The 57,671-nt window shown below is 34.2% G+C and carries 45 protein-coding genes (1 of these 45 running past the window's edge); 14 read left to right on the forward strand and 31 right to left on the reverse strand.

Annotated features, from left to right (window positions below; genetic code table 11):
- On the reverse strand, nt 1-1,101 hold a 1,101-nt coding region (locus tag EYY60_RS05880), incomplete at its 3' end, for a Gfo/Idh/MocA family protein (RefSeq protein WP_132988461.1).
- Nucleotides 1,102-1,486: 385 nt separating this feature from the next.
- On the opposite strand from EYY60_RS05880, the gene EYY60_RS05885 reads away from it, so the two are divergent.
- On the forward strand, nt 1,487-3,418 hold the full coding sequence (locus EYY60_RS05885; protein ID WP_132988462.1) for an amino acid permease: 1,932 nt from the start codon (nt 1,487-1,489) through the stop codon (nt 3,416-3,418).
- 190 nt (nt 3,419-3,608) lie between these two features.
- Here EYY60_RS05885 and EYY60_RS05890 read toward each other — a convergent pair whose 3' ends face one another.
- Nucleotides 3,609-4,853 carry an aminotransferase class I/II-fold pyridoxal phosphate-dependent enzyme gene (locus tag EYY60_RS05890; protein ID WP_132988463.1) on the reverse strand — a complete coding sequence of 415 codons (1,245 nt, stop codon included), beginning with the start codon at nt 4,851-4,853 and terminating at the stop codon, nt 3,609-3,611.
- 359 nt (nt 4,854-5,212) lie between these two features.
- Here EYY60_RS05890 and EYY60_RS05895 point away from each other — a divergent pair, with 359 nt between their 5' ends.
- The 3 genes from EYY60_RS05895 to EYY60_RS05905 all read left to right on the forward strand — a co-directional run bounded on the left by EYY60_RS05895 (nt 5,213) and on the right by EYY60_RS05905 (nt 8,399).
- Nucleotides 5,213-5,671 (forward strand): Lrp/AsnC family transcriptional regulator, encoded by a 459-nt coding sequence (locus tag EYY60_RS05895; RefSeq protein ID WP_132988464.1) that lies wholly within the window; start codon nt 5,213-5,215, stop codon nt 5,669-5,671.
- A 381-nt stretch (nt 5,672-6,052) separates the two neighbouring features.
- Nucleotides 6,053-7,456, forward strand: a complete 1,404-nt coding sequence (lpdA, locus tag EYY60_RS05900) for a dihydrolipoyl dehydrogenase (protein ID WP_132988465.1) — start codon at nt 6,053-6,055, stop codon at nt 7,454-7,456.
- Between the two features lie 400 nt (nt 7,457-7,856).
- Nucleotides 7,857-8,399, forward strand: a complete 543-nt coding sequence (locus tag EYY60_RS05905; RefSeq protein WP_132988466.1) for a lipocalin family protein — start codon at nt 7,857-7,859, stop codon at nt 8,397-8,399.
- Between the two features lie 54 nt (nt 8,400-8,453).
- On the opposite strand, the gene EYY60_RS05910 is transcribed toward EYY60_RS05905, so the two are convergent.
- Both EYY60_RS05910 and EYY60_RS05915 read right to left on the reverse strand, forming a co-directional pair.
- Nucleotides 8,454-8,831, reverse strand: a complete 378-nt coding sequence (locus tag EYY60_RS05910; protein ID WP_132988467.1) for a DoxX family membrane protein — start codon at nt 8,829-8,831, stop codon at nt 8,454-8,456.
- A gap of 209 nt (nt 8,832-9,040) precedes the next feature.
- Complete coding sequence (locus EYY60_RS05915) at nt 9,041-9,931, reverse strand: DUF4349 domain-containing protein (RefSeq protein ID WP_132988468.1); 891 nt, start codon at nt 9,929-9,931, stop codon at nt 9,041-9,043.
- A gap of 332 nt (nt 9,932-10,263) precedes the next feature.
- On the opposite strand from EYY60_RS05915, the gene EYY60_RS05920 reads away from it, so the two are divergent.
- From EYY60_RS05920 to EYY60_RS05930, 3 genes are all read left to right on the forward strand, one after another.
- Entirely contained in the window at nt 10,264-11,562 is a 1,299-nt protein-coding gene (locus EYY60_RS05920; protein ID WP_132988635.1) for an anthranilate synthase component I family protein, read from the forward strand.
- Between the two features lie 199 nt (nt 11,563-11,761).
- Nucleotides 11,762-13,072 carry a tRNA lysidine(34) synthetase TilS gene (tilS, locus tag EYY60_RS05925; protein ID WP_132988469.1) on the forward strand — a complete coding sequence of 437 codons (1,311 nt, stop codon included), beginning with the start codon at nt 11,762-11,764 and terminating at the stop codon, nt 13,070-13,072.
- Complete coding sequence (locus EYY60_RS05930) at nt 13,072-15,171, forward strand: protein-disulfide reductase DsbD family protein (RefSeq protein ID WP_132988470.1); 2,100 nt, start codon at nt 13,072-13,074, stop codon at nt 15,169-15,171. The genes tilS and EYY60_RS05930 overlap by 1 nt, the downstream gene beginning before the upstream one ends.
- A 242-nt stretch (nt 15,172-15,413) precedes the next feature.
- On the opposite strand, the gene EYY60_RS05935 is transcribed toward EYY60_RS05930, so the two are convergent.
- The 3 genes from EYY60_RS05935 to EYY60_RS05945 all read right to left on the reverse strand — a co-directional run bounded on the left by EYY60_RS05935 (nt 15,414) and on the right by EYY60_RS05945 (nt 21,424).
- Nucleotides 15,414-16,739, reverse strand: coding sequence for an ammonium transporter (locus EYY60_RS05935; RefSeq protein ID WP_132988471.1), 1,326 nt, complete (start codon nt 16,737-16,739; stop codon nt 15,414-15,416).
- Between the two features lie 339 nt (nt 16,740-17,078).
- Nucleotides 17,079-18,386: an amidohydrolase family protein gene (locus EYY60_RS05940; protein WP_132988472.1), complete on the reverse strand. Its 1,308-nt coding sequence runs from the start codon at nt 18,384-18,386 to the stop codon at nt 17,079-17,081.
- A gap of 38 nt (nt 18,387-18,424) precedes the next feature.
- Nucleotides 18,425-21,424, reverse strand: coding sequence for an amidohydrolase family protein (locus tag EYY60_RS05945; RefSeq protein ID WP_132988473.1), 3,000 nt, complete (start codon nt 21,422-21,424; stop codon nt 18,425-18,427).
- A gap of 131 nt (nt 21,425-21,555) precedes the next feature.
- Between EYY60_RS05945 and EYY60_RS05950 the strand changes: the two genes are divergently transcribed.
- Nucleotides 21,556-22,533: a Gfo/Idh/MocA family protein gene (locus EYY60_RS05950; protein WP_132988474.1), complete on the forward strand. Its 978-nt coding sequence runs from the start codon at nt 21,556-21,558 to the stop codon at nt 22,531-22,533.
- A 77-nt stretch (nt 22,534-22,610) separates the two neighbouring features.
- Nucleotides 22,611-24,146 carry a YifB family Mg chelatase-like AAA ATPase gene (locus tag EYY60_RS05955; RefSeq protein WP_132988475.1) on the forward strand — a complete coding sequence of 512 codons (1,536 nt, stop codon included), beginning with the start codon at nt 22,611-22,613 and terminating at the stop codon, nt 24,144-24,146.
- 162 nt (nt 24,147-24,308) lie between these two features.
- Here the strand turns inward: EYY60_RS05955 and EYY60_RS05960 are convergent, their stop codons facing one another.
- From EYY60_RS05960 to EYY60_RS06010, 11 genes are all read right to left on the reverse strand, one after another.
- The gene (locus tag EYY60_RS05960; RefSeq protein ID WP_132988476.1) at nt 24,309-24,680 is read right to left on the reverse strand and encodes a hypothetical protein; all 372 of its coding nucleotides are present in this window, start codon (nt 24,678-24,680) and stop codon (nt 24,309-24,311) included.
- A gap of 173 nt (nt 24,681-24,853) precedes the next feature.
- The gene (locus tag EYY60_RS05965) at nt 24,854-25,357 is read right to left on the reverse strand and encodes an SRPBCC family protein (RefSeq protein WP_132988477.1); all 504 of its coding nucleotides are present in this window, start codon (nt 25,355-25,357) and stop codon (nt 24,854-24,856) included.
- A 44-nt stretch (nt 25,358-25,401) separates the two neighbouring features.
- A complete protein-coding gene (locus EYY60_RS05970; RefSeq protein WP_132988478.1) occupies nt 25,402-25,902 on the reverse strand; it encodes an SRPBCC family protein in 501 nt (166 codons plus the stop codon).
- Nucleotides 25,892-26,218, reverse strand: a complete 327-nt coding sequence (locus EYY60_RS05975) for an ArsR/SmtB family transcription factor (RefSeq protein ID WP_132988479.1) — start codon at nt 26,216-26,218, stop codon at nt 25,892-25,894. The genes EYY60_RS05970 and EYY60_RS05975 overlap by 11 nt, the downstream gene beginning before the upstream one ends.
- Nucleotides 26,219-26,370: 152 nt before the next feature.
- A complete protein-coding gene (locus EYY60_RS05980; RefSeq protein ID WP_132988480.1) occupies nt 26,371-27,558 on the reverse strand; it encodes a hypothetical protein in 1,188 nt (395 codons plus the stop codon).
- Nucleotides 27,559-27,769: 211 nt separating this feature from the next.
- Nucleotides 27,770-28,135, reverse strand: coding sequence for a hypothetical protein (locus tag EYY60_RS05985; protein ID WP_132988481.1), 366 nt, complete (start codon nt 28,133-28,135; stop codon nt 27,770-27,772).
- A gap of 81 nt (nt 28,136-28,216) precedes the next feature.
- Nucleotides 28,217-28,693, reverse strand: coding sequence for a DinB family protein (locus EYY60_RS05990; RefSeq protein ID WP_132988482.1), 477 nt, complete (start codon nt 28,691-28,693; stop codon nt 28,217-28,219).
- Nucleotides 28,694-28,700: 7 nt separating this feature from the next.
- Nucleotides 28,701-29,063: a hypothetical protein gene (locus tag EYY60_RS05995; protein ID WP_132988483.1), complete on the reverse strand. Its 363-nt coding sequence runs from the start codon at nt 29,061-29,063 to the stop codon at nt 28,701-28,703.
- 98 nt (nt 29,064-29,161) lie between these two features.
- Nucleotides 29,162-29,611, reverse strand: a complete 450-nt coding sequence (locus EYY60_RS06000; RefSeq protein ID WP_132988484.1) for a hypothetical protein — start codon at nt 29,609-29,611, stop codon at nt 29,162-29,164.
- A 48-nt stretch (nt 29,612-29,659) separates the two neighbouring features.
- Nucleotides 29,660-30,040, reverse strand: coding sequence for a DUF5071 domain-containing protein (locus EYY60_RS06005; protein WP_132988485.1), 381 nt, complete (start codon nt 30,038-30,040; stop codon nt 29,660-29,662).
- A 90-nt stretch (nt 30,041-30,130) separates the two neighbouring features.
- Nucleotides 30,131-30,949, reverse strand: a complete 819-nt coding sequence (locus EYY60_RS06010) for an AraC family transcriptional regulator (protein ID WP_132988486.1) — start codon at nt 30,947-30,949, stop codon at nt 30,131-30,133.
- A 100-nt stretch (nt 30,950-31,049) separates the two neighbouring features.
- Between EYY60_RS06010 and EYY60_RS06015 the strand changes: the two genes are divergently transcribed.
- Nucleotides 31,050-32,258 carry an MFS transporter gene (locus EYY60_RS06015; RefSeq protein ID WP_132988487.1) on the forward strand — a complete coding sequence of 403 codons (1,209 nt, stop codon included), beginning with the start codon at nt 31,050-31,052 and terminating at the stop codon, nt 32,256-32,258.
- Nucleotides 32,259-32,489: 231 nt separating this feature from the next.
- Here the strand turns inward: EYY60_RS06015 and EYY60_RS06020 are convergent, their stop codons facing one another.
- From EYY60_RS06020 to gltB, 6 genes are all read right to left on the reverse strand, one after another.
- Entirely contained in the window at nt 32,490-34,247 is a 1,758-nt protein-coding gene (locus EYY60_RS06020) for a hypothetical protein (protein ID WP_132988488.1), read from the reverse strand.
- Nucleotides 34,248-34,646: 399 nt separating this feature from the next.
- Nucleotides 34,647-34,802, reverse strand: a complete 156-nt coding sequence (locus EYY60_RS22255; RefSeq protein WP_162847853.1) for a hypothetical protein — start codon at nt 34,800-34,802, stop codon at nt 34,647-34,649.
- Between the two features lie 73 nt (nt 34,803-34,875).
- On the reverse strand, nt 34,876-35,265 hold the full coding sequence (locus EYY60_RS06025; protein WP_132988489.1) for a DUF6934 family protein: 390 nt from the start codon (nt 35,263-35,265) through the stop codon (nt 34,876-34,878).
- Nucleotides 35,266-35,396: 131 nt separating this feature from the next.
- The gene (lysA, locus tag EYY60_RS06030; RefSeq protein WP_132988490.1) at nt 35,397-36,620 is read right to left on the reverse strand and encodes a diaminopimelate decarboxylase; all 1,224 of its coding nucleotides are present in this window, start codon (nt 36,618-36,620) and stop codon (nt 35,397-35,399) included.
- A 706-nt stretch (nt 36,621-37,326) separates the two neighbouring features.
- Nucleotides 37,327-38,781, reverse strand: a complete 1,455-nt coding sequence (locus EYY60_RS06035) for a glutamate synthase subunit beta (protein ID WP_132988491.1) — start codon at nt 38,779-38,781, stop codon at nt 37,327-37,329.
- Between the two features lie 164 nt (nt 38,782-38,945).
- A complete protein-coding gene (gene gltB, locus EYY60_RS06040) occupies nt 38,946-43,463 on the reverse strand; it encodes a glutamate synthase large subunit (RefSeq protein ID WP_132988636.1) in 4,518 nt (1,505 codons plus the stop codon).
- A 416-nt stretch (nt 43,464-43,879) separates the two neighbouring features.
- Here gltB and sucC point away from each other — a divergent pair, with 416 nt between their 5' ends.
- A complete protein-coding gene (sucC, locus tag EYY60_RS06045) occupies nt 43,880-45,073 on the forward strand; it encodes an ADP-forming succinate--CoA ligase subunit beta (RefSeq protein ID WP_012024229.1) in 1,194 nt (397 codons plus the stop codon).
- Nucleotides 45,074-45,499: 426 nt separating this feature from the next.
- On the opposite strand, the gene EYY60_RS06050 is transcribed toward sucC, so the two are convergent.
- A complete protein-coding gene (locus EYY60_RS06050) occupies nt 45,500-45,958 on the reverse strand; it encodes a DUF1456 family protein (RefSeq protein WP_132988492.1) in 459 nt (152 codons plus the stop codon).
- A gap of 303 nt (nt 45,959-46,261) precedes the next feature.
- Between EYY60_RS06050 and EYY60_RS06055 the strand changes: the two genes are divergently transcribed.
- A complete protein-coding gene (locus EYY60_RS06055) occupies nt 46,262-49,447 on the forward strand; it encodes a SusC/RagA family TonB-linked outer membrane protein (protein ID WP_132988493.1) in 3,186 nt (1,061 codons plus the stop codon).
- A gap of 8 nt (nt 49,448-49,455) precedes the next feature.
- Nucleotides 49,456-50,904, forward strand: coding sequence for a SusD/RagB family nutrient-binding outer membrane lipoprotein (locus EYY60_RS06060; RefSeq protein WP_132988494.1), 1,449 nt, complete (start codon nt 49,456-49,458; stop codon nt 50,902-50,904).
- Nucleotides 50,905-50,992: 88 nt separating this feature from the next.
- On the opposite strand, the gene EYY60_RS06065 is transcribed toward EYY60_RS06060, so the two are convergent.
- From EYY60_RS06065 to EYY60_RS06075, 3 genes are read right to left on the reverse strand one after another with little or no spacing between them, the layout of a single operon-like run.
- Entirely contained in the window at nt 50,993-52,015 is a 1,023-nt protein-coding gene (locus EYY60_RS06065; RefSeq protein WP_132988495.1) for an aminotransferase class I/II-fold pyridoxal phosphate-dependent enzyme, read from the reverse strand.
- A 3-nt stretch (nt 52,016-52,018) separates the two neighbouring features.
- Nucleotides 52,019-53,029, reverse strand: a complete 1,011-nt coding sequence (locus tag EYY60_RS06070; RefSeq protein WP_132988496.1) for a dipeptide epimerase — start codon at nt 53,027-53,029, stop codon at nt 52,019-52,021.
- 33 nt (nt 53,030-53,062) lie between these two features.
- Complete coding sequence (locus tag EYY60_RS06075; protein WP_132988497.1) at nt 53,063-53,866, reverse strand: alpha/beta hydrolase; 804 nt, start codon at nt 53,864-53,866, stop codon at nt 53,063-53,065.
- 54 nt (nt 53,867-53,920) lie between these two features.
- Here EYY60_RS06075 and EYY60_RS06080 point away from each other — a divergent pair, with 54 nt between their 5' ends.
- Nucleotides 53,921-54,322, forward strand: coding sequence for a TerB family tellurite resistance protein (locus EYY60_RS06080; protein WP_132988498.1), 402 nt, complete (start codon nt 53,921-53,923; stop codon nt 54,320-54,322).
- On the opposite strand, the gene uvrB is transcribed toward EYY60_RS06080, so the two are convergent.
- The 3 genes from uvrB to EYY60_RS06095 all read right to left on the reverse strand — a co-directional run.
- Complete coding sequence (gene uvrB, locus EYY60_RS06085; protein WP_132988499.1) at nt 54,319-56,310, reverse strand: excinuclease ABC subunit UvrB; 1,992 nt, start codon at nt 56,308-56,310, stop codon at nt 54,319-54,321. The two genes, EYY60_RS06080 and uvrB, sit on opposite strands and share 4 nt — an antisense overlap.
- Nucleotides 56,311-56,595: 285 nt before the next feature.
- On the reverse strand, nt 56,596-57,540 hold the full coding sequence (locus EYY60_RS06090; protein WP_132988500.1) for an alpha/beta fold hydrolase: 945 nt from the start codon (nt 57,538-57,540) through the stop codon (nt 56,596-56,598).
- A gap of 78 nt (nt 57,541-57,618) precedes the next feature.
- On the reverse strand, nt 57,619-57,671 hold the end of the coding sequence (locus tag EYY60_RS06095; RefSeq protein WP_132988501.1) for a uroporphyrinogen decarboxylase. It continues 184 nt past the right edge of the window; only the last 53 of its 237 coding nucleotides appear in the window; the start codon falls outside the window, past its right edge; its stop codon occupies nt 57,619-57,621.

A 57,671-nucleotide genomic window follows, 5' to 3' on the forward strand; every position in this document is an offset into this window, starting at 1 on the left:
AACATCTTTAATTCCTTCTTCGCCAGTAATATGATTTGGAAGTTTTTGGTTTGCTAAAATCACTTTGCAAATTTCATCCATTTGGGTTTGTTGTTGATTGATAACCGGAAAATTAAATGGTTTTCCATCAAATCTTTTGCCTATAAATGGTCCGTAGCTTACAGCAGGACTCATCTCGAAGAAACCTTCATCGGCAGCGGCATAAAAACGGTCAATGCCAAAACCACACGAACTGCTGCAATTCGCAACGGCACCACTCGGAAATTCCATTTGCCAAGTGATGTTTTCTTCAACCTGAGAAAATTTGTTTTTGTAATTTACATGTCCAAATTGAGCTGTAACTGCGATTGGTTCTTCACCTAAAACATAGCGAGAAACCTGAATACAATAAATACCTAAATTAGTCAAACAACCGCCACCGGCCAATTTTTTATTCTGTCTCCATTCATTGCGGGCGTTTAGATCAACCGGCTTATTTATGTCACGAACATCATAAGTACTATAACCTAAACCTGTTTCAATATAGCGAACTTGTCCCAAAACTTTTTCTTGTCCGAGACGTTTTATTTCTAAATGATTTGGTTCGTAATGCAAGCGATATCCCATTGCCAATTGTACGTTATTATCATTACAAGCTTTAATCATTTCTTCGCAATCTTCGGCAGTAATTGCCATTGGTTTTTCGACAATAACATGTTTTCCAGCTTTTGCAGCGCGTACAGTAAATTCTTTATGAAGTGCATTTGGAGTTACAACATATACTAAATCAATATCTTTATTTTTTACGATTGAATCGAAATTTTCGTAGTTGTAAATGTTCTTTTCGGGAATATTATATTTCTTTTTCCAAATTTCAGCTTTAGAAGGCGTTCCTGTAATAATTCCTGCAAGTTGGCAATATTCAGAAACCTGAAGGCCTTCAGCTAGAAGTGAGGCATAATTTCCTAGCCCGCATAAAGCAATATTTAATTTTTTTCCAGTGTAAGGTTGATGCAATTTTTCTGTTTCGGTGATAAAAGACGGAAGCGTAGTCATGACAACCGAAGCTCCAACACCAAGCCCAAATTTGTTTACAAAAGAACGTCTCGTGATTTTTTCCATTAAATGATTCTTTAAAATTAAATACTTCTAATTAGTAAGCTCGTTTTGATAAATGTTACATTTGTGTTTTCGATTTAACCGCAAAGAGCGCAAAGAATTACGCAAAGTTCACAAAGATTTTATTTCTCTCGCAGATTTGACAGATAATGCAGATTTTTGTTGTGATGGAAATATTTATGCAGATTTTTAAATTAAATCTGTTCAATCTGCGAGAGAAAATTTAAAGACAAAGATTTGAAAAGAATAATTCGTGAATTCGTGGCGAAAAAAAATCACAAAAAAACAAAATGGTTTTATATATTTGATTTCAAGATATTTTTTGCATTATTTGCAAAATAAAACCAGAACGACTGAATTAAATTAATTAATAATAGCAAAAACATATATGGCATTATCAGGTTTATTCCGAAAAAAAACGGTACAGGATATTCTCAAACAAGTTGCTAAGAACGAAGCAGATGGACATGAGGTATTAGGAAAACACCTTACAACCAAAGATTTAACTGCTTTCGGAATCGCTGCAATTGTTGGTGCAGGTATTTTTAGTACCATTGGAAAAGCGAGTGCAGATGGAGGACCAGCCGTAATATTTTTGTTTCTTTTTACGGCTCTTGCGTGTAGTTTTGCTGCTTTTGCTTATGCCGAATTTGCTTCAATGGTTCCGGTTTCAGGAAGCGCTTATACCTATTCTTATGTTGCTTTTGGAGAAATCATTGCGTGGATTATCGGATGGGCTTTAATCATGGAATACGCCGTTGGAAATATAACCGTAGCGATATCATGGAGTGATTATTTTACGGGACTTCTCCAGAGTGGCGGTATCCATTTGCCACAATGGATTCAGATGGATTACCTGACAGCTTCAAATGGATTTAATGATGCGGAGGCTTTAATGCGAGGCGGAAAATCATTTGAAAATTTGAGTGCGGCTTTACAGCAAGCTCATACAGCTTGGACAACAGCGCCAACAATAGGCTCTTTCCATTTTGTAACTGATTTGCCTGCTTTATTCATTATTATTCTAATTACAGCTTTGGTTTACAGAGGAATGAAAGAATCTCGTAATGCAAGTAACTTAATGGTTGTTGTAAAACTTTGTGTGGTTCTTTTGGTAATTGCAGTTGGAGTATTTTATGTGGATACAGCAAACTGGGATCCGTTTGCGCCAAATGGAGTAGGAGGAGTTCTTAAAGGGGTTTCAGCTGTTTTCTTCGCTTATATTGGTTTTGATGCTATTTCGACTACGGCAGAAGAATGTAAAAATCCGCAACGTGATTTGCCACGCGGTATGATGTGGGCGATTATTATTTGTACACTTTTATATATTGCCATTGCGCTGGTTTTGACTGGAATGGTAAAATATCACGAATTAAATGTTGGAGATCCTCTAGCGTTTGTTTTCGATAAATTAAATTTAAAATGGATGTCGGGAATAATTGCCGTAAGCGCAGTTGTGGCAATGGCAAGCGTTTTATTGGTTTTCCAAATGGGGCAGCCTCGTATTTGGATGAGTATGAGCCGTGATGGTTTATTGCCAAAGAAATTCTCAACTGTTCATCCAAAGTTTAAAACGCCATCTTTTGCGACTATTGTAACAGGATTTGTAGTAGCAGTTCCAGCATTATTCTTAAACTTGACAATGGTGACCGATTTATGCAGTATCGGAACTTTATTTGCCTTTGTTTTGGTTTGCGCGGGAGTTCTGGTATTACAGGACAAAAAAGATATTCCGAGAGGAAAATTCAAAACGCCTTATATCAACGCAAAATTTATTCTTCCGGCTTTAATTATTGCAGGCTTGTATTATGCTTTTGCTTTTAACAACAAAGCAACAATGGCTTTTATCAATAACGAAGCACAAATAAACGATGCTACAACTATTATTACCTCTTTAAGCAAAGAAGAATCAGCGCAAGTATTTACGTATTTAGAAAGTATCGATGTACATAATAAAACTTCAGAAACTTCAGATTTGGAACATTTGTTAAGCCAATATCAAGATGACGAAACAAAATACGCTGAAGTTGTAAAAGGCCTTCCAATTAGTGATTCAGTAAAATACGAATCAGGTTTTAGTTTGTTCAAACACAAAATTCCAATGTGGATTTTCCTTTTCGTTTTAATTGGATTAGCCGTTTGGGCATTCAGAAAAAATCTTTCTTTGATTCCGCTTTTAGGATTAATCTGCTGTCTGTATATGATGGCCGAATTAAGTGTTTGGAACTGGATTTATTTCACGATTTGGTTAATAATCGGATTGGTAATTTATTTTACTTACAGTAGAAAAAATAGTAAACTAAACGTAGGGAGTTATTAATTGTGAATTATAAATTATAAATGGAAAAGCCGTTCTGAAACTAAATCAGAACGGCTTTTTATTTTTGCCACAGATTATAAAGATTAAAATGATTTTTCACGCAGATTCGGCAGATTATTTTGATTTTTTAGAAAATAAATCTGCGAGCCTCTGCCCAAATCTTTTTAAATCTGCGTGAAATAAAAAAAAATTAGCGTACTTCTGCGAGAACTTCTTTGCGAATCTTTGCGGAATCTAAAACCCCAAGCTCAATCATACAAGCTTTCATCATTTCATAAGTACGCTGAATATCATTATCTAATCCAATCGAAAAACGAATCAAACCATCTGTCAATCCCATTTCTTTTTGTTCTTCCAACGGAATCTCACTAGAAGTAGAAGTTCCCGGCGCGCTGAATAACGTTTTGTAAAAACCTAAACTTACGGCCAAATATCCAAGATTTCGTTCCTGCATTAATTCCATTAATTCATTGGCTTTTTCCAAAGTCCCAACATCAATTGTCAGCATTCCTCCAAAACCATATTCCGGATTAATCATCGTTTTGTACAATTCATGACTTGGATGGCTTTTCAATCCAGGATAAACCGTTTTTAATCCGTCTTTTTCAAATTGATCGGCCAAGAAATGAGCGTTATGGCTGTGTTGTTTAATTCTAATATGAAGCGTACGCAAATTTTTCATCACAGAAGCCGAACGTAAACTATCCATTGTTGGTCCCAAAAGCATACTCGCTCCTGAATTCACATTTTTCAAAGAATTAATAAATTCTTTCGATGCACAAGTCACACCACCAACTGTATCGCTGCTTCCGTTAATGTATTTTGTCAAACTATGAATTACAATATCAGCCCCTAATTTTGCTGGCGAAACTGATAAAGGTGAAAACGTATTATCAACAACCAATTTCAAATTATGTTTTTTAGCAATTTGCGCTAGACCAGCAATGTTTGCAACCTCAAGAAGTGGATTGCTCACAGTTTCGCAATACAAAACCTTGGTTTTTGGTGTAATTGCAGCTTCTACAGCACTCAGTTTTGTAATATCAACAAAGCTTGTTTCGATGCCAAATCTTGGCGTAAAGTTTTTCAAAAACGCGTAAGTTCCGCCATAAATAGTTCGGCTCGAAACAATGTGATCGCCCGCGCCGCACAATTGCAATAGAGTAGGCGTAATCGCTCCCATTCCAGAAGCTGAAACATTTGCCGTTTCCGTGCCTTCCATTGCTGCCAAAGCTTGATCTAAATACAAATTGCTTGGCGAAGAATGGCGTGAATACAAATAACAGCCTTCCATATTGCCTTCAAAAGTATCGAACATGGTTTTAGCCGAAAGAAAAGTATAAGTCGAAGAATCAGAAATCGATGGATTCACGCCGCCAAATTCTCCAAAGTATTGCAAATCCTGAATTTTGTCTGCTGGGTTGAAGTTTTTCATAGTAATTAGTTTTTTGTTTTAAGTTTCAGGTTTCAAGTTGTTTGACCATAAACCTGTGTTTTCATATAGATTTTTAGAAGCTGTCTCCTGCTATCCGCTATATCTTTTATGGCGAACCCCGCCATAAAAGGATGTCGCTTCTATCAGGGCTAGGGCACTCGTTTTCAAAAGAAATTTTATTCAAAGTAAGATTGAATTAGAAAAATAATCAATAAGTTGTTTTTAAATTAGATTTTAAAACTATAAAAATGCATTTGTTGTGTTTTTTAATCTAAATTTGATTCAAAAAATATAAGGAAATAGATTTTCTTTCATTTAAAAAGAAACTATCAACAATCAACTAAAAAACATCAACCAAAATGATTCTTGACGAAATAGATAAAAAACTCCTCGTTTTACTTCAAACCGATAGTAAAAAGACGAACAAAGAATTGTCTTTAAAACTCAATCTTTCTGTGACAGCAGTTTATGAGCGAATCAAAAAGTTAGAGAGAGAGGGAATAATAAAAAACTACGTAGCTTTAGTAGATAAATCCAAAATTGAAAAAGGATTTGTAGTTTTTTGCCATTTAAAACTCATTCAGCATACCAAAGAATTCTTAACTAAATTTGAAAGCGAAGTCATCAAGCTAAACGAGGTTTTAGAATGCCATCATGTAAGCGGTGATTATGACTATATTCTGAAAGTTCTGGTAAAAGATATGGAAGCGTACAGGGAATTTTTAGTTACAAAACTTACCTCTTTGCAACATATTGGAAGTACACAAAGTATGTTTATGATTAGTGAAGTGAAGAACTCGACGGTGATTTCTTTTTAGGAAGGTTCAAAGGTTCAGAGTAGCAAAGGTTCAAAGGTTTTTCTTTAGAGACGCACAGTCGTGCATCTAACGTTTAGTTTGTCATTTCGACTGAAAGGAGAAATCGCACTAGGATGTCGACAGAGATTAAAAATATACTTTGCGGATTTTCGTGTGCGATTTCTCCTTTCAGTCGAAATGACAAACTTTATATAAAGCTTTGCGACTCCGCGTCTTTGCGAGACTAAAAAAAACAAAAAACTTAGCGACCTTCGCGTAATTCTTAGCGCTCTTTGCGGTAAAATCTAAACCCAAAATTTCACACAAAAAACATTGAAAATTAAACTTTAAACAGAACTTTATTCCTTAATTTTGTAACCGCTAAAATAAAAACAAAATACTATGAGTTCATTTGACGTAGTCATTATAGGTTCAGGTCCTGGAGGATATGTATCAGCAATTCGTTGCGCACAATTAGGTTTCAAAACTGCAATTGTAGAAAAATATAATTCATTAGGCGGAACTTGCCTTAACGTAGGTTGTATCCCTTCAAAAGCATTATTATCATCTTCACATCATTATTCAGAAATCGCTCATTTTGCAGATCACGGAATCGAAGTTTCTGGCGATGTAAAAATCAATTTAGAGAAAATGATTGCCCGCAAACAAGCTGTTGTTGATCAAACTGTAGGCGGAATCAATTATTTAATGGATAAAAACAAAATCACTGTTTTCAATGGTTTAGGTTCTTTCGTAGATGCAACTCACATTGCCGTTGCAAAAGCTGACGGAACATCAGAAACTATCGAAGCAAAATATACTGTAATCGCTACAGGTTCAAAACCATCTTCTTTGCCATTCATTAAAATTGATAAAGAAAGAATCATCACTTCTACTGAAGCTTTGGCTTTAAAAGAAGTACCAAAACACTTAGTTATCATTGGTGGTGGAGTTATCGGAATCGAGCTTGGACAAGTTTACCTTCGTCTTGGTGCTCAAGTTTCTGTAGTTGAATTCATGGACAGAATCATTCCAGGAATGGATGGAGCTCTTTCTAAAGAATTGACTAAAGTATTGAAAAAACAAGGAATGAAATTCTACGTTTCTCACAAAGTAAAATCAGTTGAAAGAAACGGTGATGCTGTAGTAGTTCAAGCTGAAAATGCAAAAGGAGAAACTATTACTCTTGAAGGAGATTATTCATTAGTTTCTGTTGGTCGTCGTCCTTATACAGACGGATTAAACGCTGACAAAGCTGGAGTTAAAATTTCAGACAGAGGACAAGTTGAGGTAAACGATCATTTACAAACTAGTACTCCAAATATTTATGCAATTGGTGATGTTGTTCGTGGAGCAATGTTAGCACACAAAGCAGAGGAAGAAGGAGTAATGGTTGCTGAAATTTTAGCAGGTCAAAAACCACATATTGATTACAACTTAATTCCTGGTGTGGTTTACACTTGGCCAGAAGTTGCTGCAGTTGGACAAACTGAAGAGCAATTAAAAGCAGCCGGAGTTGCTTACAAATCTGGAAGTTTCCCATTCAAAGCTTTAGGGCGTGCAAGAGCAAGTGCTGACTTAGACGGATTCGTAAAAATCCTTGCGGATGAGAAAACAGATGAGGTTTTAGGGGTTCACATGATTGGTGCTCGTACAGCAGATTTAATTGCTGAGGCGGTTACAGCAATGGAATTTAAAGCTTCTGCTGAAGATATTTCAAGAATGAGCCACGCGCACCCAACTTTCGCGGAAGCGGTAAAAGAAGCAGCATTGGCGGCTACAGAAAATAGAGCTTTACACGTATAAATTTTTACGTAAATCATATTTTAAATACCCGTCAGAAATTAATTTTGACGGGTTTTTTATTGTTTCATTTTTGTATGGAATATTTAGGTTTGGTTATGTTGTGTAGTCCCTACAGGACAAGTTGTAATTGTGTTAATATTCTTTTCTACCAACATATAATCTCTCCGAGATAATAATCTTTCGTAATCTATTTTTTTATTGAATATCTGGTTTAACTCCGCTAAGAGTTTAATATTGGTAGAACAAAATTAATGGGAATGAAATGTCCCGTAGGGACTAAATGTTTTTACAACTAAATGCGAAAAATATTTTAATTCGAAAAATATAAAATCAAAGAAAAATTTTGTAAATTAGATGTGTATTTCAGATGTTATCTTTATGATAATTAAAAGATAACATTATGAGAAATAAATATATAGCTCCAGTTCTTCTTGGAGCAGGAATTGCGGCAGTACTTTATTCCTGCAGTTCTACAATTCCTAAAAAAGCGGTTGCCGTCACCAACTTTGATAAGGCAAAATATTTAGGAAAATGGTATGAAATCGCAAGGTTAGATTATAAATGGGAAAAAGATTTAAATAACGTCACCGCCGAGTATTCGCTGAAGGACAATGGCACTATAAAGGTTGATAATAAGGGCTATGATGTCAAAAAAGACAAATGGGAGGAAAGTATCGGGAAAGCCAAGTTTGTCAAAAAGGACAATGTTGGTATGCTTAAGGTTTCATTTTTTGGTCCTTTTTATGCTGGGTATAATGTTATCGCAGTAGATCAAGATTATAGATATGCTCTTGTTGCAGGCGAAAGTTTGAAGTATATGTGGATACTTTCAAGGGAAACTAGTATTCCTGAAAGCGTTAAAGCTGATTTTCTGATTAAAGCCCAAGAAATTGGATATAAAATTTCCGATCTAATTTGGGTAAAACATGACAAAACAAATTAAAAAGAAACCCGATACTTTAAGGTATCGGGTTTTTTATTTCTAAAGGAAAATGAATTAAGCTGTAAAAACACTTTTGTAGTTATCCCAATATCTGTAAATCAAAAATAAGTTGCCTAAAAACAACAATCCTGCAATTGGCAAGCCATCTGGAGTCAGGAAATAATTGATAAACAAGATATTTACCGTAATAGGCAAGATCAAAATATTAGCTAATGTTACATAACGTCCCGTTACAAATGCAATTCCGCAAAGCAATTCAATTGATTTAGCCAAGGGCATTAAATAAGTAGAAGCCATTAAACCTGTATTAAAGGCTTTAAAATCATTATTGGTTGCTGGTTCTGCTGGCATTAAGTGAAAGAAAAAACTAATAGAAGCAAAAAGCAGCAAAAGACCAATTAAAACACGGACAATAATAGTAGCAATTTTCATAATACTTAGGATTTTTAAATAAGTTAAAAAATATAAATAATGTGCTTGGAAATCGTCTAATGTAAATTTCTCATAAACAGAATTGGTGTTTTGATTCTGTTTTATTGAGGATTTTTCAATTGATCTGACCTTGTTTTGGGATTAATTGAAATCTATATCAAATATAACGATTTTTTCATTATTAAATTGCTATTTTATTAACACTTTTCTTATTTCTTGATATATTTTTTGTAGAGAAAAAAACCTCCAAGGCTTATTAAAATGATTGGCCAAATATTAATAAAGAAAATCAAGATGGACTCTAGAATGTACCAACCACTTTTTAAAGCATCAATGGCCTGGATTCCTAAATTAGGTTTATAGGCAGCACTGTCCTTTTCGCTAGCCATAATCTCTTGTCTGGTGGTTTCGTTTTGATAAAGTTGCAACGTAATGGTGCTAAAGTTGACTTGATCCTGCAAAGAGAGGTTTTCAATGGTGCTATTGTCTTTTTCGGCTATTTTATTTGCTAATGTGTTTTCGGCTTCAACAATGTCATTGATTTTTTTGCCTTTTGAATCAATTGCATTTGCGACTCTTTTTTCAGAAATACTGTTTCTTTTTTGCGAAAGCTGATTGGCTAGCATTTTTATAGAAACATCATCGGCTTTGATTACTCTGAAATCTAAAAAGTCAATTTGTTTGGCAATTGTTTTTATTACGGTGTCCAATTGTGTATTAGGAACTCGGATAGTGATATTGTTTTCGACAGAATATTTTGTGGTTTCTAAAGTGCTGTCTTGGCTGATTTTTGTCTTAATCTGATTATGAATATTGCTTTGAAGATTAGTGTAAGTCACAAATCCACCGAATTTTTGCGTAGCATTTTCAATTGCATAAGTAGATTTGACGACATTTTTAACCTTAAACTTGATATCAGCGGTTCGAATGAATTTCTGTTTGCTGTCCTTTTTCTCCACCGCAGCCGATGATGAAATTGCAGTGCTGTCCATGGCAGTCTCTGCTGAAGCTTCGCTCGTGGCGTAATCTGCTTTTTTGCAGGAAAATAATACAAGAATAAGAATTAAGGTAGTCAAACCTAATTTTGCAGTTGTTTTCATAAAATTTTTAAAATTTGATTAATAAATAAAATATTTACACGATGTAAATACGGTTTGTTGTTAAAATTTTAGAGTAGTTTTTAATCAAATGGCGAATTTTATGAATTAGTGTTAAAATCGATATACTAAAAAGTGTGCCAATATTTTTTTGTTAATTTATTTTAAACCATTAAGGCATTAAGCTTCATAAAGCGGTGGTCTTAATTTTCTTGACTATACAAGGGAATTAAGCTTAGAATTTAGAACTTGATTTTCTTAATGTCTTAATGGTAAAAAAAAAATTAATGAAGGATTTTTTTGTCGTAATTTTGAAGCTTAAAATTTATACTTCTTTGAGAGTTTCTATTCATAAACATATTTCCAATCCAGAACAATTCAAACAACAGCTTTTAGTTTGGTCGCAACAGTTTCGCGAGATTGTTTTTCTGGACAGCAATTCATATCCTCAGGAATATTCAAGTTTTGACTGTCTTCTGGCTGTTGACGCGTTTACGTCTGTAAAAACCGATTTCCAAAATGCTTTTGAAGATTTGAAACAATATCAGCAAACCACAAAAGATTGGCTTTTTGGTTATCTTTCCTATGATTTAAAAAATGATATTGAAGATTTAAAATCAGATAATTTTGATGGACTTGATTTTCCGGATTTGTTTTTCTTTCAGCCAAAAAAAATATTTTTATTGAAAGAAAATCAGCTTGAAATTCAGTATTTATTACTTTGTGATGATGAACTTGAAGAGGATTTTAATGAAATAGTAGAAAGTCAATCCCGAAGCTTCGGGACGAAAGTCAAAAGTATGCCGTCTTTAGAAATTCAACAGCGAATTTCGAAAAATTTGTATGTTGAAAAAGTAAATAAAATGCTGAAACATATTCATAAAGGTGATATGTATGAAGGCAATTTTTGCATGGAATTTTTTGCTGAAGATGCAATCATCAATCCGCTGGAAAAATTTCAAAAATTGAATGAAATATCAAAAGCACCGTTTTCGGTTTTCTTTAAAAACAATAAACAATTTCTGCTTTCAGCTTCGCCAGAAAGATATCTGAAAAAAGTGGGAGAGAAAATAATTTCGCAACCCATAAAAGGAACTTCAAAACGTTATGCTGATCTTTCAGAAGACGAAAAATCAAAGAATTTTTTAGAAAACGATGTAAAAGAACGCGCAGAAAATATCATGATTACTGATTTGGTCCGGAATGATTTATCGCATACAGCGCAAAAAGGATCTGTTGAGGTAGAAGAACTTTGTGGAATTTATTCTTTTCTTCAAGTGCATCAAATGATTTCGACGATAATATCAAAACTAGACAAGCAATATTCGCCAATTGATGTTTTAAAAACAACTTTCCCAATGGGGAGCATGACTGGAGCACCAAAGATTTCGGTAATGAAAATCGTTGAAAATTTGGAAGAAACCAAACGCGGTCTTTATAGTGGCGCAATTGGCTATTTTACTCCCGAAGGCGATTTTGATTTTAATGTCGTAATCAGAAGTATTTTATACAATCAAGAAAAAAAATATGTCTCGTTTTCTGTTGGAAGTGCCATCACATCCCTTTCAATTCCTGAAAAAGAATACGAAGAATGTTTGTTGAAGGCCAAAGCAATGCATGAAGTTTTGCAATAAATTTTTCACGCAGATTTAGCAGATTAAAGCAGATTTAAACGGATTTTATTAAAATTAATTTGCGTAAATCTGCTTAGATCTTTTTTAAATCTGCGTGAAAAAATAATTCGTGCTAATTTGTGCAATTCGTGGCAAAGAAAATATTAGACTTAACATTTCGTTTAAAAATAGATAGAATTTAATTTTTTACATTTATCAAATGTTTTCAAACTTTCAAAATCATATCATTTCCCGTTTCCCTTTTTTGGCAGAAAAAAAGCTTTTTCTGGCTGTCAGTGGAGGATTAGACAGTATGGTTTTGTTGCATTTGTTGAAAAAAATGCCTTATGAAATTGCGGTTTTGCACTGTAATTTTCAGCTTCGCGGATTAGAAAGTTTTGGTGATCAAGAATTTATTCAGAATTACTGCAAGCAAAACAATATTCCGTTTTTTACCACTCAATTCGATACCAAAGCTTTTTCTGAAGATTATAAATTATCGACACAAGTTGCCGCGAGAGAGCTTCGCTACAATTGGTTTTACGAGATTTTGGAAGAAGAAAATTTCGATTATATTTTAACAGCGCATCACGCTGATGATAATCTGGAAACCTTTTTAATCAATCTAACTCGCGGGACAGGATTAGACGGATTAACTGGAATTCCGGAACAAAATGAAAAAATAATTCGTCCGCTTTTGCCTTTTTCTAGAGAGGAAATTCTGAAATATGCCGAAGAAAATGATATTGAATGGCGTGAAGATAGTAGCAATGCTTCGAATAAATATTTACGAAATAAAATCCGTCATGATTTAGTTCCGATTTTAAAAGAAATCAATCCGAACTTTTTGAATGCTTTCCAGAAAACGCAATCGTACTTGCAGGAATCGCAAGAAATGGCTGAAGATGCGTCGATTATGATTTATCAGCAGGTGGCGAAAGAAGAAGGAGAAGATATTCATTTCGATTTAAATCAGCTTAAAAAACTTCCTAATTATAAATCGTATTTGTACCAATGGCTGAATGAATTTGGTTTCACAGCATGGAATGATATTTACGATTTGGTAAACGGACAATCTGGGAAACAAGTGCTTTCAGAAGAATTCAGATTGCTTAAAAATAGAGAAACTTTGATTTTGTGCCCCATTTCATACGAGCCTAAAAACGAAGAATTTGAAATTCATGAAAATGAGACAGAAGTTAATTTTCCCTTAAAAATGAGACTTTGTAACGTAGGTCACATAAGTATAGCGTCAAATAAGTCTATATTTGTGGATGCTGAAAAAATCCAGTTTCCTTTGATTCTACGTAAATGGACAGAAGGTGATGTTTTTCATCCTTTTGGAATGCAGGGGAAATCAAAGAAAGTGAGCAAGCTTTTTAAAGACGAAAAATTATCTCTGATTGAAAAAGAAAAAACATGGATTTTGTGTTCAGATGACCAGATAGTTTGGGTTGTTGGAATTAGGCAAGACGAACGTTTTAAAATTGAAAATACCACAAATAATATACTTAAAATAGAACTGCAATAATGAACTTTAATCAATACCGTCAAACGATAATGACAAAAAATTACTGGAGTAAATCCCTTTTATTTTTACTGTTTTTGCTTTTTTCTTTTGCAAAAAGCAACGCTCAAGTTTTAGAGCCAGTAAAATGGACTTCTAAAATTGAAAAAAAGGCAGGCAATAATGCCGTTTTGATTTTTGATGGAACAATTGAAAAAGATTGGCATATGTATTCGCAGTTCACGCCAGAAGGCGGGCCACTGGCATTGGAAATTGCTTTCAAAAATCAAAAAGGAAACTATGAATTAGTTGGAAAAGCAAAAGAAGGAAAAACCAGAACGGCATTTAATGATGTTTTTGGCGTTAACGAAACTTTCTTTGAAGGAAAAGCGCATATCGAGCAAGAAATCAAGATTATCAACCCAAATTTGAAAACTGTTGATGTAGAGTTTGATTTTCAGGTTTGTAAAGAAGTTTGCATCAATTCGAATAAAAAGTTCTCAATTGCAATTCCGTCGACTTTCAATATGGATGCAGTTCCGGCAGTAACAGAAGCGAAAAAAGACGAAACAAAAGTGCCTGGAATTGCAGTAGATACAATTGCAAAAGCGACTGATACAGCAAAAACTCAAGTTGTAAAATCAAATATTGAAGAGCCAATTTCTAAAGAAGATATGCCTGCTCCAGCACCATCAAGAAGTTTATGGTCTATCTTTTTCTTTGCTTTTTTAGGTGGTTTCGCTGCTTTATTTACGCCATGCGTTTTCCCAATGATTCCAATGACGGTGAGCTTTTTTACAAAACAAAGCAAAAGCAGAGCAAAAGGAATCAGAAACGCTATTATTTACGGATTATCAATCATTGCTATTTATGTAATTTTAGGGTTAATTGTAACTAAAATATTTGGTGCTGATGCTTTAAATGCGTTATCTACGGATGTTTGGTTCAATTTAATTTTCTTCGTGATCTTAATCATTTTTGCAACTTCATTTTTGGGAGCTTTCGAGATTATGCTTCCAAATTCATGGGCAAACAAAGCCGATCAGCAAGCTGACAAAGGTGGAATTATCGGAATATTATTTATGGCATTGGCATTGGCAATCGTGTCATTTTCATGTACGGGGCCAATTGTAGGGACATTATTAGTTGAAGCAGCTTCAAATGGAGGAATCGCACCTATTGTTGGAATGTTAGGTTTCTCTTCTGCATTGGCGCTTCCGTTTATGTTGTTTGCACTGTTTCCAGGATGGCTGAATTCATTGCCAAAATCTGGTGGATGGTTGAATACTGTAAAAGTGGTATTAGGATTTTTGGAATTGGCTTTGGCATTCAAATTCTTATCAAACGCTGATTTAGTATTGCAATTGCATTTCTTAGAAAGAGAAGTTTTCTTAGCAATTTGGATTGCAATTTTTGGAGCTTTGGCATTATATTTATTTGGAAAAATCACATTGCCTCACGATAGCCCAATTCAGCATATTTCTGTTGGAAGATTGTATTTAGGAATTCTATCTTTAATATTTACCATTTATTTGATTCCTGGACTTTGGGGTGCTCCGTTGAAATTAATCAGTGCATTTCCACCACCGCCACAATATAGCGAAAGCCCATTTGGAGTTGGGGGTTCTGGAAATTCTAATGTAACTTCTGGAGAGATAAAAGGTCTTCCTGAAGGGGCAGAATTAGGACCACATGGAATAATGGTTTTTCATGATTATGAGGATGGTCTAGCTTATGCAAAAGAAATAAACAAACCAATAATGCTTGATTTCACAGGTTATGCGTGTGTAAATTGCAGAAAAATGGAAAATAATGTTTGGTCAGATCCTTCGGTTTTGCCAATCTTGAAAAATGAAGTCGTTTTGATTTCTCTTTATGTTGACGACAAAAGAGAGCTTCCAAAAAATGAACAATTTGTTACAAAAGCTGGTGATGAAATTATTACGGTAGGGGATAAATGGACTGATTTTATGATTTCAAAATATAAAACCAATACACAGCCTTTATATGTGATTACGGATTTAGAAGGGAATAATTTGCATACTTCTAAGCCAACAATTAGCTATGTGAGTACAGCGGAGTATTTGCAATGGTTAAAAGAAGGAATTGCGAATTTTAAATAGTCTTTTTTTTAGAGGAAAAGAAAGATGCAAGAAGCAAGAGAATAGAAAAGATGCAAGAAGCAAGAGAATAGAAAAGATGCAAGAAGCAAGAGAATAGATATGAATGAAGAGATCTAAAGTCTACAATCTACAATCTACAATCTAAAATATACAGTAAGGATTAATATTAATTCAAATGAAAATCCCTCTAAGTTTTAGCTTAGAGGGATTTTTTTGTAAAGGCAAAAAGAGACAATTAATTATTATAAGTACTCTCCGTGTTGAGAGATGTCTAATCCTAATTCTTCTTTTTCTTCAGTAACTCTTAGTGGAGTAATTTTGTTTACAATGAAGAATAAAGCGTAAGAAGCACAGAATGCAAAGATTGATACAAGTACTAAAGCTTTCAATTGCGTTAGGAACAATGTTGCATCTCCAAAGATTAATCCTTCGTGGTCACCAACAATTGAATTTACGCTTTTAGAAGCAAAAACACCAGTCAATAACATTCCAACCATTCCACCAACACCGTGGCAAGCGAAAACGTCAAGAGCGTCATCGATTTTTCCTTTAGGGAATTTGCTCACAACAATATTACTGATTACCGCAGCGATGATACCGATTGCTAAAGCGTGAGGAATAGTTACGAAACCAGCAGCAGGAGTGATCGCAACCAAACCTACAACAGCTCCAATACAAGCTCCCATTGCAGATAATTTGTGTCCTAAAATTTTGTCAAGGAAAACCCAAGCCATAGCAGCAGAAGCAGCAGCGATTGTAGTAGTTCCTAAAGCTTGAGCGGCAAGACTTCCAGCTCCAGCAGCAGAACCTGCGTTGAAACCAAACCATCCAAACCATAATAAACCTGTACCTAATAATACGTAAGTAATTCTAGCAGGGTTTACTTTTTGAACTTTACGTTTTCCTAAGAAAATTGCTCCAGCCAAAGCAGCCCATCCAGCACTCATGTGTACTACAGTACCACCAGCGAAGTCAAGAACTCCCCATCCGAAGAATAATCCATCAGGATGCCAAGTCATGTGGCATAATGGAGCGTATATGAATAAGATAAATAAAACCATGAATAACAAGTAAGCCCAGAAGCGTACACGCTCTGCAAAAGCTCCCGTGATTAATGCTGGAGTAATGATTGCGAATTTCGCTTGAAATAAAGCAAAAAGAATCATCGGGATTGTTGGTGCAAGTTCCCACGCTGTGTTTGCGCTCACTCCCTGGAAAAATATATTTGAAGAAGGATCTCCAATGAAACCGCCTATAGATGGTCCAAAACATAATCCGAAACCAATTACTACCCAAAGTACTGTAACAATTACCATTGCCATGAAACTTTGAAGCATTGTGCTGATTACGTTTTTCTTGCCTACCATACCGCCATAGAAAAATCCTAATCCCGGAGTCATTAATAATACAAATGCCGTAGCAACAACCATCCATGCTGTATCACCCGTGTCTAATTTTAATTCAACAACATGAGCGCCTAATGTTTTTGATTCAGTAACAAATGAGATAGAAAAAATAGATAGTAACAAAATCGTGATGAGGATCACACTTAAAATAATTTTTCGCATAGTTATTTAGTTTTAAATTTTTTATAAAAGTATAAAATCATTCGACACCCCTATAAAAAATAGAGCCTATTGTTTAATTTTTGTTAATTTTTAAATTTGACCCCCTAAATTTTGCGTGTATATCTTAAAAAAGACTTAAATTTTACAATTTATTAATCTTAAAATGGGTAAAAGTTGTTATTTGTGCAGTTTTTGATGAAAAAAAGATACTATTATTCTTAAAATACTGATTTTTTATTCTCAAATTATTCAATGTGTTGTTTAAACTGTTTTGTTTTAAATGAAAAAGGCATCAAATGAATATTTCAGATGATGCCTTTCTGTATTAAAAAAGATGTATTATTTCTGACCGAACTTTTCTTTGAATTTTCTGTTCAATTTATTTTGGAAAGTATCTAAGTTGATATTTCTTCCTTGAATAAAAGCAGTTGTCAATTTGTTTGTGCGCATATCTAAAGCATCTCCTTCAGAAATAAATAAAGTTGCATCTTTACCTGTTTCTAGTGTACCACAAGTTGCATCAATACCTAATAATTTAGCGGTATTTAATGTAATTAACTGCACGGCAACTTCTTTGTCTAAGCCAAAAGCGGCACAAGTTCCTGCCAAGAAAGGCAAGTTTCTCACGCTCATACGCTCGTGATCACCGCTGTTTTCTAATCCTACAACAATACCCTTGTCAGTAAGCATTTTTGCCATTTTATAAGGCAAATTAACATCTTGATCTGCGCTTGTTGGCATATCGTGTACACGTCTTAAAAGTACGCCGACATTGTATTTTAATAATTGAGAAGTTGCTTTGTAAGCTTCAAATCCGCCAATAATTACAATTTTTTTGATTTGATTGTCTGCTGCTAATTGAATGGCATCTACAATTTGTTTTTCTTCATCAGCGTGGATGTACAATGTTTGAGTTCCGTCAAATAATCCTTTTGTAGCTTCCAGAACAATATTTCTTTCTTTTGGCGTTGTTTGATTATACGCTTTTGCATTAATCAAAAATGCATTTATTTCTTCAGACTGTTTTGCGTAATCTTTGTTTGGCTCAATAACTCCAGGCTCAAACCAAGATCCTGATCTTTTGAAACTTGATGGAAAGTTTAAATGAATTCCGTCATTTTCTTTTAAAATTGCATCTTTCCAACTCCAAGCATCTAATTGTACGATTGATGAAGTTCCAGAGATTGTTCCGCCACGTGGTGTAACCTGTGCGATTAAGATCCCATTAGGACGAACGGTTTCGACTACTTTTGATTCTGAATTATAAGCAATAATACTTCTCACATTCGGATTAAAAGTTCCAATTTCTTCCTCATCATCCGATGCTTTTACAGCATCAATTTCTACCAAACCTAAAGTCGCGTTTGAGGCAATAAAACCTGGATAAACGTGTTTTCCGGTCGCGTCAATTGTAGTGTCATAAGCATCAGCGGCAAGTCTGATAGTTGTTGCATCGGCTACTAAAGTCAGTTTTCCATCTTTAAACCCGATTGCGCTATTTTGAATTACTTTTCCGTTCCCCAAGTGCGCAGTCGCATTTAAAATCAAAACCGATTTTGATTGCTTTGGCGCTGGAATTTGCTGTGCATTTAGTTGTACAGAAGCACAAAACAACAGCAGCAGTTTATATATGTTCTTATTTATCATGTTGTATTTTTTTTATCATTATGAATTTTCTAAAGCTCTTATAACTGTTCTAAAGTATCACAGTGATATTCTCTTTTTTCTTTTCTTGTTGGCGCCTGAGTGCTGTTTCCTTTGTTTTTTTCTTGCAGCATTTGTCCAATCAATTCGTTTCTTTCTTTAGTGATGGCCAATTGTTTTTGAGCATCTTTTTCGATATCAAAATAAACTACACCTTCAATAATTGTTTTTTCAGCTTTAGCATAAATAGACAATGGATTTTCGCTCCATAAAACAACATCGGCATCTTTGCCTACTTTCAAGCTTCCTACTTTATCATCAATGTGTAATAATTTTGCTGGGTTCAAAGTCACAAATTTCCAAGCATCTTCTTCAGATACATTTCCGTATTTTACAGCTTTTGCAGCTTCCTGGTTCAATCTTCTTGACATTTCAGCATCATCAGAGTTGTAGGCAACAACTAAGCCTTCATTATGCATAATTGGTCCATTGTACGGAATTGCATCGTTAACCTCAAATTTATAAGCCCACCAGTCAGAGAATGTTGAAGCTCCAACACCGTGTTCTTTCATTTTATCGGCAACTTTATAACCTTCTAAAATGTGTGTGAAAGTATTTACTCTGAAATTGAATTTTTCAGCAACATTCATCAACATCAAAATTTCTGATTCTACATAAGAGTGACAAGTAATGAAACGCTCTTTGTTTAAAATTTCAGCAAGAGTTTGTAATTCTAAATCCACTCTTGGCGCTTTTCCTTTTTTATTTCCACCGTTGAATTTTTTCCAGTTTTCGTCGTATTCTTTAGCCAATTGGAAATAATCTGTGAAAACTTGTTCAACTCCCATTCTGGTTTGTGGAAAACGAGTTGGATTGTCAATTCCCCAGTTCGCTTGTTTTACGTTTTCCCCCAAAGCGAATTTGATGAATTTTGGTTGGTTTTTGTACAACATATCTTCTGCGGCAGAACCCCATTTCCATTTTACAATTGCAGATCTTCCGCCAATTGGGTTTGCAGATCCGTGCAATAATTGAGAAATCGTCACACCTCCAGCTAAATCTCTATAAATATTAATGTCTTCAGAGTTTACAACATCTTGAATCGTAACTTCGGCAGTTGAGTTGTGTCCGCTTTCGTTTACACCTTTAGAAATTGCAATATGTGAATGTTCGTCAATAATTCCGCTTGTAATATGTTTTCCTTTTGCATCAATTACAGTTGCAGATGCGTCAGAAAGATTTTTCCCAACAGCAGCAATTTTTCCGTTTTTGATCAAAACATCAGTTTCAGTAAGAATTCCTTCTTTTTCATTTGTCCAAACTGTAGCATTTTTGAACAATAAAGTTTGAGCAGTTTGTTTTTTAGTATCTCCAAAAGCAACGTTTGGATACGTTACTGGCATAACTGCATTTGGTTTTTCTGGTTTAACGGTATCCTTAACCGCTACAAACGGACTAGTTTTTACTGCATTCCAAACTAATTCATCTCCGTTTGCTAAAACAGCTTTTCCAGAAAGCGCATCTGTTTTTTCAACAAATCCAGTTAAACGTGCAAAGTTTGATTTAATAGTATCTGCAGGTTTGATGACAAGTGAAACCCAATTTTTAGCAATTGAAAAAGTGCTTTTTACTTTTTTAGCATCAGTAGTTGTAATTTCTGATTTTTGAGCATCAGCCGTTCCGTCGATTTTCCATTTATAAGTATCTTTTCCAACAGTCAAGTTGTAATTTCCACGAATATCTTTTGCATTGATATCGTTCACGATATATTTGCTTCCTTGAACCCAGTTTTCATACAAAACTGTTTTTTCGTCAAAAATTTCGCCAGAAGTAATAATGAAATTGGCAAAACTTCCCGTTTTCAAACTTCCAACTTCGTCGCTTTTTCCTAAAATCGCCGCCGGAATTGTAGTTAATGCTTCTAAAGCTTTTGTCTTATCAAAACCATATTTTATTGCTTTCAATAAATTAGGTTTAAAATCTTCAATCTTTTTTAATTTGTCTGTTGTCAAAGCAAAAACAACTCCGTTTTCTGAAAGCACTTTTAAGTTTGTTGGCGCTTGATTCCAGAAACGCATATCAGCCAATTCAATTTGGTTTGACAAATATGGATTAGAAACATCATAAGCATCTGGAAAACTTATTGGAATGATGAATTTTGCATTCGTAGCTTTGATTTCTTCAATTCTTTCAAATTCGTTTCCGCTTCCTTTTAAAACGTAGTTTAAACCAAATTCTTTCGCAATTTTTGAAGCTCTTAAGCTGTTTAATTTATCTTCTGTCGCAAAAATCTGAACCAATTTTTCATTGCTAGCCAGAGCTTCTAATGATAAATCTTTGGTTTCAGAATTTCCTTTTTTGTACCAATCTAAATCTAAATACATTTGACGCAATAAAGCCATCATCCCCATCAAAGAGCTTGGATATGCCTGATTTGTCAAAGCACTTTTTGTAAAAGCAAAGTGATTTGTTAGTTTGTTTGAAATGATTTGTTTGCTGTTGTCTTCATTATTAAGAGCAACTAGAGCTCCAGTTCCTTGAGCGATTCCGTCAATGGTGTGAGTTCCAACAACTCCAAAACCAGCTTTCAAAAATTCTTCCGCTTTTGGTTGGTCGTATTTGAAAGTTTCGTAACCGTTTACTTCAGGTCTAACGCTTTCGTTCCAGTAATAGCCAGTTCTTTTTGTATCATAAATCTGGTTGCGGTTGCGTCCTGGAGGTAAGTTAGATTTTGGTTTTTCGATTCCAAAATTAGTATAGACATCAATAAATGATGGGTAAATTGTTTTTCCTGCCAGATCAATCGTGATGCTGTTTTTAGGAATTGCAATTGAAGTTCCAACTGAAACAACTTTTCCGTCTTGGATCAGCAATGTTCCTTTTTCAATTTTTTGAGTTGGAGTAACATAAATAGTGGCGTTCGTAAAAACAGTGTAATTTTTACTTTTGTTGTGCACACTTTCATTAACAGGGAAATAGTCTTGAGCATACGTTTTTGTTAAAAAAACGCTCAAAAAGAGTAGTAGTAGGGCTTTTTTCATATGGTATTTGCTAATTTGTTGCTAAAAATATGAAAATATGTTAGATAAGTTTTAATTTTCCAAAATGTTTTTTCTCTATTTTAGATGAAGATTTAGGTAAACCACTGATGGATAGTGTATATAGGACATTTATGAAAAATTCGCAAAAAATAAAATGGGGAATTATTGGTTTGGGAAACATAGCTAATCAATTTGCTTCAGATTTACTATTGCTGGAAGATGCTGAATTGACAGCAGTTGCTTCTAGAGATTTATTTAAAGCCAATGATTTTGCCCAAAAATACAATTGTTCAAAAGCCTACGATTCAAATGAATCACTTTTTGCCGATGAAGAAGTTGAAATTATTTACATTGCCACACCACACGATTCGCACGCTGCATTATCGATTAAAGCATTAGAATCTGGAAAACATGTTTTATGTGAAAAACCGTTGTCACTTTCTTATTCGGATGCCATTCGAATGACTGAAGCTTCAAAAAAGAATAATAAGTTCTTTATGGAAGCATTCTGGACCCGATTTATTCCCACAACAAAAGAGGTTTTAGATAAAGTGGCAAAGGAAGAAATAGGCGAAGTAAAATACATAAATGCCGATTTTGCTTTCCGCGGAAGCGAAACTGAAAATCTGAGGCTTTTTGATAAAAAACTTGGCGGAGGCGCGCTGTTTGATATTGGCGTTTATCCGTTATTTCTCTCTTATATACTATTAGGTAAACCAAAAGAAATTATCGCAAAAGCAATTATGCATAAAAACAATATTGATTTGCAGACTTCTATGATTTTGCAATATGAATCGGCACAATCGATTTTGCATGCTTCCATAGTTTCCGATTCGGATATGAAAGCAACTATTGCCGGAACAAAAGGAAGAATTGAACTCAATTCGCCTTGGTTTGTTGCCGATGGATATTCTTTATTTATAAACGACGAAAAAGAAGCGGTTGTCAGTTTGCCAGTCTTAGGAAAGGGATATTCACATGAAATTATGGAATGTCATAATTGTATTCGAAATGGCCAAATTGAAAGTGAGTTTTGGTCGCATCAAAATAGTTTGGATTTGAGTGGGATTGTCGAGGAGATTAAAAAACAGATTGGTCTGAAGTTTTAATTTAAATTTATTGTAATAAAATATTTACAATAATTATTTTTTCATTAGTTTTAAAAACAATTAATGAAAGAAGAATTATGCTAGTAAAAGTTTATGGAAGCGCCGTTTTTGGAGTAGAAGCAACCACCATTACAATGGAAGTTCATATGGATAAAGGGATTGGTTATCATTTAGTTGGACTTCCAGATAATGCTATAAAAGAAAGCAGTTTTAGAATTGCAGCCGCTTTAAAAAACAACGGATTAAATCTTCCTGGAAAAAAAATAACCATCAATATGGCGCCCGCCGACCTCAGAAAAGAAGGTTCTGCATATGATTTGCCACTCGCTATGGGAATTTTGGTTGGTTCTGACCAAATAAAAGCACCCGAAATTGAACAATACATTATTATGGGCGAACTTTCGTTAGATGGAAGTTTACAGCCTATTCGTGGTGCATTGCCCATTGCTATAAAAGCAAAAGAAGAAGGTTATAAAGGATTTTTTCTTCCCATTCAAAATGTAAAAGAAGCAGCAATTGTTGCCGGACTCGATGTTTATGGCGTTTCAAATCTTCAGGAAATAATAGACTTTTTTAAAGGAAAAGGAACTCTCGAGCCGACTGTTATAGATACTCGAACTGAATTTTATAAAACACTCGATTTCCCCGAATTTGATTTTTCAGATGTCCGTGGTCAGGAAAGCATCAAACGTTGTATGGAAATTGCGGCAGCTGGAGGTCATAATATCATTTTAATTGGTCCGCCGGGAGCGGGAAAAACAATGCTGGCAAAACGTGTTCCGAGTATTTTGCCTCCAATGACTTTGCGTGAAGCTTTGGAAACTACAAAAATTCATAGCGTTGCCGGAAAATTAAAAGAAGTCGGTTTAATGAATCAGCGACCGTTTCGAAGCCCGCACCATACCATTTCGAACGTTGCTTTAGTCGGAGGAGGAAGTTATCCGCAACCAGGCGAAATTTCAATGGCACATAACGGTGTTTTATTTTTGGATGAATTACCCGAATTTAAACGCGATGTTTTAGAAGTGATGCGTCAACCCCTTGAAGATCGTGAAGTAACCATTTCTCGTGCTAAATTTACCGTTACATATCCGTCGTCATTTATGTTGGTAGCGAGCATGAACCCAAGTCCGAGTGGATTTTTTAATGATCCAAGTATGCCGAATACCTCATCGCCACATGAGATGCAACGTTATATGAGCAAAATTTCGGGTCCGCTTTTAGACCGAATTGACATTCATATCGAAGTAACACCTGTTCCTTTCGAGAAATTAGCAGACGACCGAAAAGCCGAAAGCAGTGTTGAAATCAGAAAACGTGTCACCGCAGCCAGAGAAATTCAGACGAAGCGTTTTCAGGAAATTGAAAACATACATTACAATGCACAAATGAGTTCTAAGCTAATTCGGGAATTTTGCGCTTTAGACGATCAATCAAAAGAACTCTTAAAAACCGCAATGGAACGCCTGAATCTTTCCGCAAGAGCTTACGATAGAATTTTGAAAGTATCTAGAACAATTGCTGACTTAGATCATTCAGAAAATATTGTCTCGCACCATATTGCGGAAGCTATTCAGTATAGAAGTTTGGATCGTGAAGGATGGCTTGGTTAAATATTAATTGTTAATTATTAATTGTGAATTATAAAAATGATTGTCACCCTGAGCGGAGTCGAAGGCGTTCCTATTGAAACGTGGGCTTCGACTACGCTCAGCCTGACAATGTGAGTGAAACCTGAAACCTGAAACTTGAAACCTGAAACCTGAAACTAAAACTTAATTTCCTTTCATTTCTTTCACTTCTTGTACAGGTTTGTGAAAACTACTTCTGTTAGTTGTAACAATCAAAACGCCGGCTTCACCGTAAGTTCCATAAATACTGATTCCTTTTTGTTTATCGATCGGAATAATTTTCGCGATTTCAATTTTAGACAAAACAAGTTTTTCTTTTTCCAAATCCTGAAAACGATGCGGAATTCCATCGACAACAACGATAGGTTTATCTGTAATTTTTCCTGTTTTCGCTAAATTGGCAATAGAATCAGAAAGGTAAAACTTGTCTTTTCCTTCGTCCGAAAGTTCATAGTTGCTTTGAGAAAATGCTGAAAAAGTGGCAAGAAAAAGAGTCGCGGTAATAAACTTGGTCATACTTTTTTTGGTTAGAATTGTTAGTGTAAAAGGTTGTTTTTTAATTTGTTTTGATATAAATCAAAATCGAAAATACGATTTTTAATGTTAATTAAATCAGCTCATTAATACAAAAAAATCATAAAAAATCCCGCTTCGTGAAAAGCGGGATTTCATTAATAAATCAAGAAAAATTATTTTTGTTTCTCTGCAAAAATGGCATCTAAACCTTCCATCGCACGAGTAAAACCTTCTTTGAATCCCATTTGAATCAACATTTCTAAGTCAGAAAGTTTTTCATGTTTGATTGCAATATCAACAAAAGTTGAACCGTCCTTTTCTGAAAAGCTGACATTCCAGTTAGACCTCGGAAATTCGGTATTTAAATTTCCTTCGCTGTCGCAAAAGGCATCCAAATATTTAAAATTTGTCTTCGGGCTGATTGAAGTAAAATCGGCAATTGCCCAATGTTCTTCGCCTTCTGGGCCAACCATTGCATAAAGTCGGCGACCGCCTTCTTTAAAATCCATGCTTTTCGTTCGGGCTTTCCAAGGAGCTGGCGCCCACCATTGGTCTAGAATTTCAGCTTCTGTCCATGCCGACCAAACGTCAGACAATGAAGCATTAAATTCACGTTTTACATTTACTGTACTTGTTTCTTTATCTACAGTAAAATCCATTAAAAGATTTGATTTCATTTTCTTTAGATTTTAAATTCGTTAATTGATTTAAAAAAAGACTCTTATTTTTTAGCTTCCAAAATTTTATCCAAGCTGTCCATCGCAGATGTAAAACCTTCTTTGAAGCCAGTTTCTATTAATTGTTCTATTTCGGCCAAATTGTCTCTGTGAATCGCAATATCAACAATTGTAGCATTCCCTTCCTCAGAAAATGTAACGCTCCAATTTGAACTTCCAAAATTCGGAATTGGATTTTCGTCGGCATCACAAAAAGTTGAAGTGTGTTTGAAATTCGTTTTTGGAGAAATTGAAGTGTATTCAAAAAAACTCCATCGCTCGTCGCCTTCAGGAGTAACCATTGCATATAATCTTCGTCCGCCTTCCTTAAATTCCATTCTTTTTGTTTTAGATTTTATGGGAGCCGGTGCCCACCATTGATCCAGAATTTCAGCTTCTGTCCATGCCGACCAAACATTTGATAATGGAGCGTTGAATTTGCGTTTTACGTTTACCGTTTTATTTTCCTTGTCTAGGGAAAAATTCATTAATAAATCAGATTTCATTTTCTTTAGATTTTAAATTCATTAATACTTGATCTAATTGGCTGAAACGGCTTTCCCAAATTTTCTTGAACTGTTCCATCCATTGATCTACTTCTTTCATTTTGTCAATTTTGAGCTGATAATAAATTTCTCTGCCCAGTTTTTTTTCTTCCAATAAATCACATTCGTTCAAAACTTTAATGTGTTTAGAAACTGCTTGTCTTGTGGTTTTGAATTGTTCTGCGATTGCATTTGGGGTTAATGCAGTTGTCGAAACCAAAACTAAAATCGCTCTTCGAGTCGGATCGGCGATTGCTTGAAAAATATCTCGTTTCATTTTTAAAATAGAATTACGCAACTAATCAGTTGCAAATATACGCAACTTTTTGGTTGCGCAATTTAAAAAAGCATATTTTTTTAAAGAAAAGAATCTAAACAAAAAAAGGCGCATCAAAAATGCGCCTTTTTCTTTATAAACGTGTTATATAATTACCGTCTAAATTTATTCTTTACAATGATGTCTTTTAGCTTGGCTTTCAGATCTTCGCCTGTATCATAAACCATTTGTTCGTTATTTGGAAACAAGACCGCACGTTTATTGAAGTTGCCTAGATAATTGTCATCGCAAGCATTTTTGTCGCCTTTATAAGTCGAATAGATATTCTCAAAAACAAATTCACTGCTAATTGGAAATGTTTGAACGAGCTGATTCGATTTCAAATCAACGTAATCCACTTTTGCAGTAACCTGGCACGATTTGAATTGTCTAAATTCATAGACCGTTGCGCGAAGAATTTTAAAATTATCTACTTTAATTTCCTTTCCAAGACTGTCTTTTACAGGCTTTCCACGGCTGTCCAAAAGTGTTTTTACGCCATCTTTTACCTGTCTTTCTTTAGTAAATTCCTTTTCTTTGATTTGCTCTGGAGAAATATAAATATCTCTAAAATTAATAATCAGACTATAATCGTAGTTCACATTTTTTTGTCTCGCACTATGATAAACCGTCCATTTGTCGTTTAATCCATAAGTTTTAAAATCCAATAAATCGTCCTGAAGCATTTTTGGAATCACCATATTGGTTTCGTTTTTGGCATAAACATCCACAAAATCAGTTCCTTTAAACTGAGCATCATCCATCAGTTTTTTTGCATTTTTGTAATTCGGATTTAAACTTTCCAAATAGGCAAAATCATCGTAAGCTTTTCTGAAATCCAATTTGCTATTCGATTTCAAAAGGGCAGAAGCGTTTTCATACAGATATTTTGAAAGTGCGTTTTTGCTGTTTATAATTTCATTTGAATAATTATCAAACGGAAAAAGTGCGTTTCTTCCCTGTTTTATCAACTTCAAAGGCAAAATTGGTCTAATTTTTTCCTGACGGTTATTTAGCTGTACATAAGTGTTGTAAATGGGTTCAGCATTTGCGGGATTGTTTTCTTTGTTGAGCATTTCAAGATTACGCAAGTCACGATCTTTCGCTTTAGCAAAAGCTTCTTCAAGCAGATACACATAATCTTGTTTTCCTTTTGAATCTTTATTAGTTCTTAAAGCTTCAACTGCGCGGTCAATTGCGCCGTCATAATTACCGTCGCTTATTAAAGCTTGGGTTGTTTTTACACCGCAAGACGAAAAGGTTAAAAATAATATAGAAAATAGAAAAGTAATTTTTTGCATGTTGTATTTTTTGAAGGTGTAAATATATCTTTTTAACTTTCAACAACTATGCCTTTTTTTAGATTTTTTAAGGAGCAGAAAACCACGTTTTCATAAGAATGTCCAGTCCCGCTTTCGCCTTTATCTCTCCGTTCCACTGCGAGGATATCGGCTCTATCGGGGCTAGATGAGAAGTTTTGTTTTTTTCGAGTAATAAAAAACCGATTACGATTTAGTCACTTACTTTTTTATACTCAAAAGTGCCCACTTCAGGATTTGAGATACTGCGTTTTTCGCTGTCAAAAGAATTAATTTTAAATACAACGGGCAGAATAACAGAAACGATCGTCAACTGAGAATTGTCGCTTGATAATTTCCATTTTGCTTTATGAGATTCATCGCCAATTATACTTTCGAAATCACCATTTTCGCTAAAAACCTGAAAAACCTGATCTGTTTTAAAACGTTTTTTAATGTCTTTTTCTTTTCCGTTTTTGGTCCATTTTACCAATTGCCATTTTCCAATTAATTCTTTAGAAGTTTGAGCCGTGGCAGATAATCCTATTAAAAATACAAAAGCTAAAAATAATTTTCTCATTACTAAAGTTTTAAAGTTGAATTTTAAATTTAGTGATTTTTGTTGATTTGAAAGAAAATTAAACGTTAAGTCTGTAGTTTTTTAGTTTGATAATAACTTATTAATCAGTACAATTTGCCTCTTATGACGCAAAACATGTACAATAGCATGCTCCATTAATTGTTCAATATCATAAAGTTGTCCCCACGAAGTCATCATTTTTAATGAATTGTCATATTGTTCTAGTTCATTGTCTTTAATTTCTCTGAGAACATTTTCAGTATATTCAAAAACATGGGTTAAGTCGTTCAAATATCCTTCAATAGTTGAATGGAAAACTTTTTCGGGGCGGTTAATAGTTTGACCTTTTAGATTTTGAATATTTATTGCATAGATATAACCAGATCTCACAACATGTGATAAAATTGTTTGTATCGATTTACAATCTTCGTTTGTTGTTTTTTCGTCTATGATTTTTGTTAAAGCATTATCGGAAATGGGTTTAATAACATCTTTAAGATCATTAATTGCTTGTTCGTAAATGTCAAGCAATGCTCCAACGGCGCCTTGTCTATTCATTTTTTAGTTATGAAAATTTGTTTTTAATCTGATAAATAATCTCCCAAAAGATAACAGCAAAAACAGCATTTGCAAGTATAGCCGTTTTAACCTGATACGGGTCATACTCAAAAAGCAAATGCAAGTTTGTAAACTTCAAAGCCAGAAAAAGTGCCAATGTTGCAATCGCTATAGCGTAGATTACATTTAATATAGGTTTCCATTTTAAAGCCACAAAAGCATAAATAATATTGAAAACCGCATAACCGAATCCTAACGTTATAAAAGGATCAGTTTCTAATTTTTCACCTATCTTTAAAATAATCGGTGTTGAAATTAGATATAAAAAGAAAAGTATTGAATAAGAAAGAATTCGTATTTGTGGTTTCATTTTTTATTATTTAAGATGAAGTTTTGCAATTGCAAAAGTAATTCGAAAAGATGAATTCTAAATGAAGTTAATTCACTCTTTAGATGTTCTTCGATGTTTTATGGCAATAGTTTTTCTATTTTTTCTTCTGATTTTTCTTTTAAAACGCTATCAGGTTTGAAACTCCAAATGATTAGAAATTTTCCTTTTACAACATATTCTTCTGGATGTTCATCAGTTGGCTGACCGTCTTTTCCCCAAAGTAATCCTTGAAGAAAACGATCTCCTTTAAAAACATGATCAAATTCAAAATACATAATCGAACCACGATCGCCTTTGCTTCTAAAATTCTGAATCGCTTTGCTTTTTACAGTTCCAACAATATTGCTGTAGGTTTCAATATCATTATAAAAAGTGCAGGCTTGTGGCGTGATGCAAATATTACCGTCGTTGAAAGTATAGGCTTTCGGAATTTCTTTTGGCTTTAATTTTAAATCAGCGATAGTTTGACTGAATGAATTGATTGAAAGCAATAAAAATAGTGCTGATAGGGAAATTGTAATTTTCATGATTTGAGATTTGGGTTTGCTAAGCTAAAATAGGATTTTTGTAAAGAACTAAATGAGATTTTTGTTAATTATCTCTTTAGCAATTTCAAAAACTTCTTCGTCGACTTCATCTTTTGTTGGATTTCGTGAAATTCTTTTAATTTCATTCCATACGATTTCATTTTTAATAATTTCTCCAAAGGTCAGAAGAATCCAATATTTCCAAACTTGATCTTCACTTTGTAAGATTTTCAATATTTCAAGCGAAATCTTTTCCGTGTGCGGAATTAAAAGTTCTGCAATTGATTTACTAATTGGCCAGTTCATATCTTGCAACCATTCAAGTAAATTTGGAATAATTGGTTCAATTTGATCAAAAGAAAGACCTTTTAGTTTTTCAACTGTTTCAAAATCAAATTTATCTTTTGGAATTAAATTTTTGATTTTCATATTTAATTCTTTTAATTCGGTTCAGTTTTATTTATTACTATTTAACAGTTATTTTATTTCATTTTTGAAGTTGCTTTAAAGATGCAAACTTTACGCCGATATTTTATCCGTATCATTTTCATCTTCTAAAATATAATTCGAAGGCGTTTTTCCTAAATGTTTTTTGAACATAAAAATAAAAGCGCTGGCAGTTTCATAACCTAAATCTAAAGCGATTTCTTTTATCGATTGTTTTTCACCCAAACGTTTAATCGCTTCAAGCAATTTTAAACGCGTGCGCCAATCACTAAAATTCATTCCTAATTCTTTAATAAATAAGCGCGATAAAGTACGACTGCTCATAAACGAAAGTTCGGCATAATGATCAATCGTGTGTTTGCTTGCGACATCGCTCATTAAAAGTTCAACGACTTTTTGCAGTCTTTCATTATTTGTCGTGGGCAAAAAAGTAGCACTTGGTTCAATCAATGCAAGTTCATCTAGGAAAACGGCAATAATTCGGCGTTGTGAAGCAGTGAGGTTTCCATCAGTTCCAAAAGAAATAATTTTGAAAACCAACTGTTTTAAAAACATTGGAATATCAAAAGAAAAACTATTTGTTGGCAATCCTTCTATAGCTGACGGATCAATAAAAACGCTGTAATAATTAACATCTTTCTGAAAAGTAACCTGATGCTCGACACCGCCCGGAAGCCACAACCCTTGTAACGGATTCACAACCCAAATATGATTTCCAACGACAACGTTCATTACGCCACGAGTAGCATAAATCAATTGCCCGCGAGGATGAGAGTGCGAAATGCACATTTCGTTGTTAACCATTTCAGTATAACCAATAACAGGAATTAATGGATTCACTTGATATCCATAATCCTGTGCCATTCTATATGTCCGAATCTGATTATTCATTGTCCAAATATAGCAATTTTGACATTTTAATTTGTTTCAATTTTGTAAAAAAATAATACAGCTGTTATTTTTAAAATCAAGATTAACCTAAAAACAACTCATGGAAACCGTTAAAGTACAACCAGAAGTAATTAAAAAAACAACGTATTCAATACTTTTTATAATCAGTTTTTCGCATTTGATAAATGACCTTTTACAAGCTGTTGTTCCGTCAATTTATCCTTTAATAAAAGAGAATTTCGGACTGAGTTTTACTCAAATCGGAATTATCACTTTTGCCTATCAAATCGTGGCGTCTATTTTACAACCGTTCGTCGGAATGTATACGGATAAAAATTCTAAACCTTATTCATTGATTGTCGGAATGTGTTTCACCATGACCGGATTATTTCTGGTTTCCATTGCAACAAGTTTTACTTTCTTATTGCTGTCAGTCAGTTTAATCGGAATAGGATCTTCGATTTTTCATCCGGAATCTTCGAGAGTGGCGCATTTGGCTTCTGGCGGAAAAAAAGGATTGGCGCAGTCGATTTTTCAATTAGGAGGAAATGCCGGAAGCGCAATCGGACCTTTATTAGCAGCGTTTATAATCATTCCGCATGGACAAAGTTATGTGGCTTGGTTTTGTATTATCGCTTTAGTCGGAATTTTTGCTTTGTATAAAATCGCGCTTTGGTACACGGAACATTTATCTGAAAGAAATGCCAATAAAGCCGCGCATAAAATCGAAACCCATCATTTGTCTAAAAACAGAGTAATTGCTTCGCTGGTTATTTTATTGGTTTTGATTTTCTCTAAATACTTTTACATGAGCAGTATTACGAGTTATTATACGTTCTTTTTGATTGATAAATTTCACATTTCGATTCAGCAATCTCAGGTTTATTTGTTTTTATTTTCAGGTGCTGTCGCAGCAGGAACTTTGATTGGCGGACCAATTGGAGATCGTTTTGGAAGAAAATATGTAATCTGGGTTTCAATTCTTGGAGTTGCGCCATTTACTTTGATGCTACCTTATGTGGATTTATTTTGGGTCGGAACTTTATCTGTAATTATCGGATTGATTCTTTCTTCGGCATTCTCCGCAATTCTAGTTTACGCAACCGAATTATTGCCAGGAAAAGTTGGTTTAGTAGCCGGTCTTTTCTTTGGTTTTGCTTTTGGAATGGGAGGTTTAGGCTCTGCAGTTTTAGGTAAAATAGCCGATGCAACGAGTATAGAATATGTTTTTAAAATTTGTGCGTTTCTGCCGTTGATTGGGATTATTACTGGGTTTTTACCGAATATTGAAGGGAAAAAGAAAATTTAATTGCGTCCAGCTTTAGCTGGATGAGAAAATGATAAAGAAGTTTAAGGCTTTAGCCAAATTATTCACAATTTGGCTAAAGCCTTTTTTTCATTTTGACATATTCCTTCAGTTAAAACTGGAGGCAACTTATAAAAAATATTTTCTTTTTGCTTGTTAACGCGAGCGTCTCTTTCTCGCTAGTAGGAGGTTATGTTTTTTTTGATTATTATATTTATTGACATATCTACTAGATTAGTGAAGTATTTGTCTAGGTAATCTAACTTTTAAATACTCTTCTAATTTCTGTGATCTTAATGATCCAAACATTATATCTTGGGCAATAAAAAAATCATCAATCGTGATTTTATTATCTCCATCCATATCTATAGCGTCATTAGACATAAAATCTAAAATTGAGTTTAAAATAAAAGTAAGGTAGTATTTCATGTGAGAAATATTTACGTGAATATTATTTTTTATTGCCGCATTATGAACAATTTCATTTCTAATTCTGTATAATCTAGTTAAATTCCAACGAATATTCTCAGAGTGCTTTCTTATTGCGGTACTAATATTACTCGGATCTTGTACCCATTTTTGGAAATAGAGGGCTCTAAATTTTAAAAGTTCATTATCTGTGTTTGCAATAATCTCATTGTATTTATTATTTTTTGTTAAATAAAGTAAAGAATCATCAAAATCAGTAATAGATTGATCTAAATTGTGTCTTCTTAAAGTATTGTGAAAATCTAACAAATTTCGTTTTGCATATATTAAAGAATGAGAAGTCGAATAGTACTTACGTATGCGATCAATAGTTTTCTCTTCGGCATTAAAGGAAGTAAAAATATATTCCAAACCTATCCAATAATTTAGTAGTTTAGTTTCAAGTTCTGGAGATTCACCTCCAGTTCTTAAGTATCTTATTGCAGAAAAAATTTTGTCATATGAGTCTGCGTCTATATTATTAGAATTTATTTTTTTGATTTTATTAAGTAAACGTTCAAATGAATTTTCCGTATAATCGATATAAGCATCAATTTGATAATTCACTGGAATTGTTCTTGATTTAGAAGGATCTTCTTCCCCAATTACTGCTGCTTTATCATAGATATCAATGCTTAAACTATTGTGTCCTAAGTGATATAAATCTAAGTCTTTTGATAATTTTTCTCTTGTTATCTCTAATGCTTTAAATGGATCAAGAGAAGAGACTTTTAAGGCAATCATCTTTGACATTTTATTATCTTCAAGGAAATCATAAACTCTTTGAGAAACTATAGGTTTAAATTCCTTTCTTATTTTTTTATTAATAACTAAATAGTTGGGATCTATTTTTTGAAGTTGTGATATTTCAAAATTATGGCTTTGAATACTAAATAAAACTTTGAAATTCTCTGCTTGACGATTTTTTAATGTAATCCACTCATTATACCTTTCAGAAAATCCATAATTAGCATCTTTTTTGTATATAAATAATACTTGAAATAAATTATATAAATAATTTTTTGCATAACCTTTGTTAATGAGTTCAGTAAATAAATAGTTCAGATGTAGTAGTACTTTTTTTATTTCATTATAAATTAAATCATCACTTTGCGTGTCATCAAAATTATTTAAAGAGTTTTCAATTTCATCAAATAAATACTCAAGATAATTTGAATTTTCTTGAAGTATAATTCTACAAGCTTGAACAATTCTAGAATAATTCTCTTTTTTTGTACTTTTTAATAGCTCTAAAAAATATTGTCTATTTACTTTTGAGAATTTAAGTCCATCATTGTTTTCATTCAAAATATTTGCCAGTTCTGCAGCGGTTGCCTGTGAATAATCATTATTGGTCAAATAAGTTAATTGGCATGTTGAAACTAATTCTTCAATTAAAGATTTTGGATTATGAAGCCTCAATTTATAAGAGTCTAAACTTCCTTTATAAAGTAATTCACTAGTTTTGGCAATAAAAATTCGTTGAATTTTGTTTACAGGATAATTTAAGATAATATTTTGCATAATTATTGTAAGTTCTTTATACCTTTGTAAAAGTAAACAATTAAAACAAAAATATAGAAAGGGGCTTGGAATTCTCATATTGCTTAGGTAATTTAGTTTTCCTTCCCCTAGGTACAGAAGGCTTATCTTTGTAAGATGAGCCTTTTTTTATTGTATATAATAAAAGGTCTTTCATATTATAAGTCTAGATTATAGAAGTTGAAAATATAAGATTTGTTTTTTGTCTTGCTTGTTGAAATTTTCATGTCGTTCTTTCTTATGCAAGATGGAAACATTATGTTAATTTCAGGTGAATTTTGATTTCTCTTAGTTGTATGTTCTTTTTAAATAATCTAAAATCTAAACAAAAAAAATCCCGCCTCAATTAAGAAACGGAACTTATGATATTTTTGTTTAAGATTAAAAACTAAGTTTAAACTCAATTTTATTTATTTCATCTTGTTTTCCAGACTTAAATTCGATATTTTTAAGATTATCGAGAGATGCATCCACAATAATTTTTGAGTCTTTAATTGTTGATCTTTTAGCCTTAATTATTTTTTTTATATTTTTCATTTTCTTTTAATTAAAAAACCATCATAGTCTTTTTTATAATCAAAAGGCTCATCTATGATTTTATTATTATCAATCATTCTTGCACCAAATAATCAAAAGTTTCTGATAATTCCTCTAGATTTAACATTATTGCCCTTTTGTAAGTATTTGTTCTTCTGGTATCACTCCCTCTAAAAAAGATGGTTATATGAGGATTTACACTTGTAAATTCATAGGCAGTTTTTATTACAGTTGCTAAAACCATTCTAATATCTCCATTATCATTTGTGACTTGATCGTCTATAATGTATTTCTGTTTTAAAGAATCATATTTTAAATCTCCAAAACCAAGATTATAGACATTTGGATTTGTTGTAGAAGAATAAACAACTACTTTTTTGAAATTTCCTTTATGTCCTTTGCTTGTAAAATGAAACACTGTGGATAATTCATTTTTGATAAGAGCATATTTTCTGTAATTCATTAATAAGTAAATTTCTTATAAAATTAAAGCTTTTATAACCTGATATAATATTTTTTGAGATAAAATTGCATAAAAAAATCCCGCCTCAATTAAGAAACGGGATTAGGGTGATATTCCTTTTTTTTCTATTGTTAAACCGTAGCAGCAATTTCTTGTGGCAACGGAATTTGATTTTTTAACAAATCTTCAAATGTTTCAGCTTGGCGAATTAAGATTCCTTGTCCGTTCATCCATAAAACTTCAGCAGGTTTGTATCTTGAATTGTAGTTGGATGACATTGAGAAACAATATGCTCCAGCATTTCTGAAAGATAAAATGTCACCTTCCGTAATTTCTTGAATTCTACGGTTGTTAGCGAAAGTATCAGTTTCGCAAATGTATCCTACAACAGAGTAAAAACGCTCTTTTCCTTTTGGGTTTGAGATGTTTTCAATATGGTGTGAGGATCCGTACAACATTGGACGAATTAAGTGATTGAAACCACTGTCAACTCCAGCAAAAACTGTTGAAGTTGTTTGTTTTACTACGTTTACTTTTACTAAGAAATGACCTGCTTCAGATACAAGGAATTTTCCTGGTTCGAAAATAAGTGTCAAATCTCTGCCGTATTCTGTACAGAAAGCGTTGAATCTTTTTGATAATTTTTTACCTAATTCTTCGATGTCTGTTTCGATATCGTCTTTTTTGTAAGGCACTTTGAAGCCGCTTCCGAAATCTAAGAATTGTAGATCTTTGAAATGTTTTGCAGTATCAAACAAGATTTCAGCAGCATACAAGAATACTTCGATATCTAAAATATCAGATCCTGTGTGCATGTGAATTCCGACAATGCTCATTTTTGTGTTTTCAACAATTCGCAAAATATGCGGAATCTGGTGAACAGAAATTCCGAATTTACTATCGATATGTCCAACAGAAATGTTAGCGTTTCCGCCTGCCATTACGTGTGGATTAATACGAATACATACCGGAATGTGTGGATGTTTTGTTCCGAATTGCTCTAAAATAGATAAATTGTCGATATTGATTTGTACACCCATTGCGGCAACTTCTTCGATTTCTTCTAGAGAAACGCCGTTTGGTGTAAAGAAAATTCTTTCGGGTTCATAGCCAGCATGAAGTCCTAACAAAACTTCCTGAATAGATACAGTGTCTAAGCCAGACCCCATGTTCTTTAATAACTGAAGAATCGCAACGTTAGACAATGCCTTCATGGCGTAATTAACTCTTAAGTTTTCTACCTTAGAGAAAGCTTTAGTTAATCTGTTGTACTGAGATTGGATTTTTTCGGCATCGTAAACATACAATGGACTTCCAAATTGGTCTGCTAACTGCAGTAAATCTTTTGCTTGCATTTTTTAAATCATTTTAGGCAAAGTTATTACACTTTTGAGTAACTGCAAATTAATTGTAGAAAAATAACAAATTATAACAAATTGTTTTATTTTGAACAAAAAGTTGCTTATTTTGGATTTTTATAACTGCTTTTTGAAAGTTGCTAATATAGTAAGTTTTTTCGCCAATGATTATAAAGATGAAAAGGATTTTGTTAAAATTTTTTAAAAGAAGCCAAATGTTTGAAATTAGCCCCGATTACTTCACTAAAAATATATTTTAATTTGTGTTCAGTGAACTTCGTTTGAGGCGGTATCCTCTCCTCCCGATGGCTATCGGGAGGAGAGATATAGCCGAAAGCGGGAACTAGTTTATTAAAATGCTTATTGTGATGCTTCAAGATGAAGGTTTTGTACCACAAATTACACAAATTACCACAAATTTTGGTTTTTCGCAAAATGCTAAAACATAGCCCGTGGTTGAAACCGCGGGCTATATTTGAAATAGAAATCGGCCAGAAAATAAAAATTCGCGATAATTCGTGCAATTCGTGGCGAAAAAAATCCCTTTAATCATGATAATCTGTGGCTAAAAAAACAAAACCCCTGAATATAAATTCAAGGGTTTGTTAGTAGTTATGTTGTTTATCGGAATAAGATTAATTAAAGCCTAAGAGAAAAACTTAGCATCTTAGAACCTTAGTATCTTAGAATCTTTAAAAAAAAATTATAGACTCGGTAAATCTCCTTTTCCTTTAGTAGGCAAGTTTGTAGATCCCATAAGGAATAAATCTACTTCTCTTGCTGCTTCGCGACCTTCTGAAATAGCCCACACGATTAATGATTGTCCTCTTCTCATATCACCAGCAGTGAAAATGTGAGGAACGTTTGTCTGATAGTTATGCGCTTTGTAGTTGCTTCTCATATCAGTTTCGATCCCTAATTGCTCGCTTAACGTTTTCTCAGGACCTGTAAATCCAAGAGCCAATAAAGCTAAATCGCAAGGCCAGATTTTTTCAGAACCTTCTTTTTCGATTAGTTCTGGTCTGTTTCCTGGAGTCATTTTCCATTGTACTTCAACCGTTTTTAATCCAGTTAATTCTCCTTTATCGTTAGAAATGAATTCTTTAGTATTGATCAACCAGTTTCTGTCGCAACCTTCTTCGTGAGAAGAAGATGTTTTTAACTGCAACGGCCAGAAAGGCCATGGAGTTGATTCGCTTCTTCCAACTGGAGGTTTTGGTAAAATCTCAAAGTTAGTTACCGATTTTGCTCCGTGTCTGTTTGAAGTTCCAATACAGTCAGAACCTGTATCTCCACCACCAATAACGATTACATCTTTACCAGTCGCTTTAACTTGATCCGGAATTGATTCTCCGTATAAAACTTTAGTTTGCTGCGTCAAGAAATCCATTGCCTGAACAACACCTTTGCTTTCGATTCCTTTAGTTGGCAAGCTTCTTCTTTCAGTTGCTCCTCCGCATAAAACGATAGAATCGAATTGGTTTAATTCTTCTACGCTGAAGTTAACACCAACATTTACGTTAGTTTTGAAAGTGATTCCTTCTGCTTCAAGAATAGCTACACGACGGTCGATAATTCCTTTTTCTAATTTGAAATTTGGAATTCCGTAACGTAATAAACCTCCAATTGCGTTGTCTCTTTCAAAAACAGTAACCGTGTGACCAGCTCTGTTTAATTGCTGAGCAGCTGCAAGACCTGCAGGCCCTGAGCCAATAACAGCAACAGTTTTTCCAGTTCTTGTTTTTGGCGCTTGTGGTTTGATCCATCCTTCAGCAAAACCTCTTTCTACGATGCTTTTCTCGATGTTTTCGATAGAAACCGGATCTTTGATGATTCCTAATACACATGATTTCTCACATGGAGCAGGGCATAAGCGTCCTGTAAATTCAGGGAAGTTATTAGTAGATTGTAAAATCTCTAACGCGCTCTGCCATTCTTCCTGATGCACCATGTCGTTGAAGTCAGGAATTAAATTTCCTAACGGACAACCACTGTGGCAAAAAGGAATTCCACAGTCCATACATCTTGATCCTTGTTCTTTTAATTTATCTTTTGGTACCGGAATAGTAAATTCGTTGTAGTTCGAAACACGTTCTGCTACTGCTAAATTACTTTCATCGGCTCTGTTATATTCTTTAAATCCGCCTATTTTACCCATGACATTTTAATTAAATCTAAATGATTAAATTCCAAATTCTAGTTTTTTACCGCAAAGAGCGCAAAGGCTTTTTTTAAAATTCTTTGTGAGTTTTTAAGTTCGCAAAGCTTTGAGGTTGATTTCAATCTAAAATCTAAAATCTAAAATCTGAATTCTAAAATCATTTATCCCGCTATTAATTCTTCTATTTTTTTCTCTTCTGCAATTCTTTGTAATGCTTTTTTGTAATCCGTTGGCATTACTTTTACGAAGTGCTGTTGTTGGTTTTCCCAGTCTGCTAAAATTCTTTTTGCTAATGGACTGCTTGTGTACAACGAATGGTTTTTGATCAGTTTTCTTAGTTTCGTAAGGTCTTCTTCTTCCATTGGATCGAATGCAACCATTTCCATGTTACAAACTGTAGAATCGAATTTCTTTTTCGGATCGTAAACATAAGCTACACCACCGCTCATACCAGCTGCGAAGTTTCTTCCTGTTTTTCCTAAAACTACTACTGTACCACCGGTCATGTATTCGCAACCGTGATCTCCAATTCCTTCAACAACTGCTGTTGCTCCAGAATTTCTTACACAGAAACGCTCTCCGGCCATTCCATTAATATAAGCCTCTCCGGTAATAGCTCCGTAAAGGGCAACGTTCCCGATAATGATATTGTCTTCAGGTTTGAAAGTTGCAGTAGGAGGGACTTTTACAATTAATTTTCCTCCAGAAAGACCTTTCCCTAAATAATCATTACAGTTTCCGTGAATTTTAAATGACAATCCGTTTGTTGCAAAAGCACCAAAACTTTGTCCGGCAGAACCTTCAAAATCAACTAAAATAGTGTCATCAGGTAATCCTTGTGCGCCGTAGATTTTTGAGATTTCGTTACTCAAAATCGCACCTACAGAACGGTCTGTATTTTTAATTTTAAAGGTTACTCTTGTTTTCTCTTTTCTATAGATAGACGGAATCGCTTCTTTGATGATATCAAAATCCAATACATTTTCAAGTTGGTGATCTTGAGTAGTTGTATTATGATTTGGCTCTGTTTTCGCTTTTTCCGGTTTGTATAGAATGGTTGACAAGTCTAAACCATTTGCTTTATAATGTTTGATAGCTTTGTTCACATTTAATTTTTGTGACTGACCTACCATTTCTTTTAAAGTTCTGAAACCTAACTGCGCCATGATTTCTCTTAACTCCTCAGCAATGAAATACATGAAGTTGATTACGTGCTCTGGAGTTCCTTTGAAATTCTTTCTTAATTCAGGATCCTGAGTTGCAATACCAACTGGACAAGTATTTAAATGACAAGCTCTCATCATGATACATCCAGAAGCTACAAGCGGTGCAGTTGCGAAACCAAATTCTTCAGCTCCTAATAAAGCAGCGATTGCAACGTCACGTCCTGTTTTCAACTGTCCGTCACACTCTAAAACTACACGGCTTCTTAAGTCGTTCAAGATAAGTGTTTGCTGAGCTTCAGCTAAACCAAGTTCCCATGGAATTCCTGTGTGCTGTAAAGATGTTAAAGGTGCAGCTCCCGTTCCTCCGTCGTAACCAGAAATTAAGATAACGTCGGCTTTTGCTTTGGCAACACCGGCAGCGATAGTTCCAACTCCAACTTCAGAAACCAATTTCACGTTGATACGAGCTTCACGGTTTGCGTTTTTCAAATCGTAAATCAATTGAGATAAATCCTCAATAGAGTAAATATCGTGGTGAGGAGGAGGTGAAATCAAACCTACATAAGGTGTAGAGTTTCTAGTTTCAGCAATCCAAGGAACCACCTTTTCTCCAGGTAACTGTCCACCTTCACCAGGTTTTGCTCCCTGAGCCATTTTGATTTGGATTTCTTTAGCGTTTGTCAAATAGTTGATCGAAACACCAAAACGTCCTGATGCAACTTGTTTGATTGCAGAGTTTCTAGAATCTCCGTTAATTTCTTTCTGGAAACGTCTTGGATCTTCTCCACCTTCTCCAGAGTTACTTTTTCCTCCAATTCTGTTCATTGCAATTGCTAAGTTCTCATGCGCTTCTTGGCTGATAGAACCATAAGACATTGCTCCAGTTTTGAATTTCTTTACAATTTCTGTCCAAGGTTCTACTTCGTCAATAGAAATTGGATCTAAGTTGTTGAATTCAAATAAACCTCTAATGGTCATTAAGTTTGAGCTTTGCTCGTTAACGGCATTTGAGTATTCTTTATAACTTTCTGGGCTGTTTAAACGAACCGCTTGTTGTAATTTAGAAATAGTGGTTGGGTTAAACATGTGTTTTTCGCCACCACGTCTCCATCTGTAAATACCTCCAATTTCAAGAGAAAGCAAGTTTGCAATTTTTGAATTTGGGAAAGCTTTTTGGAAACGTTTTTTAACCTCTTTTTCAACTTCCATTAAACCAATTCCTTCAATTCTTGATGGAGTGTAAGGGAAGTATTTAGATGTAAATGTTTTGTTTAAACCTAAAATCTCGAAAATCTGAGCAGCTCTGTATGAATGTAAAGTAGAGATACCAATTTTGTTCATGATTTTTACGATTCCTTTTGCAATCGCTTTGTTGTAATTTACAACTGCATAATCTGCTTTTACTTTTGTAATGAAGCCTTTTTCAACTTGATCGTGAATGATTTCGTTTACCATGTAAGGATTGATTGCACTTGCACCGTATCCGAACAATAAAGCAAAATGATGAGGTTCGCGTGGTTCAGCAGATTCGATAATGATTCCGAATTTAGAACGAACCTGTAAAATGTTCAAAGAGTGGTGAATGTAAGAACAAGCCAATAACATAGGAATTGGAGCTAATTCTTCGCTTACACCTCTATCTGATAAAATGATAATATTGCATCCTTCATTAACTGCTTTGAAAGTTGCCTGAACGCATTTTTCAAGTGCTCTTTCTAAACCGTTAACTCCTTTTTCTATTTTATATAAAGTAGAAATTGTAGCCGATTTGAAATCTGCGTGATCGATATTTCTGATTTTATCCAAATCCTCATTAGAAATAACCGGATTTTGGATTTTTAATTTTTTACATTGTTTCGATTCAATTTCGAAAATATTAAAATCGCCACCAATTGCTAAACTGATATCAGTAATGATTTCTTCACGAATACCATCCAAAGGGGGGTTAGTAACCTGAGCAAACAATTGTTTGAAGTAATTGTACAATAACTGAGGCTGATCTGAAAGAACTGCCAAAGGTGTATCGTTACCCATAGAACTAATCGCTTCAGCTCCGTCGCTTCCCATTGGGTTGATGATTGTTTTTAAATCTTCAATTGTATAACCAAACAAACGCTGTCTTGTTAAGAAATCTAATTTTTCAACAGGGGTAGGGTTGTTTGTGTAAGGAACGCTAGCCAATGGTAATAAGTTTTCGTCAACCCATTGTTTGTATGGACGTTTTGTAACGATCGCTTTTTTAACTTCTTCGTCTTCGATGATACGACCTTCATTCATATCAACCAAGAACATTTTTCCTGGCTCTAAACGACCATGTTGGATTACATCTTCTGGGTCGATGTCTAATACACCAATTTCAGATGACATAATTACGAATCCGCTATGTGTTAAAGTATAACGAGACGGACGTAATCCATTCCTGTCAAGTAAAGCTCCAATTACGTTACCATCTGTAAACGGAATAGAAGCAGGACCATCCCAAGGCTCCATAATACAAGCGTTGAACTCATAGAAAGCTCTTTTCTCTGGAGACATTGTTTGGTGTTTTTCCCAAGCTTCAGGAACAACCATCATCATCGCTTCAGGCAATGAACGGCCAGTCATTAATAAAAGTTCAATCACCATATCCATAGAAGCAGAATCTGATTTTCCTTCTAAGATAATTGGGAATAATTTTTTAATATCATCGCCAAAAACTTTGCTCTGCATAAGCTCTTCACGAGCACGCATACGGCTTACGTTTCCACGAAGTGTGTTGATCTCACCATTATGACACATGTATCTAAACGGTTGAGCTAAGTCCCAAGATGGGAATGTATTTGTAGAGAAACGTTGGTGTACAAGCGCTAAACGAGTTACCAAGTCCGGATCTTTCAAATCTATATAATAACGGCTGATGTCTTCCGGCATCAATAGACCTTTATATATTATAGTAGTTGTCGATAGGCTAGTAAAATAAAACATGTGGCTTTCTGAGGTTTTAGATCCTCTTACGGCATGTTCAGCAATTTTTCTAGCTGCAAAAAGTTTTGCATTAAATTCTTGTTCAGTTAAATCCTGTCCGTTTTTAGAAACGAAAACTTGTTTAATTGTTGGTTCTTTTTCTGCGGCGATTTCACCTAAATTTTCAACGTCAACTGGTACATCTCTCCAACCTAAAACTTTTAAGTTTTGGTCTTTAATAGTAGCCTCAAATGCATTAATACAAAAAGAAACCTGGTTTTTGCTTTTTGGTAAAAAAACCATTCCTACTGCATACTCACGCGCTTCAGGGATTTCAAAGTCACATACTTTCTTAAAGAACGCATGTGGGATATCAAATAAAATTCCAGCCCCGTCTCCAGTTCTTCCATCAGAACTAACGGCACCACGATGTTCCAATTTTATTAAGATGTCCAATGCTTTGTGAATAATATCATTTGACTTAATACCATTCAAATTACAAATAAATCCTGCACCACAATTGTCGTGTTCAAATTCAGGCAAATAGAGCCCTTGTTCTTTAACTTTCATTCTTGATATTTTTTCTACAAAAATAAAGATTTCGTTAAACATAATGTATTGAAATTGTGCTTTTGCTTTCATTTTTGTCGTAATATTAGAAAAACGGTTCTTAAATGATAATAATATTATTTAAAGCATTGCGAAATGATAAAATCATAATAACAATTAAATAATATTAGGAAAAATCGTCGTCAGGCCTAGAATTCAATAGGGTTTTTTGTTAAATCTCAAACGATATAGTGATTTTGTGTTAACTTTTTCGATGCAATTCGTTAACGATAAGTTTGCTTTCAAAAAGAATATCCGATTAATAACAAATTGGGTCATTTTTTAATTCGAAAAAGATTTTACTTTTAAGTTGAATTTTGCTACTTTTGTCGCACTTTTATTCTGAAATAAATTCAGAACCAGACAAATTCTATATTATGAACATACACGAATATCAAGGAAAAGAAATTTTAGCAAGTTACGGAGTACGCGTTCAACGCGGAATTGTGGCTAATAATGCGGTTGAAGCTGTAGCTGCTGCAAAACAATTAACTGCCGAAACTGGTACAGGATGGCACGTAATAAAAGCACAAATTCACGCAGGTGGTCGTGGAAAAGGTGGTGGAGTTAAGCTGGCAAAAAACTTACAGCAAGTTGAAGAGTTAGCAGAACAAATCATCGGAATGCAGTTGATCACACCTCAGACACCGCCTGAAGGTAAAAAAGTAAACAAGGTTTTAGTTGCTGAAGATGTTTACTATCCTGGAGAAAGCGAAACTTCTGAGTTTTATGTTTCTGTTTTATTGAATAGAGGTACAGGACGCAACATGATCATGTATTCTACTGAAGGTGGAATGGATATCGAAGAAGTTGCTGAGCACACTCCACACTTAATCTTTACTGAAGAAATTGATCCAACTGTAGGATTACAAGGTTTCCAAGCTAGAAGAATTGCTTTTAACTTAGGCCTTTCTGGAAACGCTTTCAAAGAAATGGTTAAATTCATCGACGCACTTTACAATGCTTACATTGGTTCTGATGCTTCTATGTTTGAAATCAACCCAGTTTTAAAAACATCTGACAACAAAATCTTAGCTGTTGACGCTAAAGTTAACATCGACGATAACGCTTTATACAGACAACCTAAATATGCTGAAATGAGAGATATCCGTGAGGAGAATCCAATCGAAGTTGAAGCTAAAGAAGTTGGTCTAAACTATGTTGACCTTGACGGTACTGTAGGATGTATGGTAAACGGAGCTGGTCTTGCAATGGCAACTATGGATTTAATTAAATACGCTGGTTTTGAGCCTGCTAACTTCCTTGACGTAGGAGGAACTGCTGATGCAAAACGTGTTGAAACTGCTTTCAGAATTATCTTGAAAGATCCAAACGTAAAAGCTATTTTAATTAACATCTTCGGAGGAATCGTTCGTTGTGACCGTGTTGCTCAAGGTGTTGTTGATGCTTACAAAAACATGGGTGATGCTATTAAAGTGCCAATTATCGTTCGTTTGCAAGGAACAAATGCTGAAATTGCAAAAGAATTAATTGACAACTCTGGTATGCCAATCTTATCTGCAGTTCAATTCCAAGAAGCTGCTGACCAAGTTAAAGCTGCTCTTTCTTAATTAAATAAGAAATCAATTTATATAGAAAATCCCTCCAAGAATCGGAGGGATTTTTTTGTTTTAACGTCAAATATTCCTTTTTGAGAATATTTTTTAAGACAAAGTATATCGTAGAGACGCACAGCAGTGCGTCTACGTATCGTGAATACATAAACGGAAGTACGTTGCGTAGACGCACTGCTGTGCGCCTCTACAATAAACTATGAGAAAAAAACTTTGGGCTACATAATTGCTCTCGCAGATTGGGCAGATTTTTAAAGATAAAACAAAAGAAAAATCTGCAGAATCTGCTAGAAAGAAGAATGTTAGCATAAAAAATAGCCACAGATTACACGGATTATACGGGTTTTTAAAATCCTTTTAATCAGTGTAATCTGTGGCTAAATATCTTTGTGTAATTCTTAGCGTGCTTTGCGGTTAAATAAATTATTTTTTATTCTTCCCGTTTTTAAAAACCACTTTTTCTACAATTACTGGTTTTCCATTTCCTTTCGGGAATGCTTTCTTTTTAGGTTTTCCAGCTGCTGAAGCCGATTTGCTTTGATCGCCTCTATATTTTTCTGAATCTTTTGGAGCAGCTTTGAATTCAGGTCTTTCTTTAGAAGTTTCTTTTTTAGGAATTTCAGCTCTATGTTTTGCTAAAACGTCATTTGGGTTTTTAGGGTTTTCTTTTGTTCCTCTTAAATGAATAACCAATCCATTTAAGAAATTACGTAAGATTTGATCGCCGCATTCCATATAGTTCGGATGATCCTCAGCTCTAAAAAACGCACCCAATTCTGATTTTGAAATTCTAAAATCAACTAATTCTAAAATTTCTACTATTTGATCATCACGGAGCATCAAAGCTACGCGAAGTTTTTTAAGTATATCGTTATTTGTCATCGTTTATTTTTTACAAAGGTACGGTACAATCTGCTAAAATTGTTATTTACATTAAATTTTTAATTGTGATGATTTTTTGCTTTTTATAATCGAGAGAAACTAACGCTTTTATAGTTTATAACTTGTTAAAAGTTAGACAATTGTGTTTTTGTTTTTGCTGTTTTGTGTATTTTTTTTGCGGTAAAATGCAGGGTTGAAGAAATTTCTTATAGTATTTTGTTTGAAAAATGCATTTTAATGATATAAAATGTTAAATTGCAGCATTAACGAACCAATTTATTAACCATTTTTTAACTAAAGTTTATGAAACAAAAGAATTTTATCTTTTCATTCGTTTTGTTCTTATTTGCTTCGAGTATTTTGTTTGCGCAAAAAATAACGATCAAAGGAACAGTAACTGATGAGACAGGAATGCCTATGCCGGGAGTTAATATTCAAGAAGAGGGAGGCTCAGGCGGAACTACGACTGGATTTGACGGAGATTATCAAATTAGTTCCAATAAAGGTTCTGTTTTAATCTTTTCATATATCGGATTCAAATCAACGAAAGCTACTGTGGTTGGTGCAACATTAAACATAAAGATGCTTTCTGATGCGAAAGAGCTTGACGGAGTTGTAGTGACCGCTTTGGGGCTTAAGAGAAGCGAAAAATCACTTGGTTATGCTACTCAAAAAGTACGAGTTGCAGATGTTGTTACGGTGAGAGAAACAGATATTAATAATGCATTGGCTGGAAAAATTGCTGGTGTTCAATTTCAAGGTTCTCCGAGTGGGGATTTTAGAACCTCTTTGCTTAGACTTCGCGGAGATACGGGAGTATTGTATGTAGTTGATAACATCAAAGTAAACACTATTAGTGATATTAACCCGGAAAGTATTGAAAGTATCAATACGTTGAAAGGTTTATCTGCAACGGCGCTTTACGGGCCAGAAGGTAGAAATGGTGCAATTGTAATTACAACAAAAAGAGGAAAAAAAGGTGCTACTACAGTAGAGTTTAACGTAAGTTCTTCATTAGAAAATGCTTATGAATTGCCTAAATTTCAAAATGAGTATGGTGGAGGTTATTCTCAAACTTTTCCAAAATATACTTATAATCCAGCTACTGATCCTGCTTCTTTTGCTGCTTTCAACGGTCAGGATATTGTTGATTATACAGCGGATGAGAGCTGGGGGCCAAGAATGCAAGGCCAAATGGTACGTGCTTGGAATAGCTGGGAAGAAGGTACGCCAGAATTTGGTAAACTAACTCCTTTTTCTCCAAATCCAAATAATATTAAAGATTTTTACAATACCGGAGTAACTAAAAGATCTAGTTTATCTGTTGGTAAGGGTGGTGAAGATTATTCTATAAACTTTGGTATCACTAGAACAGATAAAGAAGGTATAGTACCAAATACAGCAAGAACTCAGTATGATGTAAACCTTACTGTAGAGGCTAGTTTGAGTAAGAAATTTAAAGTATTCTCAACTGTTTTATTTCAAGATAGACAAACTACAGGATATAATGATAAAAACTTAATCTTACCGGCGGTTGCGAGTTTAAGACAATGGTTTCAAAGACAACTAAACATGAACGATTTAAGAAATTATCGTATGAATGGTAAAATTGTAACTTGGAACAGAACGAGCCCAACTAATGGAAAATCTATAGGTTGGAATTCTCCATTTTTTGATCAATACGAACAACCAAACAACGAAGATCAAAAATCTTTCAATGGTAAAATTGGTGGTTCTTACCAAATTATTGATGATTTGGCAGCTACTGTAGAGATTAGAAAAACATATATCGGAAACAATTATTATGATATCTACAAAGCTTGGGGTGGTGCCGAAGTTCCTGTTTATGAAGAAAGCCTTCAAATCACGAACAAAGATGAAATTTCAGGTATTTTAAATTATAAAAAGAAAATCAACAAATTTGATATCACAGGAAATTTAGGTTTCGAATATCAATTTTATGATAGAACATACATGGACGATACTACTGTTGGAGGTTTAGTTTCAGAAGGATTCTACAGTATCAGTACTTCTGTGGGAACACCACTTATTGATAATAAAAGATACAAAACAAAAAACCGTGCAGCTTTTTTAACAGCTTCTGTGGGTTATGATGATTTTGTTTATGTTGATGGTTCTTATCGTAATGATTATGCTTCTACTGCTGATGTAAATGATAATAAATTAGCTACTTATGGTATTTCTGGAAGTTTCGTTTTCTCTAAATTTATTCCAGAAAATCGTTTTTTTACATTTGGTAAATTGAGAGCTGGTTATGCAATGGCGCCTCAGTTTCCTGGAGTTTATTTAACAAGCCCTATTTACGGAATCGGAACAGCTTATGGTACTTATCCAGTTTCGTCAACACAAACAACACCAAGTAATCCAAGATTGAAAGGTGGAAATCGCGAAGAAAAAGAATATGGTATAGATTTGAAATTCTTTAATAACAGACTTTCATTAGACGTTTCTTATTTTGACAGATTAGATAATGAATTGCCTTATAGAGTAGACTTAGATGCTTCAACAGGAATTGGAGGTGTTTATGTAAATGGAGGAAAACAAACTTACAAAGGTTGGGAAATTGCATTGTCAGGAACGCCAATAAAAACAGATAATTTTGAATGGAATATCGGCGCAAATTTTGCCACTTTAGATAGACAAGTAGTAGCTATTGCTCCAGGAATTACAAGAAATATTATTCAGTCTGGAAACTCAAATATGGGTAACGTTCAGTTGGTGGAGCAAGTAGGCGAAAAATGGGGAGCTATTTACGGAAGCAGAATTGCAAGAGATGAAAATGGAAAACCAAAATTAACCACTGCCGGAGCTTATGTGAGAGAATTGGGAGTTTATTTAGGTAATGTTTTGCCTAACTATACAGGAGGTCTTACGACTTCATTTAAATACAAAAATTTTGATTTAAGTTTAGGATTTGATTTCCAACAAGGCGGTAAATATTATTCTGTTTCTAATTCGTTGATTAATAGAACAGGAGTTGGTATTGAAACAGTTGGAGACAATGATTTAGGAAATCCAAAGAGAGATCCTATCGTAAACGCTACTACTGGTGCAAGTATTGCTACAGGTGCGATGCTAAATTCTGTAGTAACTCCAACTTCAGGAGGTCTTTTGGTAGAAGGTGTGGATGGTACGACTGGTGCCGATGTTGCTTACCGTGTGAGTACTAGAACATATTGGTCAAACATTAGAGCTATTACTGAACCTTTCTTAGAGGACGCTTCATATGCAAAATTGAGAACAGTTAGAATTGGATATACTTTAACTAAAAGTGTATTGCATAAAACACCTTTTGAAAAAATCAATGTTGCGCTTTATGCAAACAATGTATGGTTGATTTATGCGGCAAATCGTGATATCGACCCATCTGAACTTCAATCGTATAATACATCAAGTACGCCATTTATAGAAACGGCTCAATTGCCAAATTCTAGATCTATTGGTTTAAATGTTGTTCTAACTTTATAATTATAAAAATGAAAAAAATAATAACATCAATTTTAGCACTAACAACTGTTTTGGTATCAGTTTCTTGTGATAATGCTGATTTTGGCGATACCAACTTAAATCCGAATTATCCTAGTGTCGCAAATACAGCTTCGTTACTTACAGGAGCCGAAAGATCAATGTCGCCTATTCTTACTGCTACTGAACCACTTTGTTATGTTCAATATATCACAAACGGACAATATCCTAAGGAAACGATTTATGATGTAGTAAATTTTGAATATACCAGTAATTATGTGTCTATTCTAAACAATTTGCAAGCAGTTATAGATTTAAACAAAGATGCAGCAACGGCCGGAGCTGCATTAGCTAATGGTTCAAACAATAACCAAATTGCTGTAGCAATGATCTTGAAAGCTTATGTTTTTCAGCATATCACAGATCGTTGGGGAATGGTTCCTTATACTGGAGCTTTAAAAGGCTTAGATAATCCATTTCCTAAATTTGATACACAAGAAGCTATTTATGATGGATTGTTTAAAGATCTAACTGATGCAGTAGCACTTATGGATGCTGGTGCAGGACCAAAAGGCGATGTGATTTTTACCACAAAAGCGACTCAGATGTCTGAATGGAAACGTTTTGCAAATACTTTAAAGTTAAATATGGCGATGCGCTTATCGAAGAGATTTCCAGCTCCAGGAGGTTATGCCGCAACAAAATTTGTTGAGGCTTTAAACGCTGGAACTATTGCTTCAAATTTACAAAACTTTACCTATCCTTATATTACTGATGAGGCTTATGATAATCCTTGGGAAGATCGTTTTGAAACTAGAACAGACTATTTAGTAAGTGAGCCTTTTGTGAATTTATTGATTGGTACAGGAACAAATCTTGCGCCACAGGATCCTAGATTGGCAAAATTTGCAGAAAAAGCGACTAACGGTGGTGGAATTTACAAAGGTGGCCTTACTTCGGCTGTAGGAAATACAACTGTTGCCAATTATTCTTTTATAACGAATACTATTATCAAAAATAAAACTGCTCCTGCATTTTTCTATACTTATGCACAGGTTTCTTTTGCGAAAGCTGAAGCTGCGTCTTTAGGATGGATTTCGGGTTCAGCAGCAACTTTTTATGCTGAAGGTATTAGAGCTTCTATGGCACAATGGGGCGTTACAACTGCAGCGGCTGATGCTTATGTTTTACAGTTTCCTTATGTAAACATAAAATCTATTGCTTACCAAAAACACATTGCTTTGTATATGCAAGGTTATGAAGGATGGAATGAGTGGAGAAGATTTGGCGCTGATGCTGTTGCTCTAACTGTTCCTGCTGGAGCGATTGGTTCTGCTACAATTCCGCAAAGACAAGCTTACGGAGCGAGTGTAAAAACATTGAATTTAGAAAATTACAATGCTGCAATCGCTGCTCAAGGAGCTGACAAAATGGAAACAAAAGTTTGGTGGGCAAATTAATTTAGTCACTATAACTTAAATGAAAAAAGAGGAAATCTCGCTATGGGATTTCCTCTTTTTTATTTTCTATTTTGAAATAATTTCGAAATTATTGCACATTTAAAACAGCCACAATTTTATCTAAATCGTCTTTAAGATGATTAGCAGTAATTACAATTCGGTTTAGTGGATCAGCTTCTTTAGTATATTTAAAACTTGCAATAATAATTTTTTCTTCTTTTAGATTTTCTACTAATTCTTGTGATAAGATATAAATCAACGGATAACTTTTATCAAACTTAATATTGCTGTTTGGGACTAAAATAGAATCGATATAATTCAAATTATCCAACAGTTTTTGATGCTGCACGTTATAAATTTCTTTTGCATCAAAAATTGTTTGAACAAAAGCAGGATTCATTCCAGCCGCACTGGTAAAAGTTTCTAATTCCTTTATTTGTTCAATGAACTTAGAATCACTTGCAATGACACCTCCTGTTAATCCAAATGCTTTTCCTAACGAAGAAACCATGATTTTTCTTTTAATTGGAAAAGAAATGGAAGAATAAATTCCGTTGCCATTTTTGCCAACAATTCCCAAAGAATGCGATTCGTCAATAATTAATGTGATTTCTTTGTGGTTTGGAATTTTTTCTAAAAATGATAAATCGGCAGGTTTTGTCTCAAACGAAGGAACGCCATCGGTAAGAATGGTTATTTTTTCTGGTTTTGAATCCAGTAGACGATCGTTTAAATTTCCGTTTAAGAATACAGGAAAACTATTTTCAGTTTGGATAGCGTTGTGTGTATCATTCAAATGAAAAAAACTATCGGTTTGCTTTTTCATTAAATCGATAACCAATTTTCCAGCAAGCATCCCTGAAGAAACAGTAATAGCGCTTTCTGAACTAATATGTGATGCTAAGAACTTTTCGCCATTATCATAAGCACTCAGCTTGATATTCGCAGTTCTAGAACTTCCATAAGTAGTTCCCCAATTTAAAATATTCTGAACAACTAAATTTTGAAAATCCTTATTTGTTGGAAGACCTAAATAAGCAGTTCCGCCAAAATACAAATAGTGTTTTTGGTCAATCTCAATAATTCGGTCAGGGAATTTTTCGACTATCATTTTTTATAAAAGTGTAACTCCGGTTCCGTTAAGATCGGAATAAGAAATGACTCCATCTTTTATTTTCACACCAGTAGCAATGTCTTTGTCTAATAGCAAAGCACCATCCATATCAACATAATCTAACTGTGGAAGTAAATGTGCAATTGCCGAAATCCCAACAGTAGATTCGGTCATACAACCAACCATTGTTCTTAAGCCAAGTTTTTTAGCTTCTTCAATCATGCGTTTTCCAGGTGTCAATCCGCCACATTTAACCAGTTTTACATTTACACCATGAAAATGATTATGACATTTTGCTACATCTTCTTCGATAATACAGCTTTCGTCAGCGATTACAGGAAGTGCAGAATGTTTAAAAACTTCTTTATGACCTTCCCAGTTATCGGCTTTCATTGGTTGTTCTAGGAATTCAACTCCTAATTTTTTAAGCTCAACAGAATTGTTGATCGTTTCTTCAACTCCCCAGCCACAGTTGGCGTCAATTCTAAAAATAGCGTCAGTATGTTTTCTGAGTTCTTTTACGATTGCAATATCTTCTTTCGTACCTAATTTGATTTTATAAATTGGCCAAGGAAGTTCCTGCATTTTTGAAACCATTTTGTCAATAGAAGCAATTCCGATTGTGTAATCTGTCATCGGATTTCTTTCAGTAGTATAGTTCCACAATTCGTATAATTTTTTGCCTTTTTTACGTGCATACAAATCATTATAAGCTAAATCTAAAGCGCAAAGTGCAAACATATCGTCTTTTAAATACGGATGTATTTTTGACCAAAATACTTCTGGAGTTTCGTCTTCGGTATTTTCAATAATGCTTCTGATTTTTTCCAGATCCTGAATCATCATTGGAACTGTCGTTTTGTAATACGGATTTGAAGTTGCTTCTCCAAAACCAGAAAAGCCATCGCTTTGTAATTCTACAATTAAAGAAGGTTGAAAATCAATAGATTCCCTTGAAATTGTGAAGGTATGTTTTAGTTTTAGGTTGTATTCTCTTAAAATTAGTTTCATCGTTTTTATGTTGTTTTTTTATGTGTATTTTGCTCAATAACCAAGCCAAAGAACTGCTTTTACAAAGCCATCTCTCCATAATTTTTCGTTATGCTGGCCACCAGGTACAATTCTAGTTTTGGTTAGATGAAGACAATAACAGCGGTTCTTGTCTAATAAGCGTTCCATCTTATGTAAATCATTTACCATATCATCACTTTCTTTGTCTCCACAAAGAAAATAGATGCGCGTTTTATTTTTTGGAGCTTGCTCTGTTAAAGTATAAATGTCGTTTGTAAACCAAAAGGATGGGGAAAAAATACCCGCATTGCCAAAAATTTCTGGATATTTTAAAATAGCATAATAAGAAACCAAACCACCAAGAGAGCTTCCCATTATTGTTGTGTTTTTTGCTTTGGTTTTAGTTCTGTAGTTTTTGTCGATATAAGGTTTTAAAGTTTTAACTATAAAATCAAGATAATTATCGGCATTACCTCCGCCATATTTTTCATTTTTATAAGGAGTCAATTCGTCAATGCGTTTGTCGTTTCCGTGCTCAATTCCAACAATAATTACAGGAGCTTTCAAACTATCCAGTTTTTCATCTACATTCCATTCGCCAACAAAAGAAGTTTTGGCATCAAACAAATTTTGAGCATCATGCATATAAATAACACTGTATTTTTTTTTAGGTGAAGTGGCATAGCCTTCCGGTAAATAAAGCCAGATTTTTTTTGTGGTTTTAAGCTGAGGTGCTTCAATCGTAAAAGTGGATACGTTTTTGGATGCCGTGCTTTCCTGCGCATTTCCAACATTTGCAAGCATCAATAAAATAAAAAAGCAGAATCCCCTTATCATCAGTTATTGTATTTTAGATTTAAAGTAATATTTTAGCTAAAAATAACAAATTTGATGAATACAGAGGAAGAAAAAAGAGGTTTACTTTTAGAAATGATTGCATTTGCGACCATTGACGGGCATTTGCATAAACGTGAGGTAGATTTTCTGTGGATTGTTGCTGAGGAATTGAATATCAGCAAAGAAGAATTTAAGGATTTATTTCATCAAGAATATAAAACTAAAGTCGCCAGATCTGAATTTCAGCGCATTCAGCAATTTTATAGATTGGCTTTGATTATGCATTGCGATGGCATCTTGCATGAAAAAGAATCAAAAGCGATACATCAAATTGCACTCGAAATGGGATTAAATCCAACTGCAGTAAAACGAGTTTTGGAACTGATGAAAAAGGCGCCAAATGCCATTATTGACCCAAATAAATTATTGAAAGTTTTTCAGGAACAGCATAATTAAGATAGTTGTTCCTGAAGTTTTTTGATATCATCACGCAATTTGGCCGCTTGCAAAAAGTCTAATTCTTTGGCTGCTTTCTCCATTGATTTGCGTTTCTCACGAATTAGTTTTTCTAAATCAGTTTTTGACATATAAGCAGTTTCTGGTTCGGCAGCAACTGGTAAAGTATGACCTAATTCGTATTCTACCAAAGGATTTTTAGTAAATGCGCTGTCGATTTTTTTGTTTAAAGCCTGAGGTGTTATATTGTTTTCAGTATTAAAATTGATCTGTTTTGTTCTGCGATAATTCGTTTCATCAATTGTTCTTTGCATGCTTGCTGTAATTTTATCTGCATACATAATGGCTTTTCCGTTTAAGTTTCTTGCGGCACGCCCAATCGTTTGCGTCAAAGATCTGTGGTTTCTTAAAAAACCTTCTTTATCGGCATCTAAAATTGCAACAAGTGAAACTTCGGGCAAATCCAAACCTTCACGAAGCAAGTTTACTCCAATTAAAACATCGAAAATACCTTTTCGCAAATCCTGCATGATTTCGATGCGTTCTAAAGTATCAACTTCAGAATGAATATATCGACAACGAATATTTACTTTGGTCAAATATTTGGCTAATTCTTCGGCCATTCTTTTGGTTAAAGTTGTCACCAAAACTCTTTCGTCTAATTCGCAACGCACTTGAATTTCTTCAATCAAATCATCAATCTGATTCAAACTTGGGCGAACTTCAATAATAGGATCTAATAATCCAGTTGGACGAATAATCTGCTCTACATAAATCCCGTCTGATTTTTGTAATTCATAATCGGCCGGAGTTGCAGAAACATAAATGACTTGATTCTGTAAAGCTTCAAATTCTTCAAATTTCAAAGGTCGGTTATCCATTGCAGCTGGCAAACGGAAACCGTATTCTACCAAGTTTTCTTTACGGCTTCGATCGCCACCGTACATCGCATGAACTTGGGAAACGGTTACATGGCTTTCGTCAACAACCATTAAATAATCGCTCGGAAAATAATCTAACAAACAGAAAGGTCTTGTTCCAGCTTCACGTCCGTCTAAATAACGAGAATAATTCTCAATTCCGGAGCAATAACCCAATTCGCGAATCATTTCTAAATCGAAATTAGTTCGTTCTTCAAGTCGTTTTGCTTCCAAGTGTTTGCCTATTTCTTTGAAATAATCCACTTGTTTTACTAAATCTTGCTGAATCTGCCAGATAGCACCTTGTAAAACTTCTGGCGAAGTCACAAACATATTGGCAGGATAAATGGTCAATCTTTTGAATTTCTCGATTACTTTGGAAGTTTGAGCATCAAATGATTCTATTTCCTCAATTTCATCTCCAAAAAAGTGAATGCGATAGGCATCATCAGCATAACTTGGATATACTTCTACCGTATCTCCTTTGATTCTGAAAGTTCCTGGATTAAAATCGGCTTCCGTTCTGGCATATAGACTTTGAACTAAACTATGTAATAATTTAGTTCTCGAAATAACCTGATCTCTAGTGATTTCAATTACATTTTTCTGAAATTCCACAGGATTTCCAATACCATATAAGCATGAAACAGAAGCAACAACCAAAACATCACGTCGCCCAGAAAGCAGAGAAGAAGTCGTACTCAAACGCATCTTTTCTAATTCTTCATTTATAGATAAATCTTTTTCAATAAATACGCCTGTAACCGGCATAAAAGCTTCTGGCTGATAATAGTCGTAGTACGAAACGAAATATTCAACCGCATTATTTGGGAAAAACTGTTTGAATTCTGAATACAATTGCGCCGCCAAAGTTTTATTGTGTGCCAAAACCAAAGTCGGGCGCTGCACTTCTTGAATAACATTCGCAACTGTAAAGGTTTTACCAGATCCTGTAACTCCTAATAAAGTTTGATATTTTTCGCCATCTTCAACACCTTGTGCAAGTTTTTGTATGGCTTGTGGCTGATCTCCTTTTGGACTATATTCTGAAGCTACTTGAAAATTCATTTTTTATTGATGAAAAATTAGTTTTGTAAAGATACGAAGTTTGAATCCTATAAAAAAGCTAAATAGGATTGCCATAAATTATAAGGATTTCCACAAATTATTTTACGGTGTATTCCCTATGGGACATTCGTTTTGATCGATATTTTTTCTACGGATATTAAACTCCTAACGGAGTAATTTGATAAAAATCAGATTCTAGAAGAATACTCCGTTAGGAGTTTAATATCGGTAGAAAAAAAAGTTTGCAAACAACAAAATTGTCCCGTAGGGACTACACATTATATGCTATTCTAGAAAATCACTAATCTGATCATTAACAATTTTCGATTGATCTATGGATAAAAAATGTCCTGCATCTTTAATTGTTTCGGTTTTGTTATGAATTAGATGTTTTTTTGCGCGTTCTAAACTTTCATCGGAATTAATAACATCATGATCACCAATTAATACCAAAACAGGATTTTGAATCGACTTTAATTCATCATCTGAAAAAGGCGTCATTTTGAGCATACTGGAGTTTGATTTTGCATATTTATTCGCCAAATAAAATTGCCTGTTATAAACGGGGCTGATTTTTTCAGGATGCGTAGAAAATGTTTTTAAGGTTTTGCTGAATTTCTTTTCGCTCGGAAAAAGTTTTAAAAGCAAAGCCGATGATGTTTTTCGAGGTTTGTCAATAAATTTGAAGGTTTGGGCGGGACTTAATAAAACAATTTTGTCAATCGAATTGTCTTTTTGAATGGCCAATAATGTCGCAATCCAGCCTCCGCGTGAAGCGCCGATAATATTAAATTTCTTTAATTTATAATGATCGAAAATTTCGTTGTACCAAGCGACAATTTCCTCTTTTGAAAGTGGTTTTGTGGTTAAGGTTGATTTGTTCGGTTCCATTAAAAAATCGATAGCATAAATTCGATGATTTTTTGCCAATGCGTTAATATTCGGATACCACATTGTGGAACTGGCGTCCATGCCGTGAAGCAATACAAGATCTTTTCCGTTTTTTGGTCCAGCAATGATGACGTGTGCCGTTCCAAAACTAGTTTTTACATTTTCTTCCGTATAAGGAATGTCCCAAAGTTTAAGGGCTTTGTCGTAAGCGTCAATGTAATGTTGTTTATCGATTTTTGTTTTAAAAACGTAATCTTCAAATTTTTCTTTTTTAGAAGAAGCACATCCTGCGAGTAAAAAAACAACGAATAATTGAACGAATATTTTTGAAGTACTCATAAAATTAAATTTACTTTTAAAGGTACAACAATCTAATTTCGAAGAAGTTTCAGAATTTAGTTTGAAAATAGTATAATTTTAAGATTCCTCACTTTTCTTGGTCAGATAATAAATCTGCACAAAAGCTAAAA

Origin of the sequence: Flavobacterium zhairuonense, from assembly GCF_004352915.1 — a bacterium.
In the GTDB taxonomy this organism is placed as follows: domain Bacteria; phylum Bacteroidota; class Bacteroidia; order Flavobacteriales; family Flavobacteriaceae; genus Flavobacterium; species Flavobacterium zhairuonense.

Coding starts and splice junctions, on each gene's coding strand:
- EYY60_RS05885 (WP_132988462.1), top strand. CDS start 1,487: ATGGCATTATCAGGTTTATTCCGAAAAAAAACGGTACAGGATATTCTC.
- EYY60_RS05890 (WP_132988463.1), bottom strand. CDS start 4,853: ATGAAAAACTTCAACCCAGCAGACAAAATTCAGGATTTGCAATACTTT.
- EYY60_RS05895 (WP_132988464.1), top strand. CDS start 5,213: ATGATTCTTGACGAAATAGATAAAAAACTCCTCGTTTTACTTCAAACC.
- lpdA (WP_132988465.1), top strand. CDS start 6,053: ATGAGTTCATTTGACGTAGTCATTATAGGTTCAGGTCCTGGAGGATAT.
- EYY60_RS05905 (WP_132988466.1), top strand. CDS start 7,857: ATGAGAAATAAATATATAGCTCCAGTTCTTCTTGGAGCAGGAATTGCG.
- EYY60_RS05910 (WP_132988467.1), bottom strand. CDS start 8,831: ATGAAAATTGCTACTATTATTGTCCGTGTTTTAATTGGTCTTTTGCTG.
- EYY60_RS05915 (WP_132988468.1), bottom strand. CDS start 9,931: ATGAAAACAACTGCAAAATTAGGTTTGACTACCTTAATTCTTATTCTT.
- tilS (WP_132988469.1), top strand. CDS start 11,762: ATGTTTTCAAACTTTCAAAATCATATCATTTCCCGTTTCCCTTTTTTG.
- EYY60_RS05930 (WP_132988470.1), top strand. CDS start 13,072: ATGAACTTTAATCAATACCGTCAAACGATAATGACAAAAAATTACTGG.
- EYY60_RS05935 (WP_132988471.1), bottom strand. CDS start 16,739: ATGCGAAAAATTATTTTAAGTGTGATCCTCATCACGATTTTGTTACTA.
- EYY60_RS05940 (WP_132988472.1), bottom strand. CDS start 18,386: ATGATAAATAAGAACATATATAAACTGCTGCTGTTGTTTTGTGCTTCT.
- EYY60_RS05945 (WP_132988473.1), bottom strand. CDS start 21,424: ATGAAAAAAGCCCTACTACTACTCTTTTTGAGCGTTTTTTTAACAAAA.
- EYY60_RS05950 (WP_132988474.1), top strand. CDS start 21,556: ATGAAAAATTCGCAAAAAATAAAATGGGGAATTATTGGTTTGGGAAAC.
- EYY60_RS05955 (WP_132988475.1), top strand. CDS start 22,611: ATGCTAGTAAAAGTTTATGGAAGCGCCGTTTTTGGAGTAGAAGCAACC.
- EYY60_RS05960 (WP_132988476.1), bottom strand. CDS start 24,680: ATGACCAAGTTTATTACCGCGACTCTTTTTCTTGCCACTTTTTCAGCA.
- EYY60_RS05965 (WP_132988477.1), bottom strand. CDS start 25,357: ATGAAATCAAATCTTTTAATGGATTTTACTGTAGATAAAGAAACAAGT.
- EYY60_RS05970 (WP_132988478.1), bottom strand. CDS start 25,902: ATGAAATCTGATTTATTAATGAATTTTTCCCTAGACAAGGAAAATAAA.
- EYY60_RS05975 (WP_132988479.1), bottom strand. CDS start 26,218: ATGAAACGAGATATTTTTCAAGCAATCGCCGATCCGACTCGAAGAGCG.
- EYY60_RS05980 (WP_132988480.1), bottom strand. CDS start 27,558: ATGCAAAAAATTACTTTTCTATTTTCTATATTATTTTTAACCTTTTCG.
- EYY60_RS05985 (WP_132988481.1), bottom strand. CDS start 28,135: ATGAGAAAATTATTTTTAGCTTTTGTATTTTTAATAGGATTATCTGCC.
- EYY60_RS05990 (WP_132988482.1), bottom strand. CDS start 28,693: ATGAATAGACAAGGCGCCGTTGGAGCATTGCTTGACATTTACGAACAA.
- EYY60_RS05995 (WP_132988483.1), bottom strand. CDS start 29,063: ATGAAACCACAAATACGAATTCTTTCTTATTCAATACTTTTCTTTTTA.
- EYY60_RS06000 (WP_132988484.1), bottom strand. CDS start 29,611: ATGAAAATTACAATTTCCCTATCAGCACTATTTTTATTGCTTTCAATC.
- EYY60_RS06005 (WP_132988485.1), bottom strand. CDS start 30,040: ATGAAAATCAAAAATTTAATTCCAAAAGATAAATTTGATTTTGAAACA.
- EYY60_RS06010 (WP_132988486.1), bottom strand. CDS start 30,949: ATGAATAATCAGATTCGGACATATAGAATGGCACAGGATTATGGATAT.
- EYY60_RS06015 (WP_132988487.1), top strand. CDS start 31,050: ATGGAAACCGTTAAAGTACAACCAGAAGTAATTAAAAAAACAACGTAT.
- EYY60_RS06020 (WP_132988488.1), bottom strand. CDS start 34,247: ATGCAAAATATTATCTTAAATTATCCTGTAAACAAAATTCAACGAATT.
- EYY60_RS22255 (WP_162847853.1), bottom strand. CDS start 34,802: ATGAAAAATATAAAAAAAATAATTAAGGCTAAAAGATCAACAATTAAA.
- EYY60_RS06025 (WP_132988489.1), bottom strand. CDS start 35,265: ATGAATTACAGAAAATATGCTCTTATCAAAAATGAATTATCCACAGTG.
- lysA (WP_132988490.1), bottom strand. CDS start 36,620: ATGCAAGCAAAAGATTTACTGCAGTTAGCAGACCAATTTGGAAGTCCA.
- EYY60_RS06035 (WP_132988491.1), bottom strand. CDS start 38,781: ATGGGTAAAATAGGCGGATTTAAAGAATATAACAGAGCCGATGAAAGT.
- gltB (WP_132988636.1), bottom strand. CDS start 43,463: ATGAAAGTTAAAGAACAAGGGCTCTATTTGCCTGAATTTGAACACGAC.
- sucC (WP_012024229.1), top strand. CDS start 43,880: ATGAACATACACGAATATCAAGGAAAAGAAATTTTAGCAAGTTACGGA.
- EYY60_RS06050 (WP_132988492.1), bottom strand. CDS start 45,958: ATGACAAATAACGATATACTTAAAAAACTTCGCGTAGCTTTGATGCTC.
- EYY60_RS06055 (WP_132988493.1), top strand. CDS start 46,262: ATGAAACAAAAGAATTTTATCTTTTCATTCGTTTTGTTCTTATTTGCT.
- EYY60_RS06060 (WP_132988494.1), top strand. CDS start 49,456: ATGAAAAAAATAATAACATCAATTTTAGCACTAACAACTGTTTTGGTA.
- EYY60_RS06065 (WP_132988495.1), bottom strand. CDS start 52,015: ATGATAGTCGAAAAATTCCCTGACCGAATTATTGAGATTGACCAAAAA.
- EYY60_RS06070 (WP_132988496.1), bottom strand. CDS start 53,029: ATGAAACTAATTTTAAGAGAATACAACCTAAAACTAAAACATACCTTC.
- EYY60_RS06075 (WP_132988497.1), bottom strand. CDS start 53,866: ATGATAAGGGGATTCTGCTTTTTTATTTTATTGATGCTTGCAAATGTT.
- EYY60_RS06080 (WP_132988498.1), top strand. CDS start 53,921: ATGAATACAGAGGAAGAAAAAAGAGGTTTACTTTTAGAAATGATTGCA.
- uvrB (WP_132988499.1), bottom strand. CDS start 56,310: ATGAATTTTCAAGTAGCTTCAGAATATAGTCCAAAAGGAGATCAGCCA.
- EYY60_RS06090 (WP_132988500.1), bottom strand. CDS start 57,540: ATGAGTACTTCAAAAATATTCGTTCAATTATTCGTTGTTTTTTTACTC.